This window comes from Blochmannia endosymbiont of Camponotus modoc, from assembly GCF_023585785.1.
Classification (GTDB): Bacteria; Pseudomonadota; Gammaproteobacteria; order Enterobacterales; family Enterobacteriaceae; genus Blochmanniella.
In genome coordinates, this window is the sequence record NZ_CP097765.1 from 115,343 (window position 1) to 173,013 (window position 57,671).

49 protein-coding genes and 1 tRNA gene (2 of these 50 running past the window's edge) are annotated in these 57,671 nt (G+C 29.2%); 23 read left to right on the forward strand and 27 right to left on the reverse strand.

The window, feature by feature from the left end:
* From M9396_RS03340 to M9396_RS00530, 12 genes are all read left to right on the forward strand, one after another.
* Positions 1–1,721 carry the 3' portion of a DNA translocase FtsK gene (locus M9396_RS03340; RefSeq protein ID WP_250256713.1) on the forward strand. The gene continues 661 nt to the left of window position 1, outside the view, so the window shows 1,721 of its 2,382 coding nt (coding positions 662–2,382); its start codon lies off the left edge, out of view; it ends in the stop codon at positions 1,719–1,721.
* A gap of 116 nt (positions 1,722–1,837) precedes the next feature.
* Positions 1,838–2,455: an outer membrane lipoprotein periplasmic chaperone LolA gene (gene lolA / locus M9396_RS00480; protein ID WP_250256714.1), complete on the forward strand. Its 618-nt coding sequence runs from the start codon at positions 1,838–1,840 to the stop codon at positions 2,453–2,455.
* Between the two features lie 776 nt (positions 2,456–3,231).
* Positions 3,232–4,518, forward strand: a complete 1,287-nt coding sequence (serS, locus tag M9396_RS00485; protein WP_250241132.1) for a serine--tRNA ligase — start codon at positions 3,232–3,234, stop codon at positions 4,516–4,518.
* A 338-nt stretch (positions 4,519–4,856) separates the two neighbouring features.
* Positions 4,857–5,945, forward strand: coding sequence for a 3-phosphoserine/phosphohydroxythreonine transaminase (serC, locus tag M9396_RS00490; protein ID WP_250256715.1), 1,089 nt, complete (start codon positions 4,857–4,859; stop codon positions 5,943–5,945).
* A 130-nt stretch (positions 5,946–6,075) separates the two neighbouring features.
* Positions 6,076–7,374: a 3-phosphoshikimate 1-carboxyvinyltransferase gene (aroA, locus tag M9396_RS00495; RefSeq protein ID WP_250241124.1), complete on the forward strand. Its 1,299-nt coding sequence runs from the start codon at positions 6,076–6,078 to the stop codon at positions 7,372–7,374.
* A gap of 127 nt (positions 7,375–7,501) precedes the next feature.
* Positions 7,502–8,221 carry a (d)CMP kinase gene (gene cmk / locus M9396_RS00500; RefSeq protein WP_420022211.1) on the forward strand — a complete coding sequence of 240 codons (720 nt, stop codon included), beginning with the start codon at positions 7,502–7,504 and terminating at the stop codon, positions 8,219–8,221.
* Positions 8,222–8,294: 73 nt separating this feature from the next.
* Entirely contained in the window at positions 8,295–9,989 is a 1,695-nt protein-coding gene (gene rpsA / locus M9396_RS00505; protein ID WP_250256716.1) for a 30S ribosomal protein S1, read from the forward strand.
* 708 nt (positions 9,990–10,697) lie between these two features.
* Complete coding sequence (msbA, locus tag M9396_RS00510) at positions 10,698–12,452, forward strand: lipid A ABC transporter ATP-binding protein/permease MsbA (protein WP_250241119.1); 1,755 nt, start codon at positions 10,698–10,700, stop codon at positions 12,450–12,452.
* The gene (gene lpxK / locus M9396_RS00515) at positions 12,452–13,462 is read left to right on the forward strand and encodes a tetraacyldisaccharide 4'-kinase (RefSeq protein WP_250241116.1); all 1,011 of its coding nucleotides are present in this window, start codon (positions 12,452–12,454) and stop codon (positions 13,460–13,462) included. Before msbA ends, lpxK begins: the two co-directional genes overlap by 1 nt.
* Positions 13,463–13,673: 211 nt before the next feature.
* Positions 13,674–13,841: a Trm112 family protein gene (locus tag M9396_RS00520; RefSeq protein WP_250242437.1), complete on the forward strand. Its 168-nt coding sequence runs from the start codon at positions 13,674–13,676 to the stop codon at positions 13,839–13,841.
* 11 nt (positions 13,842–13,852) lie between these two features.
* The gene (kdsB, locus tag M9396_RS00525) at positions 13,853–14,617 is read left to right on the forward strand and encodes a 3-deoxy-manno-octulosonate cytidylyltransferase (protein WP_250256717.1); all 765 of its coding nucleotides are present in this window, start codon (positions 13,853–13,855) and stop codon (positions 14,615–14,617) included.
* A gap of 367 nt (positions 14,618–14,984) precedes the next feature.
* Positions 14,985–15,596, forward strand: a complete 612-nt coding sequence (locus M9396_RS00530) for a UbiX family flavin prenyltransferase (protein ID WP_250256905.1) — start codon at positions 14,985–14,987, stop codon at positions 15,594–15,596.
* Positions 15,597–15,715: 119 nt separating this feature from the next.
* On the opposite strand, the gene M9396_RS00535 is transcribed toward M9396_RS00530, so the two are convergent.
* Positions 15,716–17,722 carry an inverse autotransporter beta domain-containing protein gene (locus tag M9396_RS00535; protein ID WP_250256718.1) on the reverse strand — a complete coding sequence of 669 codons (2,007 nt, stop codon included), beginning with the start codon at positions 17,720–17,722 and terminating at the stop codon, positions 15,716–15,718.
* Positions 17,723–17,966: 244 nt separating this feature from the next.
* Between M9396_RS00535 and fumC the strand changes: the two genes are divergently transcribed.
* Together fumC and nth are read left to right on the forward strand one after the other, a co-directional pair.
* Positions 17,967–19,367: a class II fumarate hydratase gene (gene fumC / locus M9396_RS00540; protein WP_420022212.1), complete on the forward strand. Its 1,401-nt coding sequence runs from the start codon at positions 17,967–17,969 to the stop codon at positions 19,365–19,367.
* Between the two features lie 92 nt (positions 19,368–19,459).
* Positions 19,460–20,089, forward strand: a complete 630-nt coding sequence (gene nth / locus M9396_RS00545) for an endonuclease III (RefSeq protein ID WP_250256719.1) — start codon at positions 19,460–19,462, stop codon at positions 20,087–20,089.
* 135 nt (positions 20,090–20,224) lie between these two features.
* Here nth and tyrS read toward each other — a convergent pair whose 3' ends face one another.
* The 3 genes from tyrS to slyA all read right to left on the reverse strand — a co-directional run bounded on the left by tyrS (position 20,225) and on the right by slyA (position 23,064).
* Positions 20,225–21,508 carry a tyrosine--tRNA ligase gene (gene tyrS / locus M9396_RS00550; protein WP_250256720.1) on the reverse strand — a complete coding sequence of 428 codons (1,284 nt, stop codon included), beginning with the start codon at positions 21,506–21,508 and terminating at the stop codon, positions 20,225–20,227.
* Positions 21,509–21,632: 124 nt separating this feature from the next.
* On the reverse strand, positions 21,633–22,283 hold the full coding sequence (pdxH, locus tag M9396_RS00555; RefSeq protein ID WP_420022213.1) for a pyridoxamine 5'-phosphate oxidase: 651 nt from the start codon (positions 22,281–22,283) through the stop codon (positions 21,633–21,635).
* A gap of 331 nt (positions 22,284–22,614) precedes the next feature.
* Entirely contained in the window at positions 22,615–23,064 is a 450-nt protein-coding gene (gene slyA / locus M9396_RS00560; RefSeq protein WP_284308833.1) for a transcriptional regulator SlyA, read from the reverse strand.
* A 761-nt stretch (positions 23,065–23,825) separates the two neighbouring features.
* On the opposite strand from slyA, the gene rnt reads away from it, so the two are divergent.
* Positions 23,826–24,479 carry a ribonuclease T gene (rnt, locus tag M9396_RS00565; protein ID WP_250256722.1) on the forward strand — a complete coding sequence of 218 codons (654 nt, stop codon included), beginning with the start codon at positions 23,826–23,828 and terminating at the stop codon, positions 24,477–24,479.
* Between the two features lie 151 nt (positions 24,480–24,630).
* On the opposite strand, the gene grxD is transcribed toward rnt, so the two are convergent.
* On the reverse strand, positions 24,631–24,963 hold the full coding sequence (grxD, locus tag M9396_RS00570) for a Grx4 family monothiol glutaredoxin (protein ID WP_250256723.1): 333 nt from the start codon (positions 24,961–24,963) through the stop codon (positions 24,631–24,633).
* 162 nt (positions 24,964–25,125) lie between these two features.
* Complete coding sequence (locus tag M9396_RS00575) at positions 25,126–25,749, reverse strand: riboflavin synthase subunit alpha (RefSeq protein WP_250241092.1); 624 nt, start codon at positions 25,747–25,749, stop codon at positions 25,126–25,128.
* 298 nt (positions 25,750–26,047) lie between these two features.
* On the opposite strand from M9396_RS00575, the gene M9396_RS00580 reads away from it, so the two are divergent.
* Positions 26,048–26,121, forward strand: a tRNA-Val gene (locus M9396_RS00580).
* 268 nt (positions 26,122–26,389) lie between these two features.
* A complete protein-coding gene (locus M9396_RS00585) occupies positions 26,390–26,626 on the forward strand; it encodes an LPP leucine zipper domain-containing protein (protein ID WP_250241090.1) in 237 nt (78 codons plus the stop codon).
* A 119-nt stretch (positions 26,627–26,745) separates the two neighbouring features.
* Here M9396_RS00585 and sufE read toward each other — a convergent pair whose 3' ends face one another.
* From sufE to prfA, 16 genes are all read right to left on the reverse strand, one after another.
* Positions 26,746–27,174: a cysteine desulfuration protein SufE gene (sufE, locus tag M9396_RS00590; RefSeq protein ID WP_250256724.1), complete on the reverse strand. Its 429-nt coding sequence runs from the start codon at positions 27,172–27,174 to the stop codon at positions 26,746–26,748.
* Positions 27,175–27,192: 18 nt separating this feature from the next.
* Complete coding sequence (locus M9396_RS00595) at positions 27,193–28,419, reverse strand: SufS family cysteine desulfurase (RefSeq protein WP_250256725.1); 1,227 nt, start codon at positions 28,417–28,419, stop codon at positions 27,193–27,195.
* Positions 28,416–29,708, reverse strand: a complete 1,293-nt coding sequence (gene sufD / locus M9396_RS00600) for a Fe-S cluster assembly protein SufD (protein WP_250256726.1) — start codon at positions 29,706–29,708, stop codon at positions 28,416–28,418. Before sufD ends, M9396_RS00595 begins: the two co-directional genes overlap by 4 nt.
* Entirely contained in the window at positions 29,689–30,429 is a 741-nt protein-coding gene (gene sufC, locus M9396_RS00605) for a Fe-S cluster assembly ATPase SufC (RefSeq protein WP_250256727.1), read from the reverse strand. Before sufC ends, sufD begins: the two co-directional genes overlap by 20 nt.
* Positions 30,430–30,485: 56 nt before the next feature.
* Complete coding sequence (sufB, locus tag M9396_RS00610) at positions 30,486–31,982, reverse strand: Fe-S cluster assembly protein SufB (RefSeq protein WP_250241080.1); 1,497 nt, start codon at positions 31,980–31,982, stop codon at positions 30,486–30,488.
* A gap of 14 nt (positions 31,983–31,996) precedes the next feature.
* Positions 31,997–32,377: a Fe-S cluster assembly scaffold SufA gene (gene sufA / locus M9396_RS00615; RefSeq protein WP_250256728.1), complete on the reverse strand. Its 381-nt coding sequence runs from the start codon at positions 32,375–32,377 to the stop codon at positions 31,997–31,999.
* 485 nt (positions 32,378–32,862) lie between these two features.
* Positions 32,863–33,879, reverse strand: coding sequence for a lipoate--protein ligase (locus tag M9396_RS00620; protein ID WP_250256729.1), 1,017 nt, complete (start codon positions 33,877–33,879; stop codon positions 32,863–32,865).
* Between the two features lie 588 nt (positions 33,880–34,467).
* A complete protein-coding gene (pheT, locus tag M9396_RS00625) occupies positions 34,468–36,861 on the reverse strand; it encodes a phenylalanine--tRNA ligase subunit beta (RefSeq protein WP_250256730.1) in 2,394 nt (797 codons plus the stop codon).
* Between the two features lie 15 nt (positions 36,862–36,876).
* On the reverse strand, positions 36,877–37,869 hold the full coding sequence (gene pheS, locus M9396_RS00630) for a phenylalanine--tRNA ligase subunit alpha (RefSeq protein WP_250256731.1): 993 nt from the start codon (positions 37,867–37,869) through the stop codon (positions 36,877–36,879).
* A gap of 185 nt (positions 37,870–38,054) precedes the next feature.
* Complete coding sequence (gene rplT / locus M9396_RS00635) at positions 38,055–38,417, reverse strand: 50S ribosomal protein L20 (protein WP_250241066.1); 363 nt, start codon at positions 38,415–38,417, stop codon at positions 38,055–38,057.
* Between the two features lie 73 nt (positions 38,418–38,490).
* The gene (gene rpmI, locus M9396_RS00640) at positions 38,491–38,688 is read right to left on the reverse strand and encodes a 50S ribosomal protein L35 (protein WP_250241063.1); all 198 of its coding nucleotides are present in this window, start codon (positions 38,686–38,688) and stop codon (positions 38,491–38,493) included.
* Between the two features lie 66 nt (positions 38,689–38,754).
* Positions 38,755–39,294 carry a translation initiation factor IF-3 gene (gene infC, locus M9396_RS00645; RefSeq protein ID WP_250256907.1) on the reverse strand — a complete coding sequence of 180 codons (540 nt, stop codon included), beginning with the start codon at positions 39,292–39,294 and terminating at the stop codon, positions 38,755–38,757.
* 6 nt (positions 39,295–39,300) lie between these two features.
* Complete coding sequence (gene thrS / locus M9396_RS00650; protein WP_250241060.1) at positions 39,301–40,527, reverse strand: threonine--tRNA ligase; 1,227 nt, start codon at positions 40,525–40,527, stop codon at positions 39,301–39,303.
* A gap of 2,193 nt (positions 40,528–42,720) precedes the next feature.
* Positions 42,721–43,554 (reverse strand): 3-deoxy-8-phosphooctulonate synthase, encoded by an 834-nt coding sequence (gene kdsA, locus M9396_RS00655; protein ID WP_250241057.1) that lies wholly within the window; start codon positions 43,552–43,554, stop codon positions 42,721–42,723.
* 336 nt (positions 43,555–43,890) lie between these two features.
* Complete coding sequence (prmC, locus tag M9396_RS00660) at positions 43,891–44,727, reverse strand: peptide chain release factor N(5)-glutamine methyltransferase (RefSeq protein WP_250256732.1); 837 nt, start codon at positions 44,725–44,727, stop codon at positions 43,891–43,893.
* Entirely contained in the window at positions 44,727–45,809 is a 1,083-nt protein-coding gene (gene prfA / locus M9396_RS00665) for a peptide chain release factor 1 (RefSeq protein ID WP_250256733.1), read from the reverse strand. The genes prmC and prfA overlap by 1 nt, the downstream gene beginning before the upstream one ends.
* Before the next feature lie 720 nt (positions 45,810–46,529).
* On the opposite strand from prfA, the gene lolB reads away from it, so the two are divergent.
* The 5 genes from lolB (at position 46,530) to ychF (ending at position 51,021) form a co-directional block, all read left to right on the forward strand.
* Complete coding sequence (gene lolB / locus M9396_RS00670; protein ID WP_250241048.1) at positions 46,530–47,108, forward strand: lipoprotein insertase outer membrane protein LolB; 579 nt, start codon at positions 46,530–46,532, stop codon at positions 47,106–47,108.
* Positions 47,105–47,992, forward strand: a complete 888-nt coding sequence (gene ispE / locus M9396_RS00675) for a 4-(cytidine 5'-diphospho)-2-C-methyl-D-erythritol kinase (protein ID WP_250256734.1) — start codon at positions 47,105–47,107, stop codon at positions 47,990–47,992. Before lolB ends, ispE begins: the two co-directional genes overlap by 4 nt.
* A 73-nt stretch (positions 47,993–48,065) precedes the next feature.
* Complete coding sequence (locus tag M9396_RS00680; protein WP_250241043.1) at positions 48,066–49,016, forward strand: ribose-phosphate pyrophosphokinase; 951 nt, start codon at positions 48,066–48,068, stop codon at positions 49,014–49,016.
* Positions 49,017–49,256: 240 nt separating this feature from the next.
* Entirely contained in the window at positions 49,257–49,859 is a 603-nt protein-coding gene (gene pth / locus M9396_RS00685; protein ID WP_250241041.1) for an aminoacyl-tRNA hydrolase, read from the forward strand.
* Positions 49,860–49,944: 85 nt separating this feature from the next.
* On the forward strand, positions 49,945–51,021 hold the full coding sequence (gene ychF, locus M9396_RS00690) for a redox-regulated ATPase YchF (RefSeq protein WP_250256735.1): 1,077 nt from the start codon (positions 49,945–49,947) through the stop codon (positions 51,019–51,021).
* 107 nt (positions 51,022–51,128) lie between these two features.
* On the opposite strand, the gene M9396_RS00695 is transcribed toward ychF, so the two are convergent.
* Both M9396_RS00695 and gpmA read right to left on the reverse strand, forming a co-directional pair.
* The gene (locus M9396_RS00695; RefSeq protein WP_250241037.1) at positions 51,129–51,839 is read right to left on the reverse strand and encodes a Bax inhibitor-1/YccA family protein; all 711 of its coding nucleotides are present in this window, start codon (positions 51,837–51,839) and stop codon (positions 51,129–51,131) included.
* Positions 51,840–52,027: 188 nt separating this feature from the next.
* Positions 52,028–52,723, reverse strand: coding sequence for a 2,3-diphosphoglycerate-dependent phosphoglycerate mutase (gene gpmA, locus M9396_RS00700; protein ID WP_250256736.1), 696 nt, complete (start codon positions 52,721–52,723; stop codon positions 52,028–52,030).
* A 285-nt stretch (positions 52,724–53,008) separates the two neighbouring features.
* Here gpmA and pgl point away from each other — a divergent pair, with 285 nt between their 5' ends.
* A complete protein-coding gene (gene pgl / locus M9396_RS00705; protein WP_250256737.1) occupies positions 53,009–54,022 on the forward strand; it encodes a 6-phosphogluconolactonase in 1,014 nt (337 codons plus the stop codon).
* 1,040 nt (positions 54,023–55,062) lie between these two features.
* On the opposite strand, the gene ybgF is transcribed toward pgl, so the two are convergent.
* The 3 genes in view from ybgF to tolB are tightly spaced (at most 59 nt apart) and all read right to left on the reverse strand, a layout consistent with a single transcriptional unit that may run on beyond the window.
* Entirely contained in the window at positions 55,063–55,851 is a 789-nt protein-coding gene (gene ybgF / locus M9396_RS00710) for a tol-pal system protein YbgF (RefSeq protein ID WP_420022214.1), read from the reverse strand.
* 7 nt (positions 55,852–55,858) lie between these two features.
* Positions 55,859–56,386 carry a peptidoglycan-associated lipoprotein Pal gene (gene pal / locus M9396_RS00715; RefSeq protein ID WP_250256739.1) on the reverse strand — a complete coding sequence of 176 codons (528 nt, stop codon included), beginning with the start codon at positions 56,384–56,386 and terminating at the stop codon, positions 55,859–55,861.
* Positions 56,387–56,445: 59 nt separating this feature from the next.
* Positions 56,446–57,671: the 3' portion of a Tol-Pal system beta propeller repeat protein TolB gene (gene tolB, locus M9396_RS00720; RefSeq protein WP_250256740.1), read on the reverse strand. 136 nt of this gene lie beyond the right edge of the window; only the last 1,226 of its 1,362 coding nucleotides appear in the window; its start codon lies off the right edge, out of view — the gene reads right to left on this strand; its stop codon occupies positions 56,446–56,448.

Consider the following 57,671-nt stretch of genomic DNA (forward strand, 5'->3'; position numbering starts at 1 on the left):
AAAATGATTTATTAAACATACAAATCATCCCTGATGTATCTAACAATATTAGTAGATCTACTAAGCAATTTAATCCTATTTTAAAAAATAATTCTTTTAAAATGAAATGCATTTCAGCGATAAAGATATTTAGTCAAGGTCTCGATTTTATTGAGCGCTTGTTATTTTGTTCTAAACTATGGATAAGCAGGGCAGGTTACAACGATTATCAAAAAAAATATGTGACTAATGTTGTTTATAAAGGAAAAAATTGTTCTGTAAAAATTAATAAATTTGATAAAACAATTTGTAGTAGCAATGACAATATACATTGTGTTGACAAAAGAGAACAAAAATATAATGTATCATTGATACAAGATTTAAATGTAATACGTACTGATAGAAATAATATTGATCAAAAAATTCCCGTATTTGTTAAAAAAAACATAAAACAACATGTACCTTTGTTTAAATATAAAAAAATCCCCACGGGACATCCTACTCTATGTTATGACAATCGTGCTGCTACTTTTCCAGATATAGGCTTATTGACTACATCTTCTTCAGAAAAAACAACGATAGACTTCTTGGAATTAAAAAAAATTTCTCAATTGTTAGAATCGAAACTATTGGAATATCACATTATAGCAAATGTGGCTAATATTGTTCCTGGACCGGTAATTACTCGATTTGAGTTGAATTTATCACCGGGTATAAAATCTTCAAGAATTTCTAATTTATCACGCGATTTAGCTCGTGTTTTATACACAAATTCTGTTAAAGTGGTAGATGTAATTCCGGGTACTCCATATGTTGGATTAGAAATTCCTAATAAACAGCGCAGAACAGTATATCTAGGAGATATAATTGGTTCAGATCAGTTTAGGAATATCAATACTCCATTAGCGTTGGTCTTGGGAAAGGATATAGCTGGATACCCATTAATTGTAGATCTTAAATCTCTACCTCATTTATTAGTTGCCGGTACTACTGGATCAGGTAAATCTGTGGGGATTAATGCTATGATTATTAGTCTTTTATATAAAGCTACGCCAGAAGAAGTGCGTTTTATTATGATTGATCCTAAAATTTTAGAATTATCAATATATTCAGGTATTCCTCATCTTTTAAAACAAATTATTACCAATACACAAGAAGTTTATGAAGTATTACAATGGTGTGTAAAGGAAATGGAGCGTCGTTATAAATTGATGGCTATGCTCAGTGTTCGGAATTTAGAAAATTATAATAGCCATATAACGCAATTTTATTCTAAAGAATATGTAGCAAATAATATTATCAGCAAATATGTGAATAATAATACTGCATCTTGTTCTAATACATTAGACAAATTACCTTATATTGTAATTATTGTAGATGAATTTTCAGATTTGATGATGACTACAACAAAAAAAGTGGAAGAATTAGTGATTCGTTTAACACAAAAGGCTCGAGCTGCTGGGATTCATGTAATATTAGCAACTCAAAGACCATCAGTGGATGTAATTACTGGGGTAATTAAAGCAAATATTCCAGCTCGTATAGCTTTTACTGTATCGAGTAAAATAGATTCTCGTACTATTCTTGATCAATCTGGAGCAGAATCTTTATTAGGTATGGGCGATATGTTATATGTAGGGCCTCACTCGTCCATGGCTACTCGGGTACATGGAGCCTTCATAGAAGATCGAGAAATACATGCAGTAGTTAATTTTTGGAAAAATCAAACGATTAGTTCATGATCCTTTCTGAATAATCAGAATTATTATATCTTGTATAGGGATGTATATATACAGATATATAATGTTATTGTTTATTTAAACAAATATATAATGATAATGGAGATAATTAATTCAGAATGACGAAACAGATAATATATGCTGTTTTTTTAAGCGTTATTATAGCTATTACGGTAGTAGCTGATGATGCATCTGTTTTTGTTTTACAAAATCGCCTTAAAAAAATAAATAATTTTTATGTACATTTTATTCAGAAAGTTATTAATTCTGATAAAAATGTGGTGTTAGAATACCATGGAGAATTATGGATAAAACGTCCTAATTTACTTAATTGGCATGTGATATCCCCTGAAGAAAATTTTTTGATATCTGATGGGAAAACACTTTGGTTTTATATTCCTTCTATCAAACAAGTTACTGCGTATCGGTTGCGAAACTTTTCTGATAATATTTTTTTTATGTTATTTTCTAGTCACAATATACATGAATGGAATGAATATACTGTATCCCAGCAAGGGGATTTTTTTTATTTAATACCGATAAGTAATGATTTTAATTTAAAAGAATGTAGAATTAAAATTACTGATCAGGGTATAATCGAGAAGTTTAGTATTTTCGAAGAAAAAGGACAACGTGTAGATTACTATTTATTAGATCAAAATAATAATGACATTGATATAAGTAAGTTTTATTTCGCTCCTTCTAAGGATATCCAAGTAGACGATCAAAGAAAATAATATCTATTAGATATTTTAATTTAAATTTTTGTTAAATAAATAAGAAAAATTATTTTTTTATGCGAGATATATACCAAAAGTCATATAAAGTACGTTCAGTTAATTTTTATTGATATGTTGTAAGGAATTTGACGTGTATCGCGATATCTATATAATAAAAGAAATTTAGAAAATGTTGTAGTTCGATATTCCATAATAATAAAACATATTTGATTATTGTATTATTTCTATATTAGTTTTCACGAAATATTAACAGAATACATATTTTGTATTATCGAAAGATAATGGAAGTATTATTATGAGAATGTATATGATTTTAAAAGTCATATATATATGACATATATCTTTGTTCTTTAATAAAGATGCGGTAAATTCATTTGAATTGTTTTTAAGTTATTGCCTATATAATATATGGGTGTGTTTATATATGAAAGAGGTATGTTTTTATAAAAGAATCAAAAAAATACTATAAAGTAGTGCTACTACTGTGCATAGTGTGCAAATGTGTTGTGTTTACAAACATTAATTGTTTTTAGATATTTTTAAAGAGTTAAATTGGATAGGCACTAGGAAAGTGCAAATATGCACTTGAAATATCATTAACATAATAAACCATGAGATTTTACATTTGGTATAGTGAATTATATGATATTGTGGATTGTAATAAATAATAATATGGTATGAATTTATTATAATAGTGTAAATTTGTTGTAGTTGTGAAAAAATATATTATTAGTAAAATTAGTATATGATAAAACGAATAGTATAGGTTAGATATGATTGATCCCAATTTGTTGCGCAGTAATCTTGATTTGGTTGCTAAAAAGCTTGCTCGTAGAAAGTTTATACTAAATATTAATAAATTTCGTCAGCAAGAGAGTTTGAGAAAAATTTTACAAAAGAAAACTGAAAGTTTACAGACAGAACGTAAAGCTAAGGCTAAAATTATAGGAATAGCTAAGTCTCGTGGAGAAAATGTAGAATTTTTATGTCAAGAAGCATATGTTTTAGGAAAAAAATTAACTTCTCTTAAACTTGAAAATAAAGCATTAAAAAACAGGATTAAACAATTTGAGTTATCTTTACCGAATATTCCAGATGATCAAGTGCCTTATGGATTTAGAGATCAAGATAATTTAGAAATTATGCGTTGGGGTAAACCGGTTCAATATAATTTTCCAATACGGGATCATGTAGCGTTGGGCGCATTAACTAATGGTTTAGATTTTGCTAACGCAACAAAATTAACTGGATCACGTTTTATCGTAATGAAAGGACAAATAGCGCATTTGCATCGCGCTTTGTCTCAATTTATGATAGATTTGCATGTTAAATGTCATGGATACGAAGAGTATTATCTACCATATTTAGTAAATCAGGAATCTTTATATGGTGCAGGTCAATTACCAAAATTTTATGAAGACTTGTTTCATATGCAACACTTACAATCTGAAACCAATCCATACGCATTAATACCTACCGCTGAAGTACCTCTAATCAATTTAGTTCGTGATGTAATTCTTGATGAAGAAGAATTACCCATTAAGATGGTTGCTCATACTCCATGTTTCCGTTATGAAGCAGGATCATATGGTCATCATACTCGTGGATTAATTAGGATGCATCAATTTGACAAAGTTGAAATGGTTCAAGTAGTACATCCAGATAAATCTATGCAGATATTAGAAGAAATAACTAGTCATGCGGAGAAAGTATTGCAATTACTTAAATTACCATATAGGAAAATATTATTATGCACAGGAAATATTGGATTTTCTTCGTGCAAAACATATGATTTGGAAGTATGGCTTCCAGCGTATAATGCTTATTGCGAGGTTTCTTCTTGTTCAAATGTTGGAGATTTTCAAGCGCGTCGTATAAGAGCGCGATATAAAGGAAGAATGCATAGAAAAACGAGATTATTACATACTTTAAATGCTTCTGGAGTAGCAATAGGTCGAGCATTAGCAGCGGTGCTTGAAAATTATCAATTAGAAGATGGACGAGTGGCGATTCCTTCGGTGCTATATCCTTATATGAGTGATATAACACATATTAATTGAATATTAATTTTTAAATATAGGTTTTTGGTTTAATTAATTGTTATTATTATTGTTAAATAAATAAATGTATATATTTATTATGAGTAATTAGATCATTGAATTAAAGATAATAATAAGAAAAATTCATTATTTTTGATAAAAAAATTTTATTTTTTCATTGTACATTGAAAATGTTGTTTAGGATAAAACAAGAGTTTTCGTTTTATTATATTGAATGAAAATTTCAATACAGTGTGTTGCTTAACATTATTTTATATTTTTTAATTATTATTTTCAATAGTAGTTCATTATGAAGGATACTGTTTTAATTAATTTAATTATTTATGATCGATCATTATATGAATAAAGTATTCAATTTTAGCGCGGGTCCAGCAATGTTGCCAAAACAAGTTTTAAGGCAAGTTAAAGAAGAATTATATAATTGGAATAATATGGGCATATCTGTCATAGAGATAAGTCATCGTAGTAAAGAATTTTTACAATTAATGCAAGAAGCGAAACAAGATATGCGTGATCTTCTTGATATTCCAGAAACTTATGAAGTTTTATTTTGTCATGGTGGGGCGCGTGCACAATTTTCTGCGATTCCTATGAATTTATTAAACAAATCTTCAGAACGAGTTGATTATATAAAAACTGGGTATTGGGCATACAATGCAGCAATAGAAGCAAAAAAATATTGTGATCCACGTATAATTAATGTGGTCGGAAAAAAAAATGGACTATATAATATTCAACCTATATCTAAATGGGATGTTTCTGAAAATAGTCTGTATATTCATTATTGTCCTAATGAAACTATTGATGGAATAGCTGTATATGAAACCCCAAATTTTTCTGATAAAATAGTGGTAGCAGATTGTTCTTCAACTTTATTTTCGGGTCCACTGAATATAAACCGTTTTGGTATAATTTATGCTACGGCTCAAAAAAACATTGGAATATCTGGTTTGACCGTAATAATTATCAGAAAAGATTTACTGAAAGAACCTTACCGAGTAGTACCTTCTATTTTAAATTATAAAATTTTAGCTGATAATTTCTCAATGTTTAATACGCCTGTTACTGTATCTTGGTATGTTGCTAGTTTAATGTTTAAATGGTTAAAAACACAAGGAGGCTTAAAGGAAATTAATAAACGTAATCAAGAAAAATCAGCTCTTTTATATAATGCTATTGACTCTAGTAATTTCTATTATAATAACATTAGTTTATCTAATCGTTCATATATGAATATCCCCTTTTTTTTAGAAAACAATAAATTAAATGATCTTTTTTTAAAAGAATCAATATCTTTCGGATTGCATGGTTTGAAAGGACATAAAGTAGTGGGGGGTATGCGGGCATCTTTATATAATGCCATGACATTAGAAGGTGTAAAAAAATTAATTAGATTTATGAAATTATTTTCTGAAAAATATCGCTAATTAGATTCAATCGATTGCTATGTCCATGTGTTAAATCGTTAAATGCAATCACATATTATTATTGTAAATGGTGTATTATGAGTTATTAATTTCAAGAATTAAATTTTTTTATATAAAAAGTTGGTGAAAAATGAATGATTTTATCAAATTAGCTCCTATAAAAAAAATACAGGGAACCATTCATCTTCCTGGTTCTAAAAGTATATCAAATCGAGCATTGTTGTTAGCAGCTCAAGCTACAGGTACTACTCAGTTAACTAATTTGTTGGATAGCGATGATGTGCGTTGTATGCTGGATGCTTTACGTAATCTAGGAGTATCATATTGTCTTTCAAATAATAGAAAAACTTGCGAAATTAATGGTGTTGGTGGTCCGATTCAATCAAAAAATAATAATCAATTAATTTTGTATTTGGGAAATGCCGGGACTGTTATGAGACCTCTTGTTGCGGCATTGTCTGTAGAGATTCAAAATATCGTGCTCACCGGTCATCCTCGTATGAAAGATAGGCCGATTGCACACTTAGTAGATGCCTTAAGACAAGGAGGAGCGCGTATTGAGTATATGGAACGTGATGGTTACCCTCCCATACGATTGTATGGAGGGTATTATGGAGGCGAAATTTTTATTAAAGGGAGTATTTCTAGTCAATTTTTGTCATCTGTGCTTATGATGACGCCATTAGCTTATCGAGATACTCTTATTAAAGTAGACGGAGCATTAGTATCCAGACCATATATTGATATGACTTTGTCCCTTATGAAAATTTTTGGAATCAACATACAACATGACAATTATCGTGTTTTTTATTGTAAAGGAAATATGGCATATCAATCGCCTGGGGATTATTTAGTGGAAGGAGATGCCTCGAGTGCTTCTTATTTTTTAGCAGCATCAGCTATTCGAGGGGGTACTGTTCGAGTTATAGGAGTCGATCGCAATAGCAGACAAGGAGATGTTTATTTTGCGAATATATTAGAAAGTATGGGAGCAAAGATTGCTTGGGGTGATAATTATATAGAGTGTACCCGTGGAGCTGATCTGAATGCTGTTGATTTAGATGTTAATAATATTCCAGATGCAGCAATGACTCTTGCTATTACTGCATTATTTTCTATTAATGGCCCTACAATATTACGTAATATTTATAATTGGAGAGTTAAAGAAAGTGATCGACTAGCGGCAATGGCTACCGAATTACGTAAAATAGGAGCGGAGATTGTGGAAGGTTATGATTATTTACAAATTACTCCTCCAGTTCAAATAGAATCAGCTTATATTAATACTTACGATGATCATCGTATAGCGATGTGTTTTTCTTTGGTGGCATTATCGGATGTTTCTATTATAATTAATAATCCTAAGTGTACCGATAAAACTTTTCCAGATTTTTTTACACAATTATCTAGTATTAGTATATTGCAATAAGTATTCTATACAGTGTGGTGTTCATATATAATTTAAATCGTACATATGAAATTTATGATCAGTAAATTTTATTAAAATATTAAATAATTATTATATAGTGAAGATTGTGCGCTACAAGGGGATAATTGTGAACAACATATTTCCAGTTATTACTATTGATGGCCCAAGTGGAGCAGGAAAAGGGACTTTATCTAGGAGACTATCAAAAATTCTTGGATGGAATTTGTTGGATTCGGGAGTGATTTATCGAGTGTTAGCATTAGCAGCTTTAGAAAATAAAATTGATATTAATTGTGAAGAAAAAGTAGCAGTACTTGCTGAAGAGATACAGATAAGTTTTATAAATAGAAAAAATAGTTTTTTTGTACCCTTTAATGGTAAAGAAATTAAAAAAGATATTTATACAGAAACTATAGGAAATTATGCATCTAAAATCGCTGCTTTTTCGAAAGTACGTAAAAATTTATTGACATATCAACGTACATTTTGTCAAAGTCCAGGACTTATTGCTGATGGGCGGGATATGGGAACAGTAGTATTTCCTAATGCGGAACTGAAAATTTTTCTTTATGCTTCTTTTAAAGAAAGAGAGCGCCGTAGATTACATCAGTTACAGAAAAAAAATTTTGATGTTAATTTTAAGTTTTTATTCTCGCAAATAAGAGAACGAGATGATCGTGATTGCAATCGAAAATCAGCACCGTTAACTCCTGCGATTGATTCATTAATATTAGATTCTACTCATTTATCTGCTGAAGAAGTAAAATCTAAAGTACTGATGTATATTAGAGAGAGTCTAGTATTCTCATCGAGAGTACTATATAATACTACGCATAATCAAGGATAGTTATGATATATTTGTTATAACCCCACCAAACATGGAATGGGGTGGGGTTAATTGAAAATTGAAGATTATAAAAATGACAGAATCGTTTGCTCAGCTATTTGAAGAATCTTTAAAAAAAGTAGAAACTTGTCCTGGATCCATTGTTCGTGGAGTTGTTGTTGCTATTTTTAAAGATATTGTGTTGGTCGACGCAGGATTAAAATCAGAATCTGCTATTCCTATTGAGCAGTTTTATAATGCTCAAGGAGAATTGGAGATTTCAATTGGTGATTATGTTGATGTTACATTGGATGCAGTAGAAGATGGGTTTGGGGAGACTATTTTGTCTCGTGAAAAAGCCAAACGTTATGAATCTTGGGTATCATTAGAAAAAGCACACCAAGATATGACTACTGTTACAGGTGTTATTAATGGAAAAGTAAAAGGAGGATTTACTGTTGAACTAAATGGCGTACGAGCTTTTTTACCTGGTTCTTTGGTAGATGTTAAACCAATACGTGACACTTCATTTCTAGAAGGGCAAGCATTTGAATTTAAAGTAATCAAATTAGATCATAAACGCAACAATGTTGTAGTGTCGCGTCGCGCAGTGATTGAATCTGAAAATAGTGTTGAACGTGATCAATTGTTAAATCAATTACATGAAGGAATCGAAATTAAAGGGATAGTTAAAAATTTAACTGATTATGGCGCTTTTATCGACTTAGGAGGCGTAGATGGGCTGTTACACATTACTGACATGGCATGGAAACGCGTCAAACATCCTAGTGATATAGTAAATGTTGGAGATGAAATTATTGTTAAAGTATTAAGATTTGACCGAGAGCGTATTCGCGTATCTTTGGGTCTAAAGCAATTAGGTGAAGATCCATGGGCGGCTATTGTTCAACGCCATAAAGAAGGAAGTAAATTGATAGGACAAGTAACTAATTTAACTGATTATGGGTGTTTTATTGAAATTGAAGATGGAGTAGAAGGATTAGTGCATGTATCTGAGATGGATTGGACTAATAAAAATATTCATCCTTCTAAAGTAGTGACAGTAGGAGAATCTGTTGAAGTAATGGTATTAGATATTGACGAAGAGCGCCGCAGAATTTCTTTAGGATTAAAACAATGTAAAATTAATCCATGGCAGAAGTTTTCAGATATGTATAATCGAGGCGATCGGGTTACGGGAAGGATAAAATCAATTACTGATTTTGGTATTTTTATAGGATTAGAAGGAGGGATTGACGGTTTGGTGCATCTTTCTGATATTTCTTGGTATTTATCTAATGAAGAGGCTGTAAATAAGTATAAAAAGGGTGACGAAATAATTGCTGTAGTTCTTCAAGTCGATGCAGAACGTGAACGTATTTCTTTGGGTATAAAACAGTTAACGGAAGATCCTTTAAATGTGTATTTATCCGCTCATAAAAAAGGAAGTATGGTATCTGGAAAGATTCTTTCTATAGATGAAAAAGGGGGAGCTACTGTCACATTGGATGATAATGTGGTAATTGGTTATTTATCTATTCCTGCCGTATCAAATAATAAATCTACTCATAAGAAAACATATATGTCATTACACATAGGCAATGACATATATGCAACGCTAGACGGGGTAGATCGTAAAAATAGAATCGTCAATTTATCTACATGTAATATATGCGATCTAATTCAAAAACCAGAAGTCAACATGATTGATAACCATGTCAAAGAGAAAGATAAGAATTTTTCTAGTGTCATGGTTGAAGCATTTAAAGCGGCAACTAAAAATGAGTAATTATTTTTTTATTAAATAATTTTTATATATGAAATCTATTAATATGTTAGAATGAAATAATTATAGATAACAAGAAACAAATTAAGTGAATAAATATTTTAGTATTTGTATACGATATTTATATATATATAACATTTTAATATGGTTATGTATGGTAATGACATTAGTCGTGTTATAATTAGGGGTTATATATTAGATATAATGAGGTTACTACTTGAGTAGGTAAAAAAGAATTAAATTTTAATGTTGTATACTTATTTTATTTTGAAAAAGGTAACCCCTTGTTATTTATTAGTGAAAGCGATAAAAATTTAATTTGATATTAAAAATAGAATAATATGAATAAGTAAATAACATTGACTTATCAAGTTCTCTGAAGTTAATGCTTGTCATATAATTGGGGTTGATAGTAATATTTTTCAATAAAATAGTTAATATATATGAATGAGCGTTAAATTCATTTTTCATCGTGAAAATCACATTTAATCACACAGACTATTAGATATACTAAAGATTAGGAAATACGTTTGTATATATTAAAAAAATAATATTTATATATAAATATAGTAGTTTTTATTTTTATGCATATTTATGTTGTAAGATTTTTCACGAATCTTAGTACATTTGAAGTATTCGATATTTGTAGTATGTTGATGGCGATGTATTCGTATGTTTCGTATGAAATAAATTATGACTGCAGGGACATAAATGTTGCAGTACAATAAAAATCATTCTTCTACTTGGCAAACTTTTCGTCGTCTTTGGCCAATAATTTTTCCTTTTAGAGTAGGATTAGTTGTTGCTTCTATTACTCTGATTTTGAATGCAACAAGTGATGCTTTAATGCTAGCTTTATTAAAACCTTTACTTGATGATGGATTTGGAAAAGCTAATAGAGATGTATTTATGTGGATGCCGTTGGCTTTAGTAGGATTAATGGGTATTCGCGGTTTTAGTGGTTTTGCGTCTACTTATTGCATATCATGGGTATCCGGAAAAGTAGTAATGCAAATGAGACGTGCATTATTTAAACATATTATGAATATGCCGGTTTCATTTTTTGTAAAACAATCTACTGGTACATTAGTATCTAGAATTACTTATGATTCCGATCAAGTTGCTTCTTCTTCTTCTGGAGCTTTGGTTACTGTTATTCGAGAAGGAGCATCTATTATTGGTTTATGTGTAATGATGTTTTATTATAGTTGGCAATTATCATTAATTTTAGTACTAATTGCACCAATAGTATCCATCACTATTAAGCTTGTTTCTCATAGATTTAGAACAATCAGTAAGAAGATGCAGAGTGCCATGGGCCAACTAACCAGCAGTGCTGAACAAATGCTGCAAGGACATAAAGAAGTATTAATATTTGGAGGGCAACACACAGAAAAAGATAGATTTAATTGCGTCAGTAACCGTATGAGACAACAAAGTATGAAGATGGTGCAAACTTCATCTATTTTTGATCCATTGATTCAATGTGTTGCATCATTAGCATTAGCGTTTGTGTTGTACGTTGCTAGTATTCCAAGTGTTATGGAAATGCTTACTGCTGGAACTATTACTGTTATTTTTTCATCTATGATAGTTTTGATGAAGCCATTAAAGTCTTTGACTAATGTCAGCGCTCAATTTCAACGCGGAATGGCAGCTTGTCAAACTTTATTTTCCATATTAGATTTAGAAACAGAAAAAGATCAAGGCATACTCGACATTACAAGAGTACAGGGACATATTATTTTTGATGATGTTACTTTTTTTTATCCTGAAAAAAGTACACCATCGCTTTCTAAAATCAATTTTTCTATTGAAGCAGGAAAAACTGTTGCTCTGGTAGGTCGATCTGGTTCTGGAAAATCTACTATCGTAAACTTATTAACTCGTTTTTATGATATAGATAAAGGACGTATATTGCTTGATGGTTTTAATTTAAATGATTATAAACTTTCTTCGTTGCGTAATCAAATAGCTATGGTATCTCAAAACGTTCATTTATTTAATGATACTATCGCAAATAATATCGCGTACGCTCGCAGGAATTTTTATTCTAGAGAATCTATTGAAACTGCAGCGCGTATGGCATGTGCTATGGATTTTATTTCTCAAATGAAAAACGGATTAGATACTATTATAGGAGAAAATGGGATACTATTATCTAGTGGCCAACGTCAACGTATTGCAATTGCACGTGCTTTGTTACGGGATTGTCCTATTTTAATTTTCGATGAAGCTACTTCTGCTTTAGATTCTGCGTCAGAGCACATTATTCACAGATCTCTTGATACGTTAAAAAAAAATAGAACATCCTTGATTATAGCTCATCGTTTATCTACCGTTGAAAATGCAGATGAAATATTGGTAATTGAAAACGGTTATATTATGGAACGTGGTGTGCATAAGGTTTTGATACGTCGCCAAGGGATTTATGCTCAATTATATAAATTACAATTTTCTTCTTGATGTTTGATCGTATTTGGTTTAAATCATCGTTTTTTTATTTATTTTTATTGCCATTTTCTTGGTTATACGGTTTAATCAGCACGCTTAACCGTATTAGTTATCAGTATGGATGGCGAAAAGTATATCGATTTTCAGTACCAATAATAATTATAGGTAATTTAACAATTGGAGGGAACGGGAAAACTCCGATGGTATTATGGTTAGTAGAACACTTGAAATGTCGTGGTTGGAAGGTTGGGGTCATTTCGAGAGGATATAAAGGTAAATCGAATAATTATCCAATCATTATTAATATGCATAGCCATAGTGAGGAATGTGGTGATGAGCCCATGTTAATTTGGAAACGAACTGGAGTATCGGTCGCTGTTTCTCCAAAACGCGCTGATGCAGTTGCTGCATTATTGAGAAAACAAGAATTGGATATTATAATAAGTGATGATGGATTACAACATTATGCGCTTTTTAGGGATATAGAATGGGTAATAGTTAATAGTGTGCTTCGATTCGGAAATGGTTGTTGGTTACCAGCTGGTCCCATGCGCGAACGCATTAACAGACTTCATACGGTACAAGCGATTATTGCAAATGGATCAGAAGTAGGAATACAATCTGGAGAAGTATTAATGCAGTTATGTCCTATTGCTGTAGTCAACATATTAACGGGAGAGCGTAGACCTCTTTATTTTTTAAATAATGTTGTAGCCATAGCAGGGATTGGGTATCCTACACAATTTTTTGATACTTTACGAAGTTATGGTATCACTCCGATTAGATCAATTTCATTTTCTGATCATCACGTGTATTCTGAAAAAATATTAACATCCCTTACTAAAAAAGATGAGATATTACTAATGACAGAAAAAGATGCAGTTAAATGTGTAGATTTTGCTCACGATAATTGGTGGTATGTGTATACAGAAGTGAAAATCAATAAGATAGATACGTATAATCTATTGCGCACGGTGGAAAATAAGATTAGATATTATAAGGATTCAAAATTCAATGTATAGTAATTGCATTTTTACAACAATATAATAACTATGTAGAAGAAAGATAAAAAATAATATTTTCAGTGTTGTTTATATATACGGCAACGTCATATATAACAAAATAAATTATTTAAATGATAAAATCACCATTTTAAATTATAGAATATATATAACAGTTTTGTTGTATATAATATGTATAAGTTAAACATTTAATCGATTTAGTAATATTATGATGAAATATCAGTTATTGAAGATCATTGTGTGTCCTGTATGTCATTCGGAATTATCTTTCGATTTAGAAAAAAAAGAATTAATTTGTAATGTTGATAATTTGGCTTTTCCAATAAGAAAAGGAATCCCGGTTCTTTTAAAAAAAGATGCTCGTAATTTTATATTATAATAAGGTAAAATATGAATTTTGTAGTAATTATACCTGTCCGATTTTTTTCGACGCGTTTTCCAGGGAAAGCTTTATCAGATATTAATGGTAAGCCTATGATTATTCGTGTCATGGAAAATGCTTTAGATTCTGGAGCTAATAAAGTAATCATTGCTACAGATAGTTCTTGTATAGCGAGAGTCATTGAATCAGAGCAATCTGCAAGTGAAGTATGTTTAACACGATCTACTCATCAGTCAGGTACTGAACGTCTTGCAGAAGTAGCTATCAATTATAAATTTTCAGATGATCAAATTATCGTACATCTTCAAGGCGATGAACCCTTACTTTCTTCTATTATGATTCGTCAATTAGCAAGTATTTTGTGTTCAATGAGTACTATTTCCATGGCTACGTTAGCAACACCATTGAGTTCTTTCGAAGAAGCACACGATGATAATGTAGTTAAAGTTGTTATCAACATGAATAGCAATGCTCTGTATTTTTCTCGTTCTATGATTCCATGGAACACAGGAGATTTTGTAAATCATCTAGATAGTAAATTCCCTAAGACGCTATTACGTCATATTGGTATTTATGCATATCGAGTTAAGTTCCTGCATCGTTATATTGCATGGACTAAAAGTCCACTGGAACAGCTTGAACGCCTTGAACAGCTTCGAGTACTATGGCATGGAGAGACAATATATGTTTCTGTAATTGATGATGTATTTAATATTAGTGTGGATACTCCAGAATCATTAATCCGTGTTAACACTGTATTTAAAAAGAAATAAATACACTACTTATACATAGCTGATTATGGTGGCGCGGGTGAATTTTTATTAATTACATTAATTACAATACGAATGAATTTAATTATCATTAAAAATCAAATTCATAGGAGAATTTTAAGCGATTTATATTAATTTATATTAAGCATATATTACTAATGTGTAATTTAAGGATTTCTTTAATTACTATATTAATCATGATATTATTATGGCTCCTTATAATGTGAGTATTAAAATTTTGAATACATGTATAATATTTTTTAATTCGTCATAGCATATTAAAAAATATTTTTTAATGTATATGTATAGCGATAATTATTAAAAATCATAAGTGTATTTGTTTATGTTAACGTGGAGTGTAAAAATAATTATGCAGCAACAATTACGTCTAGTAGTAGGAATATCAGGGGCATCTGGTGGAATTTATGGAATCCGCGCGTTGACTATTTTAAAAAAATGTTCTATGAATATAGAATCTCATCTTATTGTTACTAGAAATGCTTTGATTACATTACAACAAGAATTAAAGATGAGCAAACAATCTGTATATGAATTAGCGGATGTTGTACATTTTCCTCAGGACATCGGAGCATCAGTTGCTAGCGGATCATATCCAACTTTAGGTATGTTAATTGCTCCATGTTCTATTAGAACTATGTCAGAAATTAGTTCAGGAATGACATCATCATTGATTGGTCGTGCTGCAGATGTAATGTTGAAAGAAAAACGTAGACTAGTGTTAATGATCAGAGAAACTCCATTGCATCTGGGGCATTTACGTACAATGGTTAAATTAACAGAATTTGGAGCAGTAATTATGCCACCTGTTCCTGCATATTATACACATCCAAAAACTATAGATGACGTTATTTGTTACACTGTGGCAAGAGCTCTAAGTTTATTTGGAATTGATACCAATATTTCTCCCACTTGGTTGGGAATACGGGATCGAACTCATGATAATCTTATGAAACTAAATTGAAGTTATTGCTAACTATTTAATGTCTATATTGACAGATATTTTAATACCCATTACTCAATGGGTATATTCTTGAAATTTTAAAAAATAATTAATGTAATAATTTTAAAGTATAAATGTAGTTAATGATACTGCTCTTCTTTATTTGTGGAATTAAAACTGTCGCTACTATCGTCTGTAGCGTAATCTTCGCTAATGGATGATGAAGATTGTGCAAGATTTAGTTTGACAAATATTTGTTCCATATCACTAAGGTGTTTAGTTTTTCTTCGTTCTCTTATGGTATTTTCAAGTTTATTTATATGTTCTGTAGTACCTACTGAAGCAAACTTAGACTGTCTGTGCGTAAATAAGCGATATGATAAGTCATCACTTTGATTAAAGTCAATTTTAGAAGATTTAAAAAAAATATCATGCATTTCTTCATTATCTGCATTTTTTTCATCAGAATGAGTTTGTTGATCTTTGCGAGATGCAGATCGGTTCAATAGTAATGTATCGTTCAGTGTTGATGATGCTATAAATTCCGATGAATCTTTTTCTAAAAAAGGAAAAGGAATGGGAGGGGGAGGAGGAGCTAAAAATATATGTTTATCTTCTATTATAGTATTCTGATCGTTTTCTGTTGGAGTATTATATACATCATCTTGTGGCTGTAGAGCAAAGAAGACATTTGAGACTGATGTATTATTCTTTATGCTACTATGCTGATCATCGTCATGACAAATTAATGTATGCTCAGCTGTATTTTCTGTAACATTAATTCCAGAATCAGTATTAACGTTAATAATAGACATATCTTTTTTTTGTGTATTCGTATTCAATAATTTTTTTTGTGAAAAATCTTTTACTACAATATGTATATTTTGTTTTTTCTGTTCCTGATGGGATTGTGTTGCATTATTAGTAATGTATGAAACAAAAATATTGTTTTCTTGTTTAATAGGATAGTTTGGGAAATAGAGCGCATAAGTATTATGTGTTATTGCAACAATATTACCTCCGTGATTTTCCAATGACTCAAAATCCCATCGTACATATTTATCATTATTATCATCGATTTTAATTATTTTAATTTCTCCGGGATAACCTGTTATTTTGTGAGTATGCCGCAAGGATGAAAGGTGATTATGATCGTTAATGGAAATATAATCGTGATGTGGAATTATCGTAGGTATAAATGGTTGTATTATAGCATCAAGATTATTTAGTATTGATTTATTTTTTTTATTAGTATAATGCATTTGTTCCATAATAGGAGTACCGAATTGGTAATCTATTAATACTCGACAAATAGTATTATTGTATTGTTTATTTACAAAAATATTATTTATGCTAAAACCCAGCATGGGAATGGGTTGATAATTCAGATTTAACGATAAATAATAGTCACTATTTTTTTTATTGAAAATTTTTTTATATTTTTTTTTATAAATAAATTGTTCCAATTTTATTTGTCCAGTAAATTCGAAAAAGTGTGGAAATTTAGTTTGTATATACAATTGATGACCACTTTTTGGATAATGTATGTCACATTTCTGTAATGATGTTTCAGGATCAAAGATATTATCTAAATTATAATAATTATTTAACATGAATAGTGTATTATATAACCAATATTCTACACCAACATTAATTGAGTATGGTTGACTGCTGCTTTTTTTAGAAATCGGACAATGATAAAAAGTATTATATCCAATAGCGTATTTGTCGTTAGTTAGATGTCTTTTTCCTCCTCCAAAATTAAAAATTTGTTCTGATAAAAGATTGTGTACCCCTAATTGTATAAAGGATAAGTTTTTTTTGTGTTTGTTAGGTTGTGTGTAAAACGAATGAAACATATTGATTGAATCGTTTTGCAATTGCATTTTAGACTTATAAGTAGAAGAAAAGGGAGATCGATAATTATATGCATGGACGCGTAGTTTATTCGTTGTATAGGGATAAAAATTAAGAGTATGATGTATATGGTCGTGAGTATGTAATTTCATCTCTTTTTGATATAAACCATCTTGAAATATATTATTATTAGCGTTGGATTTAATACACTCTGTGAGTGTGCTACACCAAGCGACTTTGTTATATGTAAATATTTGAAATATTATTCCTAATATAATAAATGTTGGCATGTTTAAATTTTAATTAATGTATTTTATATTATGCGTATACAGTATATTTATATTTTTTGTTTTATTGTTGTACACAAGTAATTAATACATACAAAATTATAAATTAAATAATTACTTTTTTGAATAGAAATTCAATTTTAAAATGATATCATTGATTTTGTATATATGGTACAAACAAATGATTTTATTAAGTATATTAATAAAATCAATTAATATTTTTATAATTAAGTAAGGCGGTATTATTATGGCGATGCGTGTTGAAAAGGATACTATGGGTGCAATTTTAGTACCGAACGATCGATTATGGGGAGCGCAAACACAACGCGCATTAAAATATTTTAATATTTCTAATGAAAAAATTCCTTTCTCGTTAATTAAAGCATTGGCCCAAATCAAGCTGGCGGCAGCACAAGTAAATTATGATTTGAAACTGATAGATTGTGAACGGGCTCAAGCAATTATTCAATCAGCGGGTGAAGTACTATCTGGAATACATAAGGACGAATTTCCAATATCAGTTTGGCAAACTGGATCTGGAACTCAAAGCAATATGAATATGAATGAAGTTTTAGCTAATAGAGCTAATAAATTGTTAAGCAGTGAACAAAATGCGAATGGGAAATTTATTCATCCAAATGATCATGTCAATAAAAGTCAAAGTTCCAACGATGTTTTTTCTAGTGCAATGCATGTTGCAGCGGTAGTTACTTTAAATGAGCAATTAATACCTAAGGTTAAGATGTTAAAAAAAACTTTATTTGATAAATCTGTTAAATTTAATAATATTATTAAAATTGGTCGTACTCATCTTCAAGATGCTACTCCATTGACTTTGGGACAAGAGATTTCTGCGTGGGTATCTATGCTGCAACATAACATAGACCATATAGAAGTTACTATACCTCATTTATGTGAATTAGCGTTAGGTGGAACAGCAGTAGGGACAGGTCTAAACACTCATCCGGAATATGCCGGCCGTGTTGTCGATGAATTATCATTTCTTACTAAACATAATTTTGTTAGCGCACCAAATAAGTTTGAGTCGTTATCGACATGTGATGCATTGGTGCACAGTCATGGATCCTTGAAGGGTTTAGCCGTTTCTATGATGAAAATTGCTAATGATGTGCGTTTATTATCTTCTGGCCCTAGATGTGGTATAGGCGAATTAAGCATTCCTGAAAATGAACCAGGTAGCTCGATTATGCCTGGAAAAGTTAATCCAACGCAATGTGAAGTTATGACTATGTTGTGTTCTCAAATTATGGGAAATGATGTTAGTATAAATATCGGAGGTGCATCTGGACATTTTGAATTAAATGTATATAGGCCATTGATTATATATAATTTCTTACAGTCGGTACGTTTACTGGCAGACGGTATAGAAAGTTTTCATAAATACTGTATTGTAGGGATTCAACCGAAGCATGAACGAATTAAAGAATTACTTAATAGTTCACTTATGTTGGTCACTGCGTTGAGTCCGTATATTGGATATGATAAATCAGCAGAAATTGCCAAGAAGGCGCATTCGGAAGGGTTAAGTTTAAAGGAAGCTGCGTTACAATTGGGTTATGTCGATGAGCAACAGTTTGATTTGTGGGTTTGCCCAGAAAATATGATTACTTCGTCAGAAGTATTTTAATTATTATTAGAACTGAAAATATAAGCAGATGGAATAACAGTGAGTATTATAAGTTTTTTAATAAAATGTTATGAAATAATTAAGTGTTATTAATGAATCGCGTTAAACGGTATCAGATTTTATGCAAATTACGAGATACTAACATTCAGCCAGTTATTGAATTAGTTTATCGATCGGAATTTGAGTTGTTGATTGCAGTATTACTGTCGGCTCAAACAAGTGATGTACAAGTTAATAAAGTAACAAAGAGCTTGTTTAAAGTAGTTAATACACCACAAGATATGTTACTTTTGGGTGTAGATGGGGTTAAAAATTATATTAAATCTATTGGTTTATCAAATACTAAATCTAAAAATATTATTGAAACTTGTCGTTTGTTGATAGATAAATACAACGGCATATTACCGTCGAATCGTATTGGTTTGGAATCTTTACCTGGAGTTGGACGTAAAACCGCTAATATTATTTTAAATATAGTTTTCGGTTGGCCTACAATTGCAGTAGATACGCACGTATTTAGATTTTGTAATCGTAGTCGTTTTGCGTTAGGAAATAATGTTTTGTCTGTAGAAAAGAAATTATTGTCGGTAGTACCAAAAGAATTTCAAAGAAACTGTCATCAGTGGTTAGTACTACATGGTAGAAATATTTGCCGAGCTAAACAACCAAATTGTCGTGTTTGTGTGATTAAAGATTTGTGTGAATTTAAGGAAAAAAAATGATTTATATTATAGTCGAGAAGTTACATGAATAAAATACTACGCATGGGCATAATGAGATGTTGTGTGAGATTGTGTTTATATTTTCAAAAAATATAAATAGTTATTATACATAAACAGTATTTTGTCTAAACTTGATCATTCCCATGTGATCAAGCAATGGTGTTTTTTTCCTCGTCTTAATAGTGTAAATCGATCGTATAATCTGTCGGTGGCACAAAAAATATATTCCGTTTTCAATTGTTTTTTTGAGTTTATAGTGATGCTATTAGATAAAATTAATTCTCGTGCTTGTGCACGAGACGCTACTAATTTAGATTCTACCAATGCTTGTTGTAATGTAATCCCTGCTTTCAGTGGTACGGTCGGTATACCATCTTGAAATAGCTGTTCGAAATCATCTAAGGTGAGTTTGTGTATTTTTCCTGTAAAGAGATTGCTAGTAATTTTTTGAGCTGTTTTTAATCCTGATTTTCCATGAACTAATCGAGTAATTTCCTCTGCTAATATAATTTGAGCTTGTGGTTTTGTATTTTTCATTTTATCTTCTTTTTTTAAGATATTGATCGTATCTACATCGATGTTAGTAAAAAATTTAAGAAAACGGTATACTTCTGTATCAGAAGTATTGATCCAATATTGATAAAATGTATAAGGGCTAGTTTTTTTTGCATCTAACCATATAGTATGTTTTTCTGTTTTTCCAAATTTAGTGTTATCAGATTTGGTAAGCAAAGGCATAGTGAGCCCGTAAGCAGTTCTTTTATATATGCGATGTATCAGATCAATACCTGATGTAATATTGCCCCATTGATCAGAACCACCAATTTGTAGTATTGCGTTATAATTTTTATGTAAATAGGTAAAATCATAACTTTGTAATAAATTATAGGAAAATTCAGTATAAGAAATTCCATAATTATTTTGTTGTAACCGTTTTTTTATAGCATCCTTATTTATCATTTTATTTACAGAAAAAAATTTACCAATATCTCTTAAAAATGTTAAGAGTGATATAGAAGATAACCAGTCGTAATTATTAACTATACAGGCTTGCGAATATTGACTATGAGAAAAATCTACGAATAAAGATACTTGGTATTTGATTTTTTCTATCCATTTTTGTATTGTTTCAATTAAATTGGGTTTTCGTTCAGAGTCTTTAAAACTTGGATCTCCAATTAATCCAGTACCCCCTCCTAGTAAAATTATAGGACGATGTCCAAATGTTTGGAATTGTCTTAAGCATAACAGTGGAACTAAGTGTCCTATATGTAAGCTGTCAGATGTCGGATCAAACCCACAATATAAAGTAATGGATTTTGATTTTAATATTTTAATTAATGCTTCTTGGTTTGTAATTTGTGCTATTAAATCACGTTCGTATAAACGCTGTATTATATTAATATTTTTATTATTCATACAAGTATCGTTTTGGTACAGCAATCAAGAGTATTTATATGTATTTTATAAAAGTCAATACTATTTTATTAAGTTTAGTTATATTTTTTATATATCATAAAATCCACTTAAATTGTAATTGTAATTACGGAGATAAACGGTAAATACGCCATGTATGTTTATATCGTTGATATATAAATCGATCATGTAATCGATGTGTTCCGCCTTGCCAGAACTCCATGCTATTTATATTAATTTTATATCCTCCCCAAAATTCGGGAAATGGTACTTTTTTATGGAGATGATTTTTTTTGAATTCTAAAAATTTATTTTCTAGTAAATCTTTAGAGGAAATAACTTTAGATTGATTAGATACCCATGCGCTAATTTGATTGTTTTTTGGGCGTGTATAAAAATGTTTTAATACTTCTTTTTCTGGAAGTTTATTCACACTTCCTGTTATTATTACTTGTCTATCTATAACATTCCAAAGAAAACATAAACTAACTTTTGGGTTATTGGCTAAATGCATAGCCTTGCGGCTACTAAGATTAGTATAGAATATCATTTCTTTATTAGTAAAATTCTTCAATAACACCACACGTTGATAGGGTTGACCAGTGTGATCTACTGTAGCTAAACACATTGCAGTAGGATCAGGTATTTTTGAAAAATACGCTTGATGCAACCATACTGAAAATAACTGAATAGGATGATTAGTTAAATCTGTATGACGCAATTGTCCAGATATATATTCTCGTCTGATGTTAGAAATGTTAGTTTTGTCCATTAGCATAAAATATGGTATTATACTGGTTATTGCAAAACAGAATAACACATTTTTGTTTGTATCTAAAATAAACAAGAAGTACTACAAGAGCTATAATAGTAATTTTATTGGTTTTGAATCTCTTATAATAAATTTTAATTTCTTGATAAATATTCAAGAGCATATTTGTGTAAGCTAAAAAAGAGTCATTATTTATTTAATTTATGAATAATGATATACTTCAGCACACTTAATGATATATATCTATATATTCTTGTACGATATCTGGAAAATAAGATATAAAAATTTATTTAATTTTATTAAAAGGTATGTATATTCTTTAATTATATGATACTTTCTAATTTTTATTATGTAAATTTATAATGTTTTTTTCTAATTTAGAGATAATTTTATTTAGAAAAATTATTTCCTCATGATTAATTCCACTAAAAATTTCATTTCTCGTGATAGAAATAACACGATTTACTTCATCAATAACAGGTTTAGCATTATCAGTTAATTTAATTCGTTTAGCTCGTCGATCATTCAGACAAGTATGTCTTATGATTAATGATTTTTCTTCAAGTTGATCGAGCGTTCGCACTAGAGATGGTTGTTCTATCCCTATGGCTTTTGCTAATTGTATTTGAGATTGTTCCGGCGGTAATTGACAAATATTATGCAATGTAATCCAATGTGTTTGTGTAAGTTTTAAAGGTTTTAAACGATGATCAATTAAAGCACGCCATATTCTTACAAGGCGTGCTAAATCTGATCCTAATGGTGATTCCAATTTTTTCTTCCTTATAATTGAGTCTACTTTATTTTAGAATTTATTTGTTTTAGACAAGTGGATAATAATATATACACGTGTGATTATAGCGATAATCGTATCTATAATATGATTCTAATATAATTTAATAAAATTTATTGTACAACGATTTGTTATCATAGTTTATCAATTAGATATGTTATTATGTGTACTTTAATTTATTAAAGTGTAACATACATTTATTGTTGTGTGTAAATTATTTTTAATACAAGTATTAAAAATAATTTATTGAATGAAATGTACTTATATAAAAATAAATAAAAATTATAATTATAGTATAATAATTATTTAAAAAAATTGTTTGTTTAGTTATTTATGTTACAATGTTATTCTTGGGAGTTCTACTGGGGACAATTAAATTACCAAAAGAAGTGTGTTTTTATAAATCAACTTGGTGTTATTCGTTATTTTTATGAGTTATGTATATCTTTATTAAGCATCTGTTATTATATAAATAAATTGTAGTTTGTTTGCTGTAAATTTTACTATCTTGTAGTGATTAAATCATGAGTATCAGCATACGTGACTATCTTGAAAAATTAATAAATATCTTAATTTAAGATATATTTATGTAAAATTTTGTTTTAGACAAAAAATGTGTTGTTTTAATAAAATAGTTATTTACTATTTTGCATGAAATATTCAAACAATCATTTTTACATGATAAATATGAAAATGTAATTAGAATTTGTGGTAGTGTTAACTGTTTATGTAATGTAATATATCTCATAATAAATATGATTTGTAAAGATGATCGCAATACTCTTCGAGCAAGATTTCGTGGGTTTTATCCGGTTGTGGTTGATGTAGAGACAGCAGGTCTTAACGCTAATATTAATGCTTTATTAGAAATTGCTGTTGCTACACTTAAAATGGACGAATATGGTTGGTTGTGTGTAGATGGTTCTCTTAATTTTCATATTAAATCATTTCCTGGAGCTATTATTCAGCCAGAATCATTAGCGTTTAATGGAATTGATTTAAATAGTCCTTTAAGAGCTGCAGTGACAGAGCAAGAAGCATTACATGAAATTTTTGAAATGGTGCACCAGGGCATCGAAACTCAAGGATGTAGCCGTGCTATTATCGTAGCACACAATGCTTTTTTTGATCACAGTTTTTTAATGGCAGCAGTAGAACGCGTAAGTTTTATGGAAAACAATCCATTTCACCCTTTTGTTATGTTCGATACAGCTACTTTAAGTGGATTAGTATTTGGTCAAACTGTACTAGCTAAGGCGTGTGCATGTGCGGGTGTTTTTTTTGATAAGAACAAAGCGCATTCTGCATTATATGACACTGAGCGAACCGCAATGTTATTTTGTGAATTGGTAAATAAATGGAAAAGACTTGGAGGTTGGCCATTAACTCCTTGTTGTGCTGAGTCTTAATGCTATATCATTAAATACCCGATATTTATTTACGGTTTTCTTGTGTTATAAAGAAGAATTATAAATTTGAATAATCACACTTATCTAAATTTTATGTATCTGTATAGTAGCTACTATAATTTTTAATCCTCTTTAAAAAAAATTAAAATATTCAATGTAAATTATGTCTTAGTTTGACCTGATCAATTAGAGTTTTTAGTGTACCGTTGTGACTCATGTTGATTATGATATCAGATCCACCTATTAATTTTCCTTCTATCCATAATTGAGGAAAAGTAGGCCAATTAGAAAATATTGGCAGAGCGTTTCTAACATCTACATGAATCAATACGTCAATATAAAAAAACGATTGAGTATAAGCAGACAATATTTGCGCGGCTTTTGATGAAAAACCACATTTAGGAGCGCTAGGTGTACCTTTCATATATAAAACGATAGGATTTTCTTTTATTTGATTTTTAATTTTTTCTATTGCATTGTTCATGTTGTATTTGTGTTAAAAGTTAAAATTATGCCTAATGGAGCTTAATTATGTGAATATTATTTTTCTTAATGTAGATGGAGCATGTAACGTTTTAATATAAATTCTTCTTAATTTCTCATAATTATTTTTTCTTCATAACATCTGTATGTTGATAAACATTAATTATTTTTTTTGCAAATTAACCATAGACCATGTCCTTTCAAAGTTGTTTATAGCAGATTTTATAATAATGTCAACTTCAATATTTACTATATTGCCTATTGTTTTTCCGCCAAGCGTTGTTTGTATCGCAGTGTATGGAGTTAAACAAATACGTATATAATTATTGAATATTTTGCTCACTGTAAGACTTACTCCATCTACACCAATTGATCCTTGTTGTAAAACATATTTTTTAAGATATTTTTTTTTTATACTAAACCATATTATTTTGTTGTTTTTTGAGGTAATTATTTTTATAATTTTTCCAGTGCAGTCAATATGTCCACTCATTAAATGCCCACCAATTTCAGAATGATAACCGATCGATCTTTCTATATTGATCAAATCTCCTAATTTTAACATACCTATATTAGTTAGTTTTAGTGTTTCATGTATTACATTAAAACTAACTAAATTATATTTCATGGCAATAACAGTTAAACAGCATCCATTATTTGATATAGAACAACCAATTTTTAAATCCGAGAGTAGATATGCGGGTAATATAACTGTATATGTTTTAAAATTGGTTACTTCATAAATTGCATGCACTGGAACAACAGCTTGTATAATACCTGAAAACATATTTTTCAAATACTATTTAATATTGTTTTAAATTATATATAATACTATTATAGCATATATCTATTTTTTATTAAATATCACTTTGAATTGATTTTAAATCAATGTGATAAAAATGTACTTTTGTAATATAAGATATTCTTAAAACATTTGACGTATGATAAAATTACATGTATTTTACCACGTATAAGTGTGGTTTTTAATAAATCATTCTGGTTAAGTTGTAGGACGGTAAGAAATAGATAATGTAAATTAATAATACAGTCTATTTGGTAATGGGTTATTAAAGTTGTATTGTTGTGCGTTCTTAGCTCAGTCGGTTAGAGCACTACCTTGACATGGTAGAGGTCGATGGTTCAAGTCCATTAGAACGCATTAGTTATTGACAAACATATTAGATTAAAATGATAGTAATAAGATTTTGTTTATATATAGCGCAAGAAATTAAATAAAAAGATTATTACTTAATGTTGTATTGGACTAAATTAATTTTATTTTTTAATAATCAGATGATCAATTCAACGTAATCAATATTGTACGACCAATAGAGTGTTTATTAAAAACTAATAAATAATTATTTGCTAATTATATTTTTATATGAGTTAAATTATTGAATTATGTTTAATCTGGGAGAGTATTAAAGATGAATAGTAATAGATTAATATGTTCTGCAATTATTTTGAGTTCTTTTGTATTGGCTAATTGTGCGAGCACAACTAAAATAAAAGAATTATCTTCTGAAGTGCATGATTTAAACGAAAGAGTTGATCAAATAAGCAGCGACATTGATGTTTTGCGCCCTGAAATAGAGAAAACAAAAAATGAAGCGGCACGAGCTAATCAACGCATTGATAATCAAATTACTTCTTATCATAAGTAATAGGAAAAGATGTGGAGAAAAGTATATATATGTTTAAGAATTCTTTAAAAATAAAAAATAACATAACATCTAATTATAATTAGATAATATAATAAGATTTGATCTAGGATGGCTATAGTTTACATAAAGCATTTGGCTTGAGATTGTATAGAATCTAGTATCAAGTGTATTCCTTGAGATCGGGACATACTTAGGTTTTGTTTCAATTGTAATTGATTTATTAAAAAGGGTTTAACATCAAAGTTGGTGATTTCTTGTAAACTTAATCCTTGATATAAACTGAATATTATCGCGATAATTCCTTTAACGATAGAGGAGTTGCTATATCCGTATAATTTGATCGATTTGCCATTGGGTACTATAGAGGTAGTCAAAGCAATCCATGTTTGGCTTTGACACCCAGAAATTAAATATTTTTGTGTGCGCATATTTTCTGGGAATGCAGGTAATAATTTTCCAAGATCAATTATATATATATATTTTTCTTCCCAGTTAATACAACTTAAGAAGTTTTGTAATAACTGGTTTTTTGTTGGGAAATTTATCATCGTTATTAGAGTAATTGTTCATTGGTTCAGTAAATGTTGCACTTTAATTAGTCCATCTGCTAAACGATCAATATCTTCCTTGTTTGTATACATAGCTAAGGATGCACGACACATACCTGGTACTTTAAAATAATTCATAATAGGTATTGCGCAATGATGTCCTGTGCGTATGGCAACGCCATATTGATTTAATAACATTCCAATATCATATGAATGATGTATTCCTAAATTAAAAGCAATAATCCCAACTCGTGTACTTGGTCCGTATAATATTAGATTTGGAATTTTTTTTAATGTATCTACAGCGTAACGCATTAATTGATCTTCGTAATTATAAATTTTATCAACACCTATTGCATTGACATATTCAATAGCATTGCCTAGTCCTATGATGCCACTAATATTAGGAGATCCTGACTCAAATTTCCAAGGAGAATCTATAAATGTTGTATCTTGAATTAAACTTACACTTTTTACTATTCCGCCTCCTACTATCCATGGGGGCATTTTTTGAAGTAATTCTTTTTTTCCATACATAATGCCAGTACCAGAAGGTCCGTATATTTTATGTCCAGAAAATACATAAAAATCACAATCTAATTTTTGTACGTCTACTAATCGATGTACGATTCCTTGTGCGCCATCTATTAAAATTAGAGTATCACTTTTTTTTCGTGCTATACTAATTATTTCTGTTAATGGATTAATTGTTCCTAAAACATTAGAGATATGTGATATCGATAAGAGTCGAGTACGATTATTTATAAGCTTGGATAATCTGGATATATCTAATGTACCGTTAGGAGTTAATGGTATATACTGTAATACAACGTTTTTATTTTTTGATAATACTTGCCATGGAATAATATTGGCGTGGTGTTCCATTTCACTAATAATAATATTATCTCCATAATTTGTAAAATTTTGTCCCCAACTGTTGGCAATTAGGTTAATAGCTTCAGTCGTGCTTTTGACAAAAACAATTTCTTCTTTAGATGCGTTGATAAAATTAGCTATACGTAGACGTACTGTTTCCATTTGATTAGTTGATTCAGTACTCAACGTGTGAACACCTCGATGCACGGCGGCGTATTCATTACGATAGTAATGAGTTTGTGAGTCTATGACAATATTAGGTTTTTGAGCAGATGCGGCGCTATCAAGATAAGTAAGAGGGTATTTATTTATCATTCGGTTTAATATAGGAAAATCTGATCTAATTTTTTCTATAGGATAAATTATCATATTATGATCCTTGCTAAAGCTTTATTGATTCTTTTCGATACAAGATCCTGTAACATAGTATTTTCGAGTGATCCTATAATTTCAATAGCAAAAGCATAGATAAGCATTTTTAAAGCATCTTTTTTTGGAATACCGCGTGTACTTAGATAAAATAGTTGATTGGTATCAATGTGGCCTATTGTTGCTCCATGACTGCATTTTACATCGTCTGAGTAAATTTCAAGTTTAGGTATACTATGAATAGTCGCATCTTGGTTCAACAACAAATTATTGTTTATCATTATTCCATCAGTTTTTACAGAATCTGGATTTACTTTTATTAGCCCATTAAACACACCGGAACTGTAATTACATGCTATTATTTTATGTAATTGCCTGCTTGATGCGTATTCTCGGTTATTGTGTTCTAAATGAGTGCATATGTTCCCAATATCTTGTTCTGATAGAAAAAGTAAACTATTTAATGATAAAGATGATCCTGAGTGATTGATTTGAGCGCTGGTTCGATGAGATGTAAATTTAGGACCAAGCATAACAAAGATACTACTGTTTACATTTGAAGATTGTCCTACATTAATATCATTATGTGCTATATGATAACTTGCATTGTTCTCAAATATTAATTTAACGTGATCTAATTTAGATCGGTTTCCTGTTGTCATAGACATACGCGCGCCACTGAAATGTCCGTTTTTATTTACACTCATAAAATGTTCTATGACGCATGTGTTAGAGTCGTGCCCGATTTGAAGATGGTGATGATAATGAGATGTAACTAATTTATTTTTTACGTTAGATCCTTCATTAATATATAGCAAATATAATGGTTTTTTTGTGATTTTTTTCGTAGGTAAATTTATGTGTATTGTTGCATCACTTAAGAATTCAGTTAAATATAAAAACATGTCTGATTGAATGGGATTATTAGTCATGTCATGACGATTGGGATCACGATTGATTTTGAGGATCCATGGATCGATATTTTTATCACTTAATTCAGGTGAAAATAGACCGTTAATAAATATTAAGCGATAAGCATCGATTGGAAGACTTAATTTTTTATATTGAGGGGTATTTAATTCAAAATTTTTAGAAAATTCAAAATTATATGTTAAAAATTCTTCAAATGCAGTATGTTTCCAACTATCTTTTTTAAGATTTGGTAATCCAAGTATTTTAATGCGTTCCCAATATTTATGTGCCAAATTTGAATTAATATTATTTTTTTGTTTAAATAATCCGTACCATTCGTTTAGTACTCGATTTTTATTATCCAGACAACCAACCATAGCCTTTTTCCTCAAGCTTTTTGACTAAAGAGATATCACCAGATTTTACAATATGACCTTCATGTAGTACATGAACATAATTTGGTTGAATGTACTCTAAAATTCTTTGATAATGCGTGATAATCACAAATGAACGTATTTTATCGCTTAATATATTAAGACCATTATAAACAATCTTTATTGCATCAATATCTAAACCAGAATCTGTTTCATCAAGAATACATAGTAATGGTTCTAACATCATCATTTGAAGAATATCATTACGTTTTTTTTCTCCTCCAGAAAATCCAACGTTTACTGATCGAGTCAAAAGATCATTAGGCATTTTTAGTAATGCCATATTTTTTTGAACAAGCTGTATAAAATCAAACCGATCCATAAGAGGCTGGTGTCTATATTTACGTATAGCATTAACAGCGTGGTGTAAAAATGATTGATTGCTGATTCCTGGAATATCTACTGGATGCTGAAATGCTACAAAAATGCCTTCCCCCGCACGTTCTTCTGGCTTCAGGAGCAATAAATTTTTATTTTTAAATAAAATTTCTCCATTAGTAACAGCATAATCTTGTTGACCAGATAATGTAGCAGATAATGTACTTTTTCCCGATCCGTTAGGTCCCATGATGATATGTATTTCACCGGGGTTAATTTCTAAATTTAATTTTTTCAGAATAGATATATTTTTTACGCTGACATTCAAATTTTTTATTAATAGCATCACGACTTCTCCTGTTTTGAATGCTATGATTACTGTAAGTACTTACATTATAAATTTTATCCAACGCTGTGTTCTAAAGTAATTTCTAGTAATTTTTGTGCTTCTACAGAAAATTCTAGAGGTAATTTAGAAAATATATCCTTGCAAAATCCATTTACAATCATAGAAATAGCATCATCTTCATTAATTCCGCGTTGCCGACAATAAAACAGTTGATTATCGCTGATACGTGAAGTTGTAGCTTCGTGTTCTAACTGTGAATGATTGTTATGTGATTCAATGACAGGAAAGGTATGAGAACTACATTTTTTACCTATCAACATAGAATCACACTGTGTAAAATTGCGTGAATTTGAAGCAGTTTTCATAATTTTAACTAATCCTCGATAAGTATTTTGGCTGTTTCCAAGAGCAATGCCTTTTGAAATAATGGTTGAACGTGTATTTTCTCCTATATGAATCATTTTTGTTCCAGTATCTGCTTGTTGTGTACCATTGGTAACAGCCACTGAAAAAAACTCTCCAATAGAGTTTTTTCCTTTTAAAATTACACTAGGATACTTCCAAGTGATAGCAGAGCCAGATTCAGATTGAGTCCACGACATTTTAGCATTTTCTCCAGAACATAGCGCTCTTTTAGTAACGAAGTTCAAAATGCCACCTTGAGAGTTTTGATTGCCAGAAAACCAATTTTGTACTGTTGAATATTTTACTTGAGCATCTTTTAGTACGATAACTTCCACAACTGCTGCATGAAGTTGATAATTATTGTGTATTGGAGCTGAACATCCTTCAATATAGCTCACATAACTACCTTCATCTGCAATTAAAATAGTACGTTCAAATTGTCCGGTTTTTTTAGAATTCATACGAAAGTAAGTTGATAATTCCATAGGGCAATGTACATTTTTAGGAATATATACAAATGTACCATCAGATACAACTGCAGCATTAAGTGCGGCAAAAAAATTATCCTTAAAAGATACTACAGTTCCTAAATATTGGCGTACCAAATCTGGGTAATCTCGAATAGCATCGTGAAATGAACAAAAAATGATACCTTTTTTTAGTAAGGTATTACGGAATGTAGTAGATACAGAAACTGAGTCAAATATAGCATCAACTGCTACGTTTCCTTTTTCATGCACTGGGATGCCTAATTTATTAAAGGTTTGTTCTACTTCTGTGGTTAAGTATTTTGATTTGTTTAAAAGAGTATTTCTATTTTTTTGTACTTTGTGGGTTTTTTGTGTAGTTGCACATGCTGGAGCAGAAAAATAGCTATAGGAATTATAGTTGAGTTTTTGATAGTTTCCTTTTAACCAATGCGGTTCTTTCATATTACACCAAGCATGATAACCTGCAAGCCTAAATTCTAGCATCCATTTTGGTTCTAATCTTTTTTTTGAAATAGTGTATATTATATCTTTATTAATACCTTGTTTGAGTTCTTCATTATTTAATTTAGTAAAAAAACCTTCCTTATAATACAAATCGTTATTTTTAGATAAATTTCCATTAACATCATATATGTTAGAGTTATTACGTATCATAATAATACCTGTTTTTAAATGCTAAAACTTTCACCACACCCACAGGAATGTTGGGCCTGAGGATTATTAAATTTAAACATATGATTTAATCCTTCTCGTACATAATCTAATTCGGTTCCATCGACAAATGGCATGGCATACAATGGTACGAATAATTTAGCTCCGTTATGTTCATACATTAGGCTATTATCATCTAATGATATAACTTTATCCATGAGATATGTAAATCCTGCGCATCCTGATTTTTTTATGGTTACTTTCAATCCTAGTATATTAGGATCTTTATTTTTTAAGTGAAGAATTTGTTGCGCTGCCGCATCAGTTAGTGTTAGACCATTCCAAGAAACATTTTTTTTGGATATGCAGTGTATATTTTTTTTGATACCATTTTTCATGATAAATTCCTTTAAATTTATTATGAAACATTTTACCATAATAAATGCTCAATTGTTTTGATTGTATAAATATTTATAAAAGTATAAAAATGTGTACGCAAGGATATGATCCTACATATCTAATTATGTTAGAAGTTATAATTTATCATCATATATTAATTGTTATAAATTTGTATGTATATACAATGCCTGTTAAAATTTAGCGCAGTATCTATTTTAATAATAGCGCATTAAAGACAAATGTTTATAGTATTCTTCTAAGATTGATTTGCTTATTTTAAATGGTAAAATGTAACTCATTTAGAGATTTCTATCATTATAGCATATTATAAAAGCATATATCATTGATTTGTTTTTTAAAATTAATCGAAAATATTTCATATGAGTCTGGTTATAATAAATACGCATAATTTACATGTATGTAATTATATTAAAAATCTCAAAAACTTAATGAAAATTGGAGCCCAGTAAAGATTAACAGTGAATTAGGATATTGTTTTGATTAACCAATTAGAAACCTCTGATAATTCTTTTTTGTATTGAGGCCAGCTTTGCATCCATTCTGTACAGCAACATAGGATGCTTTTATCGTTATAGGGGATACCTACTAATTTTGTTGCTAATATTTCTAAAGGATCTGGGTCTAAACTGTCAGTAAAAATGTGACTACGCTGAATGATTCCATGCTTTATATCGCAATGTAACGTTACACTGCCCCAATCAAAACGGGTATCTAATTGATGCGTAAATGCAGGAGCGCTGCCAAAATTCCAGTTCCAGTCACTTTGTTTGTTGAATTGTTTAAAAAAGTCTGGAATTTTACAGAAATTATCCATAGATAATATTTCTGGTTTTACTTTCATTCCATAATGTTGGAAAAATGCTTCTGTTAACCCTAGACATACTTCTTGGTGATTAATACCAGGTTTTAATTCATTTAAATTAGCAACTCTTGATCGAATAGAGGTAATCCCTTTAGTCTTTAGTTTTTTAAAATCTGGATTAAGATAATAAGTCAGTTTATCAATATCAACATGTAAAAGTAATGTGCCGTGATGAAATTTACGCCCAAATGCTTCACGATATGCGGACCCACTGATTTTACGTTCTCCATTTTCTGTATGTATGACAATATCATTTCGTCCAGAAATGATAGCCTGAATCCCAATATAATTCAATCCATTCAAAATTATATTAAAGGATACGCTCTTATCATAATGTTCTTGAGTAGAAATAAAAGTAAAACAAGTGTTGCCTAAATCATGAAACACAGCGCCGCCTCCGCTATTTCTTCTAGCTAATTTAATTCCATCTCGTTCCATACGGCGAGTATTACATTCTTTCCATGCATTTTGAGAGCGCCCTATAACTACTGTATTTTGGTTTCTCCATAAAAATAGTATAGATTGTTTTTTAGGTATATTTTGAAAAATATATTCTTCAAGTGACAAATTGAACCAGGGATCGTAAGAGTCAGATAATAATAACCGCAAAGAACACATAGCTCCTCCTTTGTCGATATTTAATATTTAAGCGCAAATCTTATATGTAAAATACAATTATATTAATCACTAATAATAGTCATTTTTTAATTATTTTTTATTACATTATCAGTATTGGAAACAAATTTTTATATATGTTTTGTAATTTATAATTATATATAATCAGTACAAATAGCGCAATTAATGGAAATGAATACAATTTTCATCATTATTTTATATATTATTGCAATAACATATTTTCATTTCTCATTGTGATAGAGATATCATATTGTATATGTAAAATTGCTAAATATTTTATCTTTAGATAAGTTTGAGATTTTATTCAATGGATTTTAAAACAAGATATGGGCATTTTTATTTTTGAAATAATTAATTGTTATACAATTATGTATGGTGTTTATTCTCCAGATGTATGCTTACTATGTAAGTACATGAGTTTTTTATTTTTGAAAAATTAAACGATTAAAAGAATGAAAGGGAATGCATATATAGATAATACATTTATCTACAACTTATTTATTGATCATTCTTTTTAGAATAATACGAAAATAGGGTTTAAACATGATTATGATAACAATACGAGTATCATCATCTCAAGGTGCCGTGGAAACGTTTTTTCAAAATCATCGAACATTTGTTAACAATATCAGAAATTTCTTCTTCTTTTAAAGTATGGGTTTTACTTTGCAAAAATAATCTAATAGTAAAACTTTTAAAACCTTTTGCAATGTTTTGACCTGTGTAAACATCAGATAACTTGATGTCAATTAATTGATCCTCGTTAGCAATTTTTTTACATTCAATAATAACAGATTCTGAAGTCACCTTGTTTGGTACTATTATAGAAATATCACGGAAATTTTTAGGAAATTTAGAAATGGTAGTAATTTTAGATAGTATAAATTGAGAAATCATATTCCACGACAATTCGAAGACTAGTGCCTGTGAACGTAAATTTAATTTCATTTGTATAGTAGGATGAATCATGCCAATATATCCAATACATATATTTTTCAAATAAATTGCTGCGCTTTGACCGGAATGCAATGCGGGATGTGTATATTTTTTAAATCTAATACAATGTAGCTTATTAGTTATGTTTAACAAAGCTTCTACATCTCCTTTTATATCGTAAAAATCTACTGGACATACTTTTTTCAGATCCCAGTGTTCATTAAATCTGAGTCCGGATCGTATACCAGCTATCATCAAATCTTGATTTACTTGATTTTCAGCATTTGTCTGTGGTGTAAAACATATACCGCTTTCAAATAATTTCATTTGTTTTTGTTGCCTATTTTGATTATATATTACCGTTTTGATTAATCCAGACCATAAAGATAGCCTCATAGTAGACATGTCTAACGTAATTGGATTTTTTAAAATTAATGGAATTTTTTGTGGGTGTAATAATTTTTGAATATCATAACTTACGAAACTATATGTCATGATTTCTTGATAACCACGATCTATTAATAAATTTTTTATTCTTGATAACGGTATGATTGATGCATGGGACTGATCTGTTATTAAGTTTGTGCAAAGAGAAACACAAGGGATATTGTTATATCCATGAATACGTGTTATTTCTGCTATTACATTTTCTTCTATAGAGATATCAAAACGCCAAGTTGGTGGAAGTATTTTCCAGGTGTTGTTTGAAAATTCTGTTTGAAAACCAAGCCGTTTTAAAATATGTGTAATTTCTGAATCTAATATACGAAATCCAATAATTTTGTCTAATTTAGTTCGATTTAATATAATATTGGTAGGTTTTGGCAACATACTTTTGTTAGTTATGTTTATTATCGGACCAGGATAACCACCGCAGCTTTTCATTAATAATGAGGTGACACGATCTAAAGCTAATTTAGATATACTTGGGTCTACTCCTCGTATATAACGAAAGGCATAAAGATCATGCATATGATATAATGTGGATTGACTCGCGATAACAGACGGAGTAAAAAAAGCAGATTGTAATATTATATGACGAGTTTCAGAACAAATAGAATATTTATTTGGAGTGATTGTTCCAGCAATTGATAATGGTTTTTTATAATCAGAGATGACTATTGTATTTGGCAATAGTTTTAAACTATTATTATTAGATAATGTCAGAATTTCTCCGATTTCTGAAAAACGTATACGTATTATGTTGCCGTCAATTTTTTTATAATCAAAAACATGAATTGGATGTCCTAGTTCTAGTAATACATAGTTAACAATATCTATAACTATGTTAACTAAACAAATTCCGCAGCGACGTAATTTCTCTGCTATCCATAAGGGCGTGGGGGAGGTAATATGAATGTTTTTTAAAATTCTTCCAAAGTATTGCGGGCATGCATTCGGAACTTCAACAGAAATAGGGATAGTATCATTAATTGTTGGAATAATTGATTCTATTTTTATTTTTTTTAATTTTAAATGATTTATAGCTGCTATTTCTCTAGAAATTCCGATTACACTAAGACAATCTCCTCTATTAGGAGTAATGTTGATTTCAATAATATTATCATTAAGACGTAAATAGTTATAAAAGTTCTCTCCAATAGGCGCATTTATAGGTAATTCTATTATACCTACTGTGTGACTAATAATTCCTAATGTTGAAAAAGCACATAATATTCCTTCTGATTGTTTACCTCGTATTGTTTTTAGTTTAATTTTACGTCCATTTGGTAGCATTGCTCCTACTTTGGCAACAACTACTCGAATATTTTTACGACAATTAGAAGCATCACAAACAATATTTAATAATTTATTATCCCCGTTATTAATTTTTGTTATCCACACATTATGTAAATTAGGATGCATTTTGCATTCTACAATTTCACCAATAACTACTCCATAGAAAATATTAGTAACAGGTTTTAATTCATTAACTTTAAATCCAGCCATTGTTAATTGATCAGCTAATTCAATGCTACTAATAGGTGGATTTATCCATTCTCGTATCCACATTTCACTAAATTTCATTTAAGTATCCTTATATTACTTAAATTGATCAAGAAATTGTAAATCATTTTTGAAAAAAACTCGTATATCGTCAATATTGTACTGTAGCATTGTTAATCGTTCTATTCCTATTCCAAAGGCAAATCCTAAAAATTTTTCTGTATCAATATCAACATGGTGTAATATTTTGGGATGTACCATACCGCATCCTAAAAGTTCTAACCAATTTCCAGTTTCTTGTTTCATTACATCTATTTCCGCCGATGGTTCTGTAAATGGAAAATAAGATGGTCTAAAACGTAAAGTAATATCTTTTTCAAAAAAATTATATAAAAAATCATACAATATTTTTTTTAGATAACTGAAATTAACATTAGAATCTACTACTAATCCTTCCATTTGATGAAACATAGGTGTATGATTTTGATCATAGTCTTTGCGATATACTCGTCCAAAAGAAATGATACGAATTGGGGGAGTTTTATTAGTCATAGCACGTATTTGAACACCGGAAGTGTGTGTGCGAAGTAAACGTTTTTCGTCAAGCCAAAAGGTGTCATGTTCATCTCGAGAAGGATGATACTTAGAAATATTTAAGGCGTCGAAATTAAAATAATCATCTTCAATTTCTGGACCATGTATTATGGAGAAACCTAAAGTGTCAAAAAAAATCTTCATACGTTTTATAGTATTTGTTATTGGATGATGTGTCCCTACATCCGATAACCGTCCTGGTAAAGTAACATCTAATGCATCGGTGATTAAGGTATTTTTTATATTTTTTGATTGTAAAATATTTTTTCGTTCAATAAGTAATGTGTATATGTCTTTTTTAGCTTGATTAATAGCTGCGCCTAATTTAGGTTTAATATCTAATGGAGTATCATTAAGATTTTTAATATATTGGTTTAGGTATCCTTTTTTACCTAAAAATTTAATACGTATTGCTTCTAATGCATCTATATTATTAGATTGCATTATATTTGATTTTGCTAGTATAACTAATTTTTTTACCAAATCTAATGACATAAATACCCTCGTGGTCACTATTTTTACATAGTGCTGTCTTTATTAATCTAATATGTATAATTGATAATTGTGTGATATTTTAATTTGATTAACTGTGTTAATCATTAAATCTTATTAATACCATTTTTTTGTATTATCATTATGAATTTAATATTTCATGAACATGTATTTTTTATTGAGTAGATTTATGTATGTTCAAAATTAATCTTTGCTTTATCGATTAAAGCAGAGAAAGTCTTTCTATCAAAAATAGCTATATCAGCAAGCATTTTTCTGTTAATACACACATCAGATTTTTTTAATCCATTTATTAAGTAATTATAAGACATACCGTATTTACGTGATGCGGCGTTGATGCGGCTAATCCACAATCGACGAAATAAACGTTTCTTCTGACGACGATCGCGATAAGAATATTGTCCAGATTTTATAACTGATTGATAGGCAACACGATAAGTACGTGATCTTGCTCCATAGTAACCTGCTGCTTGTTTTAAAATTTTTTTATGGCGAGCACGGGCTACTACACTATTTTTTACGCGTGTCATATGTACTGCTCTCCTAATAATGTAAGCGATGGCATATATTGAAATTTGCACTAACCATGAAAACAGCATTAATCTATATATATGGTAAATATTTCATAATTGTAGTTGAATAAATTTTAGGAAGTATATTTTTTTGACGTAAATGACGTTTATGTTTTGTAGATTTTTTTGTTAAAATATGGCGCATATAAGCATGCTTATGCTTATATTTCCCTAAAGCTGTTATTTTAAATCGTTTGTTAGCTGCTTGAAGTGTTTTAATTTTAGGCATAAACCAATCCCTATAATTTTTTTCATTATATGCATTAATGCTGATATATAGAAATGTAAATTATTATTATTTCTTTTTTGGTGCTAAAATCATAGTCATTTGGCGCCCTTCAATTTTATTAGAAAAAAATTCTACTGTTGTTAACTCATGCAATTCATGACGTATTCGGTATAATATTTTTGCTCCAAGGTGGTGGTGCACCAATTCTCCTCCTCTAAAACGTAAGGTGATTTTGACTTTATCTCCTTCATTAAGGAATTTAATTAAATTACGCAATTTGACTTGATAGTCTCCTTCATCAGTGCTTGGTCTGAATTTTATTTCTTTGACATGAATCACCTTTTGTTTTTTCTTTTGTTCTTTTGTAGATTTATTCTTTTCGTATAGAAATTTACCGTAGTTCATAATTCTACACACAGGTGGATCGGAATTAGGGCTAACTTCAACTAAATCAAGACCGATGTCTTCGGATTGCTTCAGCGCTTCATATAAACTAACCACACCAATTTGTTTTCCGTCTACTCCGGTTAGACGGACTTTTTCAGCACTAATTTCTCTGTTAATACGATTTAATCGTATTGATTGTATTTTTTTTGCGAATTTAATAATATGTTATTCCTCCATTTGATGAAGACTGTAACTGTTAATTTCACGTAGTAATTTTTTTATAAATATATCAATATTACAGTTTTTTAATGTTTGACCTCGATATGTACGTATAGCTACTGTATTTTGATTCATTTCTTTATTTCCGCAAATTAACATATAAGGTATGCGTTGTAAGGTGTAATAACGAATTTTAAATCCTATTTTCTCATTTCTCAAGTCTACTTTTGTTCTTATTTTTTTATTTATTAGCTTTTTTTCTATAATAGAAACATATTCAGATTGTTGATCAGTGACATTCATGAGCACAACCTGTGTTGGGGCTAACCACGTTGGGAAAAATCCTGCGTATTCTTCTGTTATTAAACCAATAAATCGTTCCATGGAACCAAGGATTGCTCTATGAATCATTACGGGGACTACACGATTATTATGATGATCGATATAACGTGCGTTTAATAGATTTGGCAAAGAAAAATCTAATTGTATTGTACCACATTGCCAAGTTCTATCTACAGAATCAAGTAAAGCAAATTCTATTTTAGGACCGTAAAATGCACCATCATTAGGTTGATATTGAAATGAAATATTATTGTGTTGAAGTACAGTAGATAAATGTTGTTCTGCCGTATCCCATATCGAATCTGTACCAATTCGCTTTGTAGGACGAGTAGATAATTTTACTAAAATTGTTTTAAAACCGAATGTATTATATATATCGTACATCATTTTAATACAGTGGTTTAATTCGTCGAATATTTGTGTTTTTGTACAAAAAATATGACCATCATCTTGGGTAAATTCGCGTGTTCTCATGAGTCCATGTAAAGACCCAGATGGTTCGTTTCTATGACAATTTCCAAATTCAGCTATACGATAAGGCAAATCTTTATAAGACTTAATACCTTGATTAAAAATTTGAATATGTCCTGGACAATTCATCGGTTTAATACAATATTCATGACTTTCTGAAGAAGTAGTAAATATATGCTCATGATAATTATCCCAGTGGCCTGTTTTTTTCCATAATGTATGATTAATCATGGCAGGACTTTTCACTTCTTGATATTTATATACTTTAAGTTGCGTTCGTATAATTTTTTTTAACTCTTGTAATAAAATCCATCCATTTTGATGCCAAAATACCATACCGGGAGCATCTTTTTGTGTATGGTATAAGTGTAGTTGTTTCGCAAGGTTGCGATGATCATTTTTTTTAGGTGTTTGTGACATATTTTGTGAGTTATACATTATTATTTTTTAGTTCTATAAAGACCACAAATACGTGTAATTTTTAATTTTACTGTTTTCGATCTAATAAAATTCAGAAATTTTAGATAATTTAAAATTCTGATAAAAATTGATGTTGAGTATGTAGTCCATGATATATATTTATATATTTTTCATGATAATATAACCTGGCATGTTCAATAGGGTAAATATTTTTTCATTTATAACTGATATTTTATATATTTTCAGAAAATGATAGATACAGTTTATTTGGTTTTCTTGCAGATAACGTCGGTTATAATATTTGTATTCTTATTAGCAATCATTAGTCATTAGCTATGATTCTTGTAATTACTAGGTTACCTTGAGCAAGGTACAAGATCTATATCATAATAAAATCCTATGTTTGTTATTGGACTGAATACTATCTGGTTGCGTTATTATAATAATAAACTAATTTTTTTTCACTGCGTGTCCCATTAAATATGCGCAAGAAAGTAATCACATGTTATCTTACATCATAGTCTGTATAATAAACCCAATGTTTAAATTATGATGTATTAAAGCGACAATATCAATCAGATTAACCATTGTTTGCTTAAATAAATAATTTTTTACTTAAATTTAAATGCGTATCCCGATAAACTTATAAAAGAGATACAATATAATTATATTGATTTTTCGTTTCATAAGGTTACAGCAAGATCATGATTCACTTATACTATAGATATTTCATATAGTCATTTGTTATAATAGGATTGAATGTTTTCAACCTATTTTCAATTTTTCATTGGGTTCTATACCCACCCATCATGTAGAATCATTAAATATTAAATATATCATTTATATATTTACTTATTATCCCTATGATGTAATTTAAGGATAATAATTTATTTTGAAGAAATAATAGAGTACCTGTAAAGATTTTAATTTATTGGATGTTTATAAAATATTTTCCTCACATAGTAACATCTATTTCATTTTATCATAATATTATTGTGTGTGAAGAATATAAAACACTAAAAATTATGTTTAATTTAACTGATTTTTTTTAAATTATTAATAATAATATTAATTTTTAATTAATACATATATATTTTATAAGGAAGTGTACGAAGGTTCATTTTTAGAAATTAATTCTTTTCTATGTTCTACCAAATGCTGGAACTTATGATTAGTAGTTCCTGTCATCTTTGGGTTTAATCAGTCTATTTGTAACAAATTGCTAACTTTTTCTATCTTGAGTTTATAAAGATTATGATTTTTTAAAATAAATAATAATTTTTTTAATCAATTATTAAATACATTTAATAATTAAAAATCAGGTTAATTTTGTATTAAAATTTTTTATTAATATGTATTAAAAAATCTAATGAAATATAAGTTAATTTAAGTTTATTTAAAATAAAACACCCCAGAATTCTTTAAAAAAATGAATATTTATAGGTCACTATATATATCTATTTTTTGATTTACTATATAAAGACACAAGGCACCATTTTTATAGTATTTTATATACTTTATCGCATTGTATTTTTTATTTAAATAATCATATTTTATTATTATAATTTTTGATATATTGCAATGATGTAATTTTATCAATAATATTGATATGGGTTTTTTGTAAAAGTAAACATACTAATCATAATAAGTTATAATATACATGATATAGATATAATCTGTCAACAATTGTCATTAATGTAATAATATTGATGAATATTAACAAAAATTCAAAATCTATATAATAATAACATTTATAAATGATAACAAAATGATAGATATCCAACAAAGTTTAGAAAATCAATAAATATCATTTTTTATGATTTTTGAGTTAATGTTATATTGTAAGTCGTTCAGGATCATATTCTCATTTATTATTGATGCTGAGCTCAGTAAAACTTAATTGTTAAAACATTAAATGTTTGATTTATTCATACTGAATTTATGATAATTTTTTACTATAATTAATATATATTGTGTTATTGAATTTATATATTTATACTTTGATTAAAAATTTTTTAAACAGATATCATCATGATTATAGTAATTTTAAAAAGTTGTAAACATTCCTAATTGCATAACAAATAAAATGAATCAAGATATTTGTATGAAATATAAAAATTTAGGTATTTTTTTTAAAAAATGATTTTCAATTAGAAAATTTTTATTATTAATTCAAGATTTTAGTGTGGGATTTCAAAAAGATTTGACTAGTTCATCAATAGCTTTCATTTGTGTTAAGAAATTTTCTAATTGATTTAAGGGCAATGCAGAAGATCCATCACATTTAGCACGACGGGGATTGGGGTGTGCCTCAAGAAATAATCCGGCTATGCCTACTGCTGTGCTAGCTTTAGCTATATCATAAATTTGTCTGTTTCTTCCTCCAGAAATAGGACTTAATGGATTACGTCTTTGTAAAGCATGCGTAACATCTACTATTATCGGGCAGCCTTTGGAAACGTGATTCATTACGTTGAATCCTAGCATATCCACTATCAAGTTATCATAACCAAATAAAGTTCCTCGTTCACATAAAATAATGTTTTTATTGCTAAATGAATGACATTTCTTAACAATATGTACGATTTGTGTAGGACTCATATATTGTGGTTTTTTTATATTAATTGGCATACCAGTCTGTGCAATAGATGCAATTAAATCAGTTTGACGAGCTAAAAACGCAGGAATCTGTAGTACGTCTACTACTTCTGATGCAGTTTTTACTTGATAAATTTCATGTACATCAGTCATAAGTTTAACTCCAAATATTTCCTGTAATTCTTGAAATAAGCGCAACCCTTCTTCTAATCCTGGTCCACGATATGAGTCAATTGATGAACGATTTGCTTTGTCGAAAGATGCTTTGAATATATGAGGTATATTGAGTTTATGAGTTATGTTCACATAATGCTCGCAAATTTTTATGGTTGTGTCTCGTGACTCCAAAACATTCATTCCTCCAAATAATACAAACGGTAAATTGTTGGATACTTTTATGTCAGAGATATTGACTATTAATTGTTGCATGTATGTATTTCCAATATTTTTTTAATTTTAATATTATAAAACTGTAAATTTATTAAGTAATAGCACTAATATTTATTAAAGACAACCACAGTATATCAGCTACATAATGATCATTAATGATCTATAATTTATTCAATTAGATCCATTAATATATATAAAATATTAGTTAAATTTAATACTTACACAGCAAAAATATGATTTTTTTAGATATAAATATCTTGTTTTTACGGTCATTTAAGTTGTGATTTTTTTATTGGTTTTAATGTATTTATTTAACTCGCATTATTCTGTCAATTAAATATTGTACTATTTATTTGTGTTTATTAATATAGTATTTTAATGGGATTTCCATTTTCCGTATGTTACGCGTTCATAATGATGATAATCACGTATTGTATGGATATGAGTAAATCCAAATTTAAAAAATAACGCACGCATATAATTTCCTTGATTCCATCCATGTTCCAATACCAGCCATCCATTCTGACGCAAATGTTGAGTGGAATATTTGCAAATTACTGTTAAATCTTCTAAACCTTTTTGTTCTGATATTAATGCATTTTTAGGTTCAAAAATCATATCTCTAGATTGTAAACATGAATCATTTTTATCGATATATGGTGGATTACTAACAATGAGATTAAATTTTTTCTTCCTTAAATATTTAAACCAATTTCCATATATAAATTTTACATTTTTAAAATTAAGTAAAAGCTTATTTTTATGGGCAAGAAATAATGCCTTTTTTTGACAGTCTATTCCTGTAATATTCCAGTTTGGTCGTTCTGATGCGAGAGCTAAAGCTATTGTACCTACTCCAGTTCCTAAGTCTAAAACATTTAAGTGAGATACCTTTAGTAAATCGAATACATGTTTTACTAAGCATTCAGTATCTGGTCTAGGAATGAATGTACCTGGAGAAACTTTAAGTTCTAAGGACCAAAATTCCTTTGAACCAACGAGATAGGCTATAGGTTCTCCTTTTTTTCTTCGATAAATTAAAGATTTTAATTGAATAATAGTGTCATATTCTAATAATGATTCTCCAAATGCTAACAATTGAGTACGAGATTTTTTAGTAACTTGGCCTAAAATAATCTCTGCATCTCTTTTTGGGCTGATGGATTTTTTTAGTTTTAAATTGGCCCAATGTAACCATTGATCCCATGTCATTATTCTAACTCTAATAATTTATTAAGTTGATCAGATTGATGTTGATTAATGATAGGTTGTATCAAGATATCTAATTCTCCGTTCATTATTTCATTTAATTTATATGATGTAAAAGAAATACGATGATCAGTAATTCGGCCTTGTTGAAAATTATATGTACGAATTCGATCAGACCGATCTCCAGTACCTAGTAAGTTACGCCGGGTGTAGGATACTTCTTGTTGTCGACGTTTCGTTTCAATAGCATGCAATCGCGAACCCAGTACTGATAATGCTTTGGCTTTATTTTTATGTTGTGAGCGTTCGTCTTGGCATTCCACAACCAATCCACTTGGTACATGGGTAATACGAATTGCTGAATCGGTAGTATTTACATGTTGTCCTCCTGCACCTGATGATCGAAAGGTATCGATTCTTAAATCATGAGGATCAATACTAGGTAATTCGATATCTGGTATCTCTGGAATTACAGCGATTGTGCAAGTGGAAGTATGAATGCGACCTTGAGATTCAGTATGTGGTATTCTTTGAACACGATGTCCTCCAGATTCAAATTTTAAGAGACTATATGCACCTTTATAAGGAATTTTAGTAATAATTTCTTTATAACCACCGCATTCTCCATAAGTAGCATTGATAATTTCCATTTTCCATCGACGAACCTCTGAATAACGAGCATACATTCGAAATAATTCTCCTGTAAAAATTGCTGCTTCTTTTCCGCCAGTTCCAGCTCGTAGTTCAATAAAACAACCTAGCTTATCATTGGAATCAGTAGGTAATAGTAGTATTTTTAAGTTCTTTTCAATATCATTCCGATTTAAGTAGAATTTTTTTAGCTCATCTTGCGCGATATCATGCATATCTATATCTGTAAGCAATTTTTTTGTATCAATTATTTCTTGTTTTATATCTAACCAACGTTCAAAACAAACAACTATTTCAGATAGTCGAGCGTGTTCCTTAGCTAATATACAAAAACGTTTTTTGTCATCAACAGCATTGGGTTTACTGAGTAATTTTTCTAATACATTAAAACGTTCCTGTAAAGCTATTAGTTTATTGACAATGATAGGATTCATATATCTTTATCTTAAGGAGAGCTGGATTTTTGTTTAGATAAAAATTGATAACATCAATAATTACCAATATAATTTAAGTATATATTGCGTTTTTGAAGATATTATTGATTTTTTTTATATGCCATAAATTATATTTAGACTATATTTGCATGTGAATACTAATATAACTATACACGTTTGTTTATAAATAATATTAAAGTATCAACATACCAGAATGGTATCATATATTTTTTATTTATAAAATAATTTAATTTTTATTTTTTAAAACATATGTACCTTGTGAGTAATAAATATTTATTATTAAATAGATTTTCAATAATCATTAAGGATTGTATTTGTATATATAATTAATATTATCAAAAAAGTGTTTAAATTTTTTATTAATTTAAATGATCCTTGATCATTATGATTATTTACTTAATAAAGTAATATGTATACACATAAATATCTGAATAAATAGTGAAAGTTAAAATATTGGAATTTAAAGAATTAAATAGAAAAAAATTGTGTGTTTTTTAAAAATGTTAAATAAAAAAAAATTTAATAAATATTTAGATAATTCAAAACATTATTTTTCTTGATTAGTAGATAGATGATTACATTTAAGATATGAATTTTAACGTGAATGAAATAAATAAAATTTATGTTTTCGCAAATAGTTTTTTAAATTTTAATATTTAAATGTATCAGCATAGGTGTTTTAGAGTGTTTGGTATAGTGATGTTGATCTGTGTTTCCTGTGTTTATCATCATAATTTTGGTTTGTATGAAGATAAATTGGTATGTATGTGGAATAATCATAAGAAATCAATATCCCGGATATTTTATTATCAAACACAAGGTACTATTATTTATTCAGTTAATCACCAAAAGAAGATGCATTTTAGGTTTATTTGGATTCATAATAATGATAATAATTATTGCATGAAATTATTTAATATTTTTGGGTTAACTATCATTTCTATATCTGTAGAAAATGGAGTTGTTTGTATTTTAAATGGTATAATTTATAAAAATAATGATTTTAAAAATGAAATACAAAAATGGATTGTGGATTTCAACTATTTTTTGAAACAATTACAACAATGGATAATTGGATTACCTGGTAGTAATGTAGAATATAATCTGAATACTATCGGCTGCTTATCTCATGTAAATTGTTGTTATGGCAATAAAAATATATCCATATATTATCGTCATTATTATACTAATAGTATACCAATTTTACCTAAAGTCTTGGATGCGTATTATGATCAACATCATATTAAGCTAGTAATTAATAATTGGAATGTACGATGAATTATCAATGGCCCTCTCCAGGAAAACTCAATTTATTTTTATACGTAACTGGACGTCGTTCAGACGGTTACCATTACTTACAGACATTGTTTCAATTGATTGAGTATGGTGATACGATCAAAATATTTGTCACAAATAATGGTAGAATTAGATTATTTACTATTATGAATGATTTGGTATGTCGTGATAATTTAATTATACGAGCAGCAAAATTATTACAATATTATTGTTGGCCAAATAAAAAGCCGGTATTCGGTGCAGATATTTTTCTTGATAAAGTATTGCCTATCGGCTCTGGTTTAGGAGGCGCTTCTTCTAATGCGGCAACTGTATTAATGGTACTTAATCAACAATGGCGATGCTATTTGAACAAACATGTTTTAATGTATTTAGGTTTGATGCTAGGAGCTGATGTGCCAGTTTTTCTGTACGGGCGTTCAGCATTTGCTGAAGGTATTGGAAATATATTAACACCGGTTTTTGTTCCTAACAAATGGTACCTCATTCTTGTTCCGCCGATTCGAATTAGTACTTCGTGGGGTTTTCAAATGTATGAATTAGAGAGTCATTGTTATTCTCCGTTTCGTTCGATGAGAGAGTTATTGTCTGTTTCATTTCATAATGATTTCGAAGAAGTTATAAAAAAAATATCTCCTGAAATAAAGATGTTTTTTGCGTGTTTGTCGCAATTCGCATTAGCACGACTGACAGGAACAGGGTCTTGTATTTTTTCTGAATTTAAGACTGAACATCTTGCTTATCAAGTTCAAAGTTATTTACCATCATGGATCAACAGTATTATAACACGAGGAATAAATCTATCTCCATTACATCAAAAATTATTAAAATATACTACATATAGTAGTATAATTTTTTTATGTTAATAAATGCCTTACTATCATCGTCATTATTAATGATATAAATACTTAATAGTATTAGCAAATATAAAATTATGAGATGTTTCTAAATATGAAACTGTTTACTGGAAATGCTATTCCAGAATTAGCCCAGCGTATTGCTAATAGATTATATATTAATCTCGGTAAGGCTTCTGTTGGTCGTTTTAGTGATGGAGAAGTAAGTGTTCAAATTAATGAAAATGTGCGTGGTGGAGATGTGTTTATTATTCAATCGACTTGTGCTCCAACGAATGATAATTTAATGGAATTAATTGTTATGGTTGATGCATTAAAACGTGCGTCAGCCGCTAGAATTACTGCTGTAATTCCTTATTTTGGATACGCTCGTCAAGATCGAAGAGTGCGATCTGCTAGAGTACCTATTACCTCTAGAGTTGTAGCAAATTTTTTATCTAATGTAGGAGTGGATCGTATTTTAACGGTAGATTTACATGCCGAACAAATACAAGGATTTTTTGATGTGCCAGTAGATAATGTTTTCGGGAGTCCAATTTTATTGGAAGATATGACGAAACAGAATTTTAATAATCCTATTGTAGTATCCCCAGATATTGGAGGAGTAATACGTGCTCGTGCTATTGCAAAATTACTTAACGATACTGATATGGCAATTATAGACAAACGAAGGTCTCGCGCTAATATTTCTCAAGTTATGCATATTATTGGAGATATATGTAATCGTGACTGTATATTGGTAGATGATATGATTGATACCGGAGGAACATTGTGTAAAGCTGCAGATGTTTTGAAAGAAAGAGGAGCTCGCCGAGTATTTGCGTACACTACCCACCCAATTTTTTCTGGAGATGCTTATGAGAATATTCAAAATTCTATGATAGATGAAATTATTGTTTGTGACACTATTCCATTAAAACCAAAAATAAAATCTTTATCTAATGTGCGTGTATTAACTTTATCTGGTATGCTTGCTGAAACAATTCGACGTATTAGCAATGAGGAATCAATTTCTGCTATGTTTGATCATTAATAAGATTATGTTGTGTATATAAAAATATTAATTTATATACATATTGTATTTTCTTCATGTTAATCGTTTTACTATCATTTTAATGATAGAGGATTTAATATAATACTAAAGTATATATGATGAAAATATCAAATGATTTTTAATGTATGTATGTGTGTTCAAGTAAAAATATATTTATAACGTAAATATTGGGGTTAATTACATTTAAATTTATAAAATTGCGTAGTGGTGTATATAATAATGACTATTAAGCTCATTGCTGGATTAGGAAATTCTGAAACGAGTTATTTTAATACCAGGCATAATTTTGGTTCCAGATATGTTAAATCTTTGGCAACAAGATACAAAGTAATACTAAGTAAAAATACTATATTGTGTGGATATGTTGGGCGATTAAAATTAGAAACCAATATTGTGCATTTATTAATACCAGATTCGCATATGAACAATAATGGCCTTTCAATATCTAAATGTGTTGATTTTTATCAATTATGTCCACAGGAAATATTGGTTGCACATGATGATCTTGATTTACCACCTGGTGCAATGCGAATTAAATTAGGTAAAAACGTTAATAACAGTCATCGTGGCGTAAAGGATGTTATTGTTAAACTTCATAATAAATATGATTTTTATCGTTTACGTATTGGGATAGGTCATCCTGGTAACAAAAGTAAAGTCATTGATTTTGTGTTAAATAAACCAACTATTTATGAAAAATATAGGATTAACCATGTAATTAATGAAGCAATACTACATACTGAAAGTATAGTTAATAAAAAATTTATTAAAGTTATGAATCAACTACATTCCTATAAGCCTGATGTTTTATGGAAATGTTAATTTAAAAATGTTTAATTTTAATTATAAAATATTGGTTGCGACAGTAAATTTTAATATATATTTTTGTTGATTGTTAAAAAATTTTATGCAAATTGATTGTGGTATTATCGGATTACCGAATGTGGGTAAATCTACTGTATTTAGCGTATTGACTAATACACCTGTTAAAATAGCTAATTTCCCATTTTGTACTATTCATCCCAATATATCTGTGGTTCAGATACCTGATCTGCGTGTATATCAATTAACAGATATTGTTTCATCACATGAAACAGTACATGGTAAGATTAAATTTGTAGATATTGCTGGTTTAATAAAAGGGGCTGCTCAAGGTATTGGTCTAGGCAGTAAAATTTTAAATCATATTCGAACAACAAAAGTATTATGTCATGTGGTACGTTGTTTTGATGATAACCAAACTGTTCATGTTTTTAATGATATAAATCCTTGTAGAGATGTGGACATTGTTAATACCGAACTTATATTATTTGATATTTCTCAGTGCGAACAAAGTATTTGCACTTTACAAAAAAAATATAAACTTATTAATGAAAATATTGAACAGCAGCTATTCGTATTAAAAAAATGTTTGGATTATTTATATGAAGGAATTCTTTTGAGGAGGGTACATTTTTCTAAGACAGAAAGAACGAATATTGAAAAATTTAATTTTTTAACTAACAAACCAATTGTTTATTTTGCTAATATTGATGAAAAATCTGTTACGAATAATATCTATTTAAATAAATTGCGCGCATTGGCATCTAATGATAACATACCATTAATCTCATGTTGTGCAATGTTATCTTTATTAAAAAATAGAGACGATTGTGTTAAAGTAGCTATGAAACAGCAAAAAGACATATTGTATGATATAGTTAGTGTCATTTTTTCTGTGTTGGATTTACGTACTTTTTTTACCATTAATTCACATATGACACGTGCTTGGATATATGTAGCTGGAATGACTGCATTAGAAGCAGCTAAAAAAGTACATAGTGATTTTAAAAAGGGTTTTATTCGTGTTCAAATTATTAAGTTCGATGATTTTATTTTTTATTGTGGGGAATTAGGTGTAAAGAAAGTTGGTAGAATATGTTATGCAGGTAAAGATTATTGTGTGAAGGATGGGGATATATTGAAGTTTTTATTTCAAATTTAGTGTGTTATCTTAAAAAATTTTGGGGGTAGTTAACAACAATAGCTCGGACTATTGTTTTTATAAAAACAATAGTCCGAGCTATTGTTGTTATATGCAGCTATTTATTGTTAACGGCGATTTCCAAAAATACGAACTATCATTAAAAATAAGTTAATAAAATCTAAATATAAAGTTAACGCTCCTATAATCGAGTATTTACGAAATTGATCATGATTATCTATAGATAAAGATGCTCCTATAGATTTGAGTTTTTGAGTATCATACGCAGTTAAACCGACGAATATAATAACGCCAACATATGTAATGAGCCACATTAAAGCTGTATTTTTCAACCATAAATTAACCATTGAGGCTAGTACTATACCAATTAGTGCCATAAATAATAAATTACCAAAACTGCTTAAATCTCGTTTAGTAGTATATCCATATAATGTCATTGCTCCGAACATACCGGACGTCACGACAAACGCGCTAGATATGGACGACGTAGTATACAGTATAAATACACTGGATAAGGTTAAACCTGTTAACATTGAATACAACATAAATAAGGTAGTTGCTAAAGAACCACTTAATCGTGTTACCATACCAGACAGAACAAATACTAATGCTAGTTGACCAATAATTAGACTAAAAAATATTATTTGGTTAGAAAATAATAATTGAAGTATTGCCGGAGTTCGAGAAGCGTACCAAGCAACAAAAGCTGTCAACAATAATCCGCAAGACATCCACCCAAATACTTGCAAGATATACGGCTGTATTGCGTTATTGACTTGTTCTGACGCTGTGTTTTGAAAACGGGGAAATTGATCCATACTTATCACCTTCAAAAATAATTGAAATAAAAAATTTACGTACATTATATCGTAAGCAAATCATGTGATCAACAAAATGTTTTATAACATCATTTTAAAAATGAATGTGAAGTTTAAATGAACATTAAATAATTGTATATCTTACTTTATCAAAAATAATAACCGAAAATAAATTATTGTTTAAATAATTATTTTAAATAATAATGTTGAATGGGATCTGCGTTCTTGTCAAATTCATATATTAATGGAACACCTGTTGGCACATTAATGTGAAATATTTCTGATTCATTTAAGCGATTAAGAAACTTTATTATAGCACGTATGGAGTTGCCATGGGCAACGATAATAATTGTTTGATCTTTTTTAATATGAGGTATTATGGATCGGTTCCAACAAGGGAGTACTCTTTTTAAGGTTAGTTCTAAACTTTCACTACTAGGTAATTCATCACTACTGATGTTAGCATAACGATTGTCATTTGTTGCAATAAATTGGTTATTTCCACAAACGTTTGGAGGAATAACATTGAAACTGCGGCGCCATTTTTGAATTGTTTTGTAGCCATATTCTTTTATGGCTTCATCTTTATTTAGTCCTTGCAGTGCCCCATAATGACGTTCATTTAGTCGCCAAGATTTTTCTATCGGTAGCCATGCCTGATCTAACTGATCTAATATGATCCATAAAGTATGAATTGCTCGTTTTAATACTGAAGTATATCCATAATTAAAAAGAAATCCATTTTTTTTTAATATTTTACCAGCGCATTGCGCTTCAGAACGTCCTTTTTCTGATAAGTCTACATCAACCCATCCAGTGAATCGATTTTCTTTGTTCCATTGACTTTCTCCGTGTCTTATTAAAACTAATTTAGTTACATGCATAATTTGTTCTCTTATTTTTTTGTTTACGAATATACGAAGTATATTATATACTGCTTGTTTTCGATTAGCTATTTAATTGTGTGATGCGTAATATCGAAATAAACTTAAACTGTTAATATGTGCATATACAAATAATATTTTTATTTTAATGTAGTTGAAAAGTGACAATTTTTATGAATTATATAAAAAATTAAAATAGGTTTGTAGTCCCATACTGAAATACGGTCACATATAATATTGTTTTTTATTTATATTTTGATTTATTGTCGTAAAATGAATAAATATATGATACAAATTGTTTATGTAGTGAGCCCGGAAAGTCAGCAAATTCATGTTTGGAAATTAGATAGTATTCATGGGCTACTAGAATTAATGCAGGTGATATATACTCACGGACATGCACAACCTATGGCTGTGCATCCTAATAAACGATTTTTATATGTTGGAATACGTCCCAATTTCGGAATTACTACTTATTGTATCAATCAGATGGGGTTATTAACGGATAATGGGACAATTGAGATCCTTAGTAGTCCCACTCATTTGATTAGCGACAAAAAGGGTACATTTTTGTATTGCACATCTTATAGGAATCACACGGTAAGTGTGATTCCTATAAGTATGTCAGGAATGCTTCTTAGTAGTCCTATACAAATTATAGAAGGTCTGTTAGGGTGTCATTCTGCAAATATAGATAAATTCAAAACATTACTTTGGGTTCCTTGTCTGCAGGAGAATGCTATTAGGTTATTTAACATAAATTCGTTTGGAATGTTGACACCATACGATCCATCTATTATTAAAATTAATATTGGTTCTGGTCCACGTCATATGACTTTCTATGATTTCGATTGTTACGCATATGTCATTAATGAATTAACGAGTACTGTTGATGTTATAAAATATGATAATTTTCAAAAAAATCCAAGTATCGTTCAAACAGTAAGTATAATTCCAAAAAATATCAGCATTAACCGATGTTGGGCAGCTGATATACATATTACTCCTAATGGGCGTTGGTTATATTGTTCTGATAGATCTAGTAATATTATTAGTTGTTTGGAGATTTCTAAAAAAACAAAAAAATTGAAATTTGTTGGTTATCAACTCACTGAGGAACAGCCGCGTGGTTTTGCAATTGACTATCAGGGAAAGTTTTTAGTGGCCGCAGGTCAAAAATCAAATTATATCTCTTTATATAAGATTAATTCAGATAATGGAAAATTAACTATGTTGTCTCGTTATTCATCGGGAAAGGGTCCTATGTGGGTTAGTATTATGGCGTTGAATTGCAAATGAGTATACAATAAGATTATTCATTCTTATATGATGATGATCGGGTAAAACATAATTTTTTATAAATATAATTTATATGTACTTATAGATTAATAGTAAATTTATATAAATATATCTGTGTTTTATATATTCGTGTTAAGAATATAGAAATTATAATCGGATAAAACTACCCGTTTAGGTATGTTGTTGGTAAGTATAAAACAAGGTTTATCATTATAAAATAATACGATTTTAGATTCTGTCTTATTATAAGTATAATAAAAACACAAAAACTTTTTTATTTTGTTATTTTCCGATGTTTGTTTTATCAGATTGTTAACTGATAATCTTAAAAATTTATAATATACTTTTTTAAGTAAAGTGTATAATGGGGAACGTTAAAGACAGATAACGTGAGATAGGATCTTTTTTTAAATTTGTTATGATTGTTTGTGATTATTTTTGAATTATATGATTATTTATCATGAATATTCATCTTGAGTAATGAAATCTACAGATTTTAGAAAGATTTTAGATATATTAAATATTTTTTAAACAAAAAACATTTACTTATTCTAAACATTTTTTAATTTTTTGTGAGTAAAACACATACTCATATATCATATGAGTATGTGTTTTTGTTTAGTATATAAATTAATTGGTTTGTTTAATATTAAATATGACATTTAATATAATGAGTTAGATTGATTCATTGTATATATGGCAATACACATATTAAATTGTGATATCTATATACATAGAATTATATTTAGATTGTATTGTTTCTATTAAAAATATCTGTTATCTCCAAATATTTCAATTTTTGTATAGATACTATAAAAGTATTAGTCAAGAATAAATAAAATAACATCATTACAATTATAATAGTTGATTGAATTGCTGCAACTTGATAAATAATTGGGATTGCAGTGTATAAGGTTGTTGTTTTTATTATTTTGGAAGAAAAACTTTGTGTCAACTAGAATTAAAAAATTAAAATAGATTTTATTTGTTTTGTATTTTCCACGAAAGATAAAAAATTTATTTTAAACAATAATTTATTACTATGATAGGTGTATTAGACGTTTTTGAGCTTGTTTTGCTGCGTTGCTGTTAGGATATAATTTGCCTACTTGTTTATATATTGTTTTGGCTTTGTCTTTTTGTTCTGTTTCTTGCATGATAATACCGATTTTTAATAATGCATCTGATGCTTTTAATGATTTAGGATAATTCTTTACGACTAACGCAAAATGCCGAGCAGCGTCATGTTTGTTGCCTTTATTGTAATAAAGCTGTCCTAGCCAATAATGCGAATTCGATTGGTAGATTGATTCTGGATGATTTTTTATAAAATTCTGGAAAGCCTCTATTGCTTGATTATATTGTTTTTTTTCTAATACTAATGATACTGCTTGTTTATACGCAGTATCTACATCTATTATCATTTCATTATTCATTTTTTTTGGTTTTTGAATGTTTGAGTGACTGGATAATTTATCAGGAATATTGCTAGAATAATGTATATTGTTACGTTTATTTGGAATACTATTGGTATGTTGAGGTGATGCTGATTGATTATTTACAATTTCTGATATGTGATGTTGCATATCTTGAATATATCCACGTAAAATATCAATATCTCGTTGATTTTCAGATAATTGTTGCTGCATTTGAATTAAGCATTGACTATGTGCGTCATATATCTGATGTAATTGATTAATACGCTGATTGCTATCTATCTTATGATTTACATCTTTAGCATATGCAATATTATTATTTGTAATATTAAAATATATCATCATTACGATGATTATATCTAATTTACATAGAAATAGTATATATTTAATCATATGGATATTATTTATATATTAATACAACACGTCTATTTTTAGAGTAAGCTTCTTCGTTTTGTCCTAATACAGCTGGTTTTTCCTTACCATAAGATATAGTTAACATTTGTTCAGATAATGCACCTTTACTTTGGAGGTACGATTTTACAGAGTTAGCTCGACGTTCACCCAATGCAATATTGTATTCCGGAGTACCACGTTCATCAGCATGACCTTCAATTTTAATATGTTGCAATGGATTATTATATAAAAAATTGGCATGGATGTTTAATGAGTAAAAAAAATTAGAAGGAATGTCATATTGATCTAAAGGAAAATAAATAACATTGTTGGATTTTAATTCTTGTGTTTTTAATTGTACTTGTTCATCGACTACTCTATTATTTTTTGTACTAGTATGTTTAAAATGATTTAATTCAACATTTTTTTGATTAGGAGTAGTATTATCGTACTGAGATAATGAAGAACATGCAGTTATTACCACGCTCACACTTATCGCGAATATTAATTGTTCAAAAAAATTGTTTGGTTTCATTTATATATCCATTGTTCATTATTTTTAAAATGTTAATTGTAATGAAAATAGCTATTATCTTATTCTAAATGTAATGGAGACCAAGTTGGAAATCTTACATCTCCTTGATTTCCTTGTATATGAGCTTTAAAATGGCCATCAATAGAGATTAATTCTAAATTGGATGTTGTTGTTAAATCCTTATTAATACTACTGTATAGTACCATAGTATTATTGGGAGCTATACTAGGAGTATCAGCTAACAGTGTATCTGTTAATATTTCTTCTTGTCCAGTTAATAAATTTAATTTAGCAATATTTTGTTTTCCTTGATGTCTATTAACCATGATTATAAATGTCCCATCTGAACTAACATTTGGATTTTGATTACTAGTATGTAGCCAAGATAATCTTTGAATTTCAGTAGTTTTAATATTAATTTTATATATTTGTGGACTGCCTCCTTGGTCTGAAGTATAGGCTATATTTTGATTATCCGGAAACCAACTAGGTTCGGTATTATTGTTTCTATTTTTAGTTAATTGTTTAATTTCTCCAGATTCTAAATCCATAATATATAAATTTAAACTACCTGTTTTGGATAAAGAAAAGGCTAGTTTTTTGCAGTCGGGAGAAAAAGCAGGGGCACCATTATGGCGCGGGAAACTAACAATATTATTAACTAATCCAGTGTTCAATGCTTGAATAACAAGTTCTGAATGGCCGGAGGCAAAGGTAACATAAGCAATTTTTTTTCCGTCTGGAGACCAAGCTGGAGACATTAACGGTTCTGTCGATCGGCAAATTGAAATTTGATTATGACCATCGTAATCAGAAATATATAACTCATAAGGATATTGATCATTATGAATGCGCAAAACATAAGCAATACGTGTACAAAATGCACCTTTTATACCGGTTAACTTTTCAAAAATTTCATTGCTTATAGAATGGGCTACATAACGTAGCCATTTTTTTTCCACTGAATATTGATTTTCTGATATTATTAACGGAGGGTTGCTAGAAGTATCTATTAAATGATATGAAATAATATAACTTTCATCGTAGTTTATATGTATTGTTCCTAACACAATAATGTTAATACCCAGTTTCTCCCAAAAAGTTGGGATGACATCGGATACTTTAGTAGGTTTATGTGGTAAATATTCTACGGGAATAGTATTGAATTTGCTGCTATTCCGTAAGTCAGCAGCTATTATTGATGCTATATCTTCAATTGATATTGATTTGTTATACTGATTACTAATACATGTAAAAGGTATTACAGCAATGGGGTGTGCAGCAT

Coding starts and splice junctions, on each gene's coding strand:
- M9396_RS00530 (WP_250256905.1), top strand. CDS start 14,985: ATGCAGCAACAATTACGTCTAGTAGTAGGAATATCAGGGGCATCTGGT.
- M9396_RS00680 (WP_250241043.1), top strand. CDS start 48,066: ATGTTTCTAAATATGAAACTGTTTACTGGAAATGCTATTCCAGAATTA.
- M9396_RS00620 (WP_250256729.1), bottom strand. CDS start 33,879: ATGTGTTCTTTGCGGTTATTATTATCTGACTCTTACGATCCCTGGTTC.
- lpxK (WP_250241116.1), top strand. CDS start 12,452: ATGTTTGATCGTATTTGGTTTAAATCATCGTTTTTTTATTTATTTTTA.
- pgl (WP_250256737.1), top strand. CDS start 53,009: ATGATACAAATTGTTTATGTAGTGAGCCCGGAAAGTCAGCAAATTCAT.
- M9396_RS00520 (WP_250242437.1), top strand. CDS start 13,674: ATGAAATATCAGTTATTGAAGATCATTGTGTGTCCTGTATGTCATTCG.
- nth (WP_250256719.1), top strand. CDS start 19,460: ATGAATCGCGTTAAACGGTATCAGATTTTATGCAAATTACGAGATACT.
- aroA (WP_250241124.1), top strand. CDS start 6,076: ATGAATGATTTTATCAAATTAGCTCCTATAAAAAAAATACAGGGAACC.
- grxD (WP_250256723.1), bottom strand. CDS start 24,963: ATGAACAATGCAATAGAAAAAATTAAAAATCAAATAAAAGAAAATCCT.
- ispE (WP_250256734.1), top strand. CDS start 47,105: ATGAATTATCAATGGCCCTCTCCAGGAAAACTCAATTTATTTTTATAC.
- lolB (WP_250241048.1), top strand. CDS start 46,530: ATGTTGATCTGTGTTTCCTGTGTTTATCATCATAATTTTGGTTTGTAT.
- kdsB (WP_250256717.1), top strand. CDS start 13,853: ATGAATTTTGTAGTAATTATACCTGTCCGATTTTTTTCGACGCGTTTT.
- serC (WP_250256715.1), top strand. CDS start 4,857: ATGAATAAAGTATTCAATTTTAGCGCGGGTCCAGCAATGTTGCCAAAA.
- M9396_RS00585 (WP_250241090.1), top strand. CDS start 26,390: ATGAATAGTAATAGATTAATATGTTCTGCAATTATTTTGAGTTCTTTT.
- fumC (WP_420022212.1), top strand. CDS start 17,967: ATGGCGATGCGTGTTGAAAAGGATACTATGGGTGCAATTTTAGTACCG.
- M9396_RS00535 (WP_250256718.1), bottom strand. CDS start 17,722: ATGCCAACATTTATTATATTAGGAATAATATTTCAAATATTTACATAT.
- serS (WP_250241132.1), top strand. CDS start 3,232: ATGATTGATCCCAATTTGTTGCGCAGTAATCTTGATTTGGTTGCTAAA.
- pth (WP_250241041.1), top strand. CDS start 49,257: ATGACTATTAAGCTCATTGCTGGATTAGGAAATTCTGAAACGAGTTAT.
- prmC (WP_250256732.1), bottom strand. CDS start 44,727: ATGACATGGGATCAATGGTTACATTGGGCCAATTTAAAACTAAAAAAA.
- ychF (WP_250256735.1), top strand. CDS start 49,945: ATGCAAATTGATTGTGGTATTATCGGATTACCGAATGTGGGTAAATCT.
- M9396_RS00695 (WP_250241037.1), bottom strand. CDS start 51,839: ATGGATCAATTTCCCCGTTTTCAAAACACAGCGTCAGAACAAGTCAAT.
- prfA (WP_250256733.1), bottom strand. CDS start 45,809: ATGAATCCTATCATTGTCAATAAACTAATAGCTTTACAGGAACGTTTT.
- kdsA (WP_250241057.1), bottom strand. CDS start 43,554: ATGCAACAATTAATAGTCAATATCTCTGACATAAAAGTATCCAACAAT.
- sufA (WP_250256728.1), bottom strand. CDS start 32,377: ATGAAAAATGGTATCAAAAAAAATATACACTGCATATCCAAAAAAAAT.
- sufD (WP_250256726.1), bottom strand. CDS start 29,708: ATGGTTGGTTGTCTGGATAATAAAAATCGAGTACTAAACGAATGGTAC.
- sufE (WP_250256724.1), bottom strand. CDS start 27,174: ATGATAAATTTCCCAACAAAAAACCAGTTATTACAAAACTTCTTAAGT.
- rpmI (WP_250241063.1), bottom strand. CDS start 38,688: ATGCCTAAAATTAAAACACTTCAAGCAGCTAACAAACGATTTAAAATA.
- rnt (WP_250256722.1), top strand. CDS start 23,826: ATGATTTGTAAAGATGATCGCAATACTCTTCGAGCAAGATTTCGTGGG.
- thrS (WP_250241060.1), bottom strand. CDS start 40,527: ATGTCACAAACACCTAAAAAAAATGATCATCGCAACCTTGCGAAACAA.
- pal (WP_250256739.1), bottom strand. CDS start 56,386: ATGAAACCAAACAATTTTTTTGAACAATTAATATTCGCGATAAGTGTG.
- pheS (WP_250256731.1), bottom strand. CDS start 37,869: ATGTCATTAGATTTGGTAAAAAAATTAGTTATACTAGCAAAATCAAAT.
- sufC (WP_250256727.1), bottom strand. CDS start 30,429: ATGCTATTAATAAAAAATTTGAATGTCAGCGTAAAAAATATATCTATT.
- ybgF (WP_420022214.1), bottom strand. CDS start 55,851: ATGATTAAATATATACTATTTCTATGTAAATTAGATATAATCATCGTA.
- M9396_RS00595 (WP_250256725.1), bottom strand. CDS start 28,419: ATGATAATTTATCCTATAGAAAAAATTAGATCAGATTTTCCTATATTA.
- gpmA (WP_250256736.1), bottom strand. CDS start 52,723: ATGCATGTAACTAAATTAGTTTTAATAAGACACGGAGAAAGTCAATGG.
- lolA (WP_250256714.1), top strand. CDS start 1,838: ATGACGAAACAGATAATATATGCTGTTTTTTTAAGCGTTATTATAGCT.
- rplT (WP_250241066.1), bottom strand. CDS start 38,417: ATGACACGCGTAAAAAATAGTGTAGTAGCCCGTGCTCGCCATAAAAAA.
- M9396_RS00575 (WP_250241092.1), bottom strand. CDS start 25,749: ATGTTTTCAGGTATTATACAAGCTGTTGTTCCAGTGCATGCAATTTAT.
- pheT (WP_250256730.1), bottom strand. CDS start 36,861: ATGAAATTTAGTGAAATGTGGATACGAGAATGGATAAATCCACCTATT.
- msbA (WP_250241119.1), top strand. CDS start 10,698: ATGTTGCAGTACAATAAAAATCATTCTTCTACTTGGCAAACTTTTCGT.
- rpsA (WP_250256716.1), top strand. CDS start 8,295: ATGACAGAATCGTTTGCTCAGCTATTTGAAGAATCTTTAAAAAAAGTA.
- sufB (WP_250241080.1), bottom strand. CDS start 31,982: ATGATACGTAATAACTCTAACATATATGATGTTAATGGAAATTTATCT.
- pdxH (WP_420022213.1), bottom strand. CDS start 22,283: ATGCTAATGGACAAAACTAACATTTCTAACATCAGACGAGAATATATA.
- tyrS (WP_250256720.1), bottom strand. CDS start 21,508: ATGAATAATAAAAATATTAATATAATACAGCGTTTATACGAACGTGAT.